General features: G+C 62.5%; 56 protein-coding genes, 1 other RNA gene and 1 pseudogene (1 of these 58 only partly in view). 33 read left to right on the top strand and 25 right to left on the bottom strand.

The window, feature by feature from the left end:
- Together lysA and lptM are read right to left on the bottom strand one after the other, a co-directional pair.
- Positions 1-352: the 5' portion of a diaminopimelate decarboxylase gene (lysA, locus tag AC3WJP_RS11835; protein WP_493721498.1), read on the bottom strand. The gene continues 899 nt to the left of window position 1, outside the view; 352 of the gene's 1,251 nt are visible here — the first part of the coding sequence; its start codon is at positions 350-352; the stop codon falls past the left edge of the window.
- 13 nt (positions 353-365) lie between these two features.
- Positions 366-518 (bottom strand): LPS translocon maturation chaperone LptM, encoded by a 153-nt coding sequence (lptM, locus tag AC3WJP_RS11830; RefSeq protein ID WP_493721499.1) that lies wholly within the window; start codon positions 516-518, stop codon positions 366-368.
- Positions 519-699: 181 nt separating this feature from the next.
- Here lptM and cyaY point away from each other — a divergent pair, with 181 nt between their 5' ends.
- Positions 700-1,050, top strand: coding sequence for an iron donor protein CyaY (gene cyaY / locus AC3WJP_RS11825; protein WP_493721500.1), 351 nt, complete (start codon positions 700-702; stop codon positions 1,048-1,050).
- Positions 1,040-1,282 carry a DUF1289 domain-containing protein gene (locus AC3WJP_RS11820; RefSeq protein ID WP_493721501.1) on the top strand — a complete coding sequence of 81 codons (243 nt, stop codon included), beginning with the start codon at positions 1,040-1,042 and terminating at the stop codon, positions 1,280-1,282. The genes cyaY and AC3WJP_RS11820 overlap by 11 nt, the downstream gene beginning before the upstream one ends.
- Here AC3WJP_RS11820 and AC3WJP_RS11815 read toward each other — a convergent pair.
- From AC3WJP_RS11815 to argH, 4 genes are all read right to left on the bottom strand, one after another.
- Positions 1,253-4,114 carry a class I adenylate cyclase gene (locus AC3WJP_RS11815; protein ID WP_493721502.1) on the bottom strand — a complete coding sequence of 954 codons (2,862 nt, stop codon included), beginning with the start codon at positions 4,112-4,114 and terminating at the stop codon, positions 1,253-1,255. The genes AC3WJP_RS11820 and AC3WJP_RS11815 overlap by 30 nt on opposite strands.
- A gap of 214 nt (positions 4,115-4,328) precedes the next feature.
- Positions 4,329-4,574: a TIGR02647 family protein gene (locus tag AC3WJP_RS11810; RefSeq protein ID WP_311968501.1), complete on the bottom strand. Its 246-nt coding sequence runs from the start codon at positions 4,572-4,574 to the stop codon at positions 4,329-4,331.
- A gap of 133 nt (positions 4,575-4,707) precedes the next feature.
- Entirely contained in the window at positions 4,708-4,995 is a 288-nt protein-coding gene (locus tag AC3WJP_RS11805) for a hypothetical protein (protein ID WP_493721503.1), read from the bottom strand.
- Between the two features lie 120 nt (positions 4,996-5,115).
- Positions 5,116-6,510, bottom strand: a complete 1,395-nt coding sequence (argH, locus tag AC3WJP_RS11800) for an argininosuccinate lyase (protein WP_493721504.1) — start codon at positions 6,508-6,510, stop codon at positions 5,116-5,118.
- Positions 6,511-6,622: 112 nt separating this feature from the next.
- Here argH and AC3WJP_RS11795 point away from each other — a divergent pair.
- From AC3WJP_RS11795 to rsd, 8 genes and pseudogenes are all read left to right on the top strand, one after another.
- A pseudogene (locus tag AC3WJP_RS11795) lies at positions 6,623-7,032 on the top strand (sensor histidine kinase); the annotation flags it as partial.
- On the top strand, positions 7,029-7,778 hold the full coding sequence (locus AC3WJP_RS11790) for a LytR/AlgR family response regulator transcription factor (protein ID WP_493721505.1): 750 nt from the start codon (positions 7,029-7,031) through the stop codon (positions 7,776-7,778). The pseudogene AC3WJP_RS11795 and the gene AC3WJP_RS11790, both read left to right, overlap by 4 nt.
- 172 nt (positions 7,779-7,950) lie before the next feature.
- Positions 7,951-8,892 (top strand): hydroxymethylbilane synthase, encoded by a 942-nt coding sequence (gene hemC, locus AC3WJP_RS11785; RefSeq protein WP_493721506.1) that lies wholly within the window; start codon positions 7,951-7,953, stop codon positions 8,890-8,892.
- The gene (locus tag AC3WJP_RS11780) at positions 8,889-9,674 is read left to right on the top strand and encodes a uroporphyrinogen-III synthase (protein WP_493721507.1); all 786 of its coding nucleotides are present in this window, start codon (positions 8,889-8,891) and stop codon (positions 9,672-9,674) included. The genes hemC and AC3WJP_RS11780 overlap by 4 nt, the downstream gene beginning before the upstream one ends.
- A gap of 16 nt (positions 9,675-9,690) precedes the next feature.
- Positions 9,691-10,800: a uroporphyrinogen-III C-methyltransferase gene (locus AC3WJP_RS11775; protein WP_493721508.1), complete on the top strand. Its 1,110-nt coding sequence runs from the start codon at positions 9,691-9,693 to the stop codon at positions 10,798-10,800.
- Positions 10,797-12,038: a heme biosynthesis HemY N-terminal domain-containing protein gene (locus AC3WJP_RS11770; protein WP_493721509.1), complete on the top strand. Its 1,242-nt coding sequence runs from the start codon at positions 10,797-10,799 to the stop codon at positions 12,036-12,038. The genes AC3WJP_RS11775 and AC3WJP_RS11770 overlap by 4 nt, the downstream gene beginning before the upstream one ends.
- 205 nt (positions 12,039-12,243) lie before the next feature.
- Complete coding sequence (locus tag AC3WJP_RS11765) at positions 12,244-12,732, top strand: disulfide bond formation protein B (protein WP_493721510.1); 489 nt, start codon at positions 12,244-12,246, stop codon at positions 12,730-12,732.
- A gap of 207 nt (positions 12,733-12,939) precedes the next feature.
- A complete protein-coding gene (rsd, locus tag AC3WJP_RS11760; protein ID WP_493721511.1) occupies positions 12,940-13,413 on the top strand; it encodes a sigma D regulator in 474 nt (157 codons plus the stop codon).
- A 51-nt stretch (positions 13,414-13,464) separates the two neighbouring features.
- On the opposite strand, the gene AC3WJP_RS11755 is transcribed toward rsd, so the two are convergent.
- Positions 13,465-14,130 (bottom strand): FKBP-type peptidyl-prolyl cis-trans isomerase, encoded by a 666-nt coding sequence (locus AC3WJP_RS11755; RefSeq protein ID WP_493721512.1) that lies wholly within the window; start codon positions 14,128-14,130, stop codon positions 13,465-13,467.
- 194 nt (positions 14,131-14,324) lie between these two features.
- On the opposite strand from AC3WJP_RS11755, the gene AC3WJP_RS11750 reads away from it, so the two are divergent.
- Positions 14,325-15,560 carry an AlgP family protein gene (locus tag AC3WJP_RS11750; RefSeq protein ID WP_493721513.1) on the top strand — a complete coding sequence of 412 codons (1,236 nt, stop codon included), beginning with the start codon at positions 14,325-14,327 and terminating at the stop codon, positions 15,558-15,560.
- On the opposite strand, the gene AC3WJP_RS11745 is transcribed toward AC3WJP_RS11750, so the two are convergent.
- Positions 15,557-16,033 (bottom strand): TIGR02444 family protein, encoded by a 477-nt coding sequence (locus AC3WJP_RS11745; RefSeq protein ID WP_493721514.1) that lies wholly within the window; start codon positions 16,031-16,033, stop codon positions 15,557-15,559. The genes AC3WJP_RS11750 and AC3WJP_RS11745 overlap by 4 nt on opposite strands.
- Positions 16,034-16,082: 49 nt before the next feature.
- Between AC3WJP_RS11745 and AC3WJP_RS11740 the strand changes: the two genes are divergently transcribed.
- Positions 16,083-17,993 carry an ATP-binding cassette domain-containing protein gene (locus AC3WJP_RS11740; protein ID WP_493721515.1) on the top strand — a complete coding sequence of 637 codons (1,911 nt, stop codon included), beginning with the start codon at positions 16,083-16,085 and terminating at the stop codon, positions 17,991-17,993.
- 93 nt (positions 17,994-18,086) lie between these two features.
- Positions 18,087-18,719: a LysE family transporter gene (locus AC3WJP_RS11735; protein ID WP_493721516.1), complete on the top strand. Its 633-nt coding sequence runs from the start codon at positions 18,087-18,089 to the stop codon at positions 18,717-18,719.
- Positions 18,720-18,858: 139 nt separating this feature from the next.
- Here AC3WJP_RS11735 and AC3WJP_RS11730 read toward each other — a convergent pair whose 3' ends face one another.
- A complete protein-coding gene (locus AC3WJP_RS11730; RefSeq protein ID WP_493721602.1) occupies positions 18,859-19,443 on the bottom strand; it encodes a DedA family protein in 585 nt (194 codons plus the stop codon).
- 465 nt (positions 19,444-19,908) lie between these two features.
- On the opposite strand from AC3WJP_RS11730, the gene ppk1 reads away from it, so the two are divergent.
- Entirely contained in the window at positions 19,909-22,149 is a 2,241-nt protein-coding gene (gene ppk1 / locus AC3WJP_RS11725) for a polyphosphate kinase 1 (protein WP_493721517.1), read from the top strand.
- Between the two features lie 93 nt (positions 22,150-22,242).
- Here the strand turns inward: ppk1 and ppx are convergent, their stop codons facing one another.
- From ppx to AC3WJP_RS11700, 5 genes are all read right to left on the bottom strand, one after another.
- Positions 22,243-23,745, bottom strand: coding sequence for an exopolyphosphatase (gene ppx, locus AC3WJP_RS11720; protein WP_493721518.1), 1,503 nt, complete (start codon positions 23,743-23,745; stop codon positions 22,243-22,245).
- 79 nt (positions 23,746-23,824) lie between these two features.
- A complete protein-coding gene (locus tag AC3WJP_RS11715) occupies positions 23,825-24,550 on the bottom strand; it encodes an amino acid ABC transporter ATP-binding protein (RefSeq protein WP_493721519.1) in 726 nt (241 codons plus the stop codon).
- Positions 24,537-25,187 carry an amino acid ABC transporter permease gene (locus tag AC3WJP_RS11710; protein ID WP_493721603.1) on the bottom strand — a complete coding sequence of 217 codons (651 nt, stop codon included), beginning with the start codon at positions 25,185-25,187 and terminating at the stop codon, positions 24,537-24,539. The genes AC3WJP_RS11715 and AC3WJP_RS11710 overlap by 14 nt, the downstream gene beginning before the upstream one ends.
- Positions 25,184-25,849, bottom strand: coding sequence for an amino acid ABC transporter permease (locus AC3WJP_RS11705; RefSeq protein WP_493721520.1), 666 nt, complete (start codon positions 25,847-25,849; stop codon positions 25,184-25,186). Before AC3WJP_RS11705 ends, AC3WJP_RS11710 begins: the two co-directional genes overlap by 4 nt.
- Before the next feature lie 31 nt (positions 25,850-25,880).
- Positions 25,881-26,687, bottom strand: coding sequence for a transporter substrate-binding domain-containing protein (locus AC3WJP_RS11700; RefSeq protein WP_493721521.1), 807 nt, complete (start codon positions 26,685-26,687; stop codon positions 25,881-25,883).
- 277 nt (positions 26,688-26,964) lie between these two features.
- Here AC3WJP_RS11700 and AC3WJP_RS11695 point away from each other — a divergent pair, with 277 nt between their 5' ends.
- The 8 genes from AC3WJP_RS11695 to AC3WJP_RS11660 all read left to right on the top strand — a co-directional run bounded on the left by AC3WJP_RS11695 (position 26,965) and on the right by AC3WJP_RS11660 (position 35,754).
- On the top strand, positions 26,965-27,663 hold the full coding sequence (locus tag AC3WJP_RS11695; protein ID WP_493721522.1) for a FadR/GntR family transcriptional regulator: 699 nt from the start codon (positions 26,965-26,967) through the stop codon (positions 27,661-27,663).
- A gap of 116 nt (positions 27,664-27,779) precedes the next feature.
- Positions 27,780-28,109: a thioredoxin TrxA gene (gene trxA, locus AC3WJP_RS11690; RefSeq protein WP_493721523.1), complete on the top strand. Its 330-nt coding sequence runs from the start codon at positions 27,780-27,782 to the stop codon at positions 28,107-28,109.
- Between the two features lie 239 nt (positions 28,110-28,348).
- Positions 28,349-29,608, top strand: a complete 1,260-nt coding sequence (gene rho, locus AC3WJP_RS11685; RefSeq protein ID WP_493721524.1) for a transcription termination factor Rho — start codon at positions 28,349-28,351, stop codon at positions 29,606-29,608.
- A gap of 153 nt (positions 29,609-29,761) precedes the next feature.
- The gene (locus tag AC3WJP_RS11680) at positions 29,762-31,720 is read left to right on the top strand and encodes an acyltransferase family protein (RefSeq protein WP_493721604.1); all 1,959 of its coding nucleotides are present in this window, start codon (positions 29,762-29,764) and stop codon (positions 31,718-31,720) included.
- An 81-nt stretch (positions 31,721-31,801) separates the two neighbouring features.
- Positions 31,802-33,268, top strand: coding sequence for a 4-hydroxy-3-polyprenylbenzoate decarboxylase (gene ubiD, locus AC3WJP_RS11675; RefSeq protein ID WP_493721525.1), 1,467 nt, complete (start codon positions 31,802-31,804; stop codon positions 33,266-33,268).
- A complete protein-coding gene (locus tag AC3WJP_RS11670; protein ID WP_493721526.1) occupies positions 33,268-34,236 on the top strand; it encodes a CDP-6-deoxy-delta-3,4-glucoseen reductase in 969 nt (322 codons plus the stop codon). Before ubiD ends, AC3WJP_RS11670 begins: the two co-directional genes overlap by 1 nt.
- A 263-nt stretch (positions 34,237-34,499) precedes the next feature.
- Entirely contained in the window at positions 34,500-35,189 is a 690-nt protein-coding gene (locus AC3WJP_RS11665; protein WP_493721527.1) for a gamma-glutamylcyclotransferase, read from the top strand.
- A 154-nt stretch (positions 35,190-35,343) separates the two neighbouring features.
- Positions 35,344-35,754 carry a flagellar basal body-associated protein FliL gene (locus AC3WJP_RS11660; protein ID WP_493721528.1) on the top strand — a complete coding sequence of 137 codons (411 nt, stop codon included), beginning with the start codon at positions 35,344-35,346 and terminating at the stop codon, positions 35,752-35,754.
- Between the two features lie 6 nt (positions 35,755-35,760).
- Here the strand turns inward: AC3WJP_RS11660 and AC3WJP_RS11655 are convergent, their stop codons facing one another.
- Positions 35,761-36,213, bottom strand: a complete 453-nt coding sequence (locus AC3WJP_RS11655) for an EVE domain-containing protein (protein WP_493721529.1) — start codon at positions 36,211-36,213, stop codon at positions 35,761-35,763.
- Positions 36,214-36,409: 196 nt separating this feature from the next.
- Between AC3WJP_RS11655 and AC3WJP_RS11650 the strand changes: the two genes are divergently transcribed.
- Positions 36,410-36,550: a hypothetical protein gene (locus AC3WJP_RS11650; RefSeq protein ID WP_226504055.1), complete on the top strand. Its 141-nt coding sequence runs from the start codon at positions 36,410-36,412 to the stop codon at positions 36,548-36,550.
- Positions 36,551-36,637: 87 nt separating this feature from the next.
- Here AC3WJP_RS11650 and AC3WJP_RS11645 read toward each other — a convergent pair whose 3' ends face one another.
- From AC3WJP_RS11645 to AC3WJP_RS11630, 4 genes are all read right to left on the bottom strand, one after another.
- The gene (locus AC3WJP_RS11645; protein ID WP_493721530.1) at positions 36,638-37,249 is read right to left on the bottom strand and encodes a 5-formyltetrahydrofolate cyclo-ligase; all 612 of its coding nucleotides are present in this window, start codon (positions 37,247-37,249) and stop codon (positions 36,638-36,640) included.
- Positions 37,250-37,336: 87 nt separating this feature from the next.
- Positions 37,337-37,514: non-coding RNA, 6S RNA (ssrS, locus tag AC3WJP_RS11640), on the bottom strand.
- 31 nt (positions 37,515-37,545) lie between these two features.
- Complete coding sequence (locus AC3WJP_RS11635; protein ID WP_493721531.1) at positions 37,546-37,860, bottom strand: cell division protein ZapA; 315 nt, start codon at positions 37,858-37,860, stop codon at positions 37,546-37,548.
- Positions 37,857-38,066 carry a TIGR02449 family protein gene (locus tag AC3WJP_RS11630; RefSeq protein ID WP_226504058.1) on the bottom strand — a complete coding sequence of 70 codons (210 nt, stop codon included), beginning with the start codon at positions 38,064-38,066 and terminating at the stop codon, positions 37,857-37,859. The genes AC3WJP_RS11635 and AC3WJP_RS11630 overlap by 4 nt, the downstream gene beginning before the upstream one ends.
- Positions 38,067-38,229: 163 nt before the next feature.
- On the opposite strand from AC3WJP_RS11630, the gene AC3WJP_RS11625 reads away from it, so the two are divergent.
- The 8 genes from AC3WJP_RS11625 (at position 38,230) to gcvH (ending at position 47,110) form a co-directional block, all read left to right on the top strand.
- On the top strand, positions 38,230-38,784 hold the full coding sequence (locus AC3WJP_RS11625) for a YecA/YgfB family protein (RefSeq protein WP_493721532.1): 555 nt from the start codon (positions 38,230-38,232) through the stop codon (positions 38,782-38,784).
- A 43-nt stretch (positions 38,785-38,827) separates the two neighbouring features.
- A complete protein-coding gene (gene pepP, locus AC3WJP_RS11620) occupies positions 38,828-40,162 on the top strand; it encodes a Xaa-Pro aminopeptidase (protein ID WP_493721533.1) in 1,335 nt (444 codons plus the stop codon).
- Positions 40,159-41,352, top strand: a complete 1,194-nt coding sequence (ubiH, locus tag AC3WJP_RS11615) for a 2-octaprenyl-6-methoxyphenyl hydroxylase (RefSeq protein ID WP_493721534.1) — start codon at positions 40,159-40,161, stop codon at positions 41,350-41,352. The genes pepP and ubiH overlap by 4 nt, the downstream gene beginning before the upstream one ends.
- A gap of 63 nt (positions 41,353-41,415) precedes the next feature.
- Positions 41,416-42,636, top strand: coding sequence for a 2-octaprenyl-3-methyl-6-methoxy-1,4-benzoquinol hydroxylase (locus AC3WJP_RS11610; RefSeq protein WP_493721535.1), 1,221 nt, complete (start codon positions 41,416-41,418; stop codon positions 42,634-42,636).
- Between the two features lie 92 nt (positions 42,637-42,728).
- On the top strand, positions 42,729-43,727 hold the full coding sequence (locus tag AC3WJP_RS11605; protein ID WP_493721536.1) for an extracellular solute-binding protein: 999 nt from the start codon (positions 42,729-42,731) through the stop codon (positions 43,725-43,727).
- 91 nt (positions 43,728-43,818) lie between these two features.
- The gene (locus AC3WJP_RS11600) at positions 43,819-45,429 is read left to right on the top strand and encodes an ABC transporter permease (RefSeq protein ID WP_493721537.1); all 1,611 of its coding nucleotides are present in this window, start codon (positions 43,819-43,821) and stop codon (positions 45,427-45,429) included.
- 171 nt (positions 45,430-45,600) lie between these two features.
- Complete coding sequence (gcvT, locus tag AC3WJP_RS11595) at positions 45,601-46,683, top strand: glycine cleavage system aminomethyltransferase GcvT (RefSeq protein ID WP_493721538.1); 1,083 nt, start codon at positions 45,601-45,603, stop codon at positions 46,681-46,683.
- A 43-nt stretch (positions 46,684-46,726) separates the two neighbouring features.
- Complete coding sequence (gcvH, locus tag AC3WJP_RS11590) at positions 46,727-47,110, top strand: glycine cleavage system protein GcvH (protein WP_493721539.1); 384 nt, start codon at positions 46,727-46,729, stop codon at positions 47,108-47,110.
- A gap of 123 nt (positions 47,111-47,233) precedes the next feature.
- Here the strand turns inward: gcvH and AC3WJP_RS11585 are convergent, their stop codons facing one another.
- The 5 genes from AC3WJP_RS11585 to AC3WJP_RS11565 form a co-directional block, all read right to left on the bottom strand.
- The gene (locus AC3WJP_RS11585) at positions 47,234-47,554 is read right to left on the bottom strand and encodes a DUF2388 domain-containing protein (RefSeq protein WP_493721540.1); all 321 of its coding nucleotides are present in this window, start codon (positions 47,552-47,554) and stop codon (positions 47,234-47,236) included.
- Positions 47,555-47,627: 73 nt separating this feature from the next.
- Positions 47,628-48,074: an NfeD family protein gene (locus AC3WJP_RS11580; protein WP_493721541.1), complete on the bottom strand. Its 447-nt coding sequence runs from the start codon at positions 48,072-48,074 to the stop codon at positions 47,628-47,630.
- 9 nt (positions 48,075-48,083) lie between these two features.
- Entirely contained in the window at positions 48,084-49,004 is a 921-nt protein-coding gene (locus AC3WJP_RS11575) for an SPFH domain-containing protein (RefSeq protein WP_493721542.1), read from the bottom strand.
- 112 nt (positions 49,005-49,116) lie between these two features.
- Positions 49,117-50,922: a type IV pilus assembly ATPase TfpB gene (gene tfpB, locus AC3WJP_RS11570; RefSeq protein WP_493735673.1), complete on the bottom strand. Its 1,806-nt coding sequence runs from the start codon at positions 50,920-50,922 to the stop codon at positions 49,117-49,119.
- A 76-nt stretch (positions 50,923-50,998) separates the two neighbouring features.
- Positions 50,999-51,349, bottom strand: coding sequence for an ACT-like domain-containing protein (locus AC3WJP_RS11565; protein ID WP_493721544.1), 351 nt, complete (start codon positions 51,347-51,349; stop codon positions 50,999-51,001).
- Between the two features lie 127 nt (positions 51,350-51,476).
- Here AC3WJP_RS11565 and AC3WJP_RS11560 point away from each other — a divergent pair, with 127 nt between their 5' ends.
- The gene (locus AC3WJP_RS11560) at positions 51,477-51,947 is read left to right on the top strand and encodes an Lrp/AsnC family transcriptional regulator (RefSeq protein ID WP_493721545.1); all 471 of its coding nucleotides are present in this window, start codon (positions 51,477-51,479) and stop codon (positions 51,945-51,947) included.
- A 17-nt stretch (positions 51,948-51,964) separates the two neighbouring features.
- Here AC3WJP_RS11560 and AC3WJP_RS11555 read toward each other — a convergent pair whose 3' ends face one another.
- On the bottom strand, positions 51,965-53,332 hold the full coding sequence (locus tag AC3WJP_RS11555) for a CYTH domain-containing protein (protein WP_493721546.1): 1,368 nt from the start codon (positions 53,330-53,332) through the stop codon (positions 51,965-51,967).
- 148 nt (positions 53,333-53,480) lie between these two features.
- Between AC3WJP_RS11555 and argE the strand changes: the two genes are divergently transcribed.
- Positions 53,481-54,635 carry an acetylornithine deacetylase gene (argE, locus tag AC3WJP_RS11550; protein WP_493721547.1) on the top strand — a complete coding sequence of 385 codons (1,155 nt, stop codon included), beginning with the start codon at positions 53,481-53,483 and terminating at the stop codon, positions 54,633-54,635.
- The last annotated feature ends 64 nt before the right edge of the window (positions 54,636-54,699 follow it).

Below are 54,699 nucleotides of genomic sequence, written 5' to 3'. Positions count from 1 at the left end.
CGACTTCCAGGGCGCGGCGCATGTCTTCGCGGGTCTTGCCGACACCGGAGAAGACGATTTTGTCGGCCTTGCCGCCAGCCGCCAGGACGCGTTCCAACTCGCCACCCGAAACGATATCGAAGCCTGCGCCCAGGCGGGCCAGGACGTTCAGCACGCCGAGGTTGGAGTTGGCCTTGACCGCGTAGCAGACCAGATGCGGCACACCGGCCAGGGCATCGGCATAGGCGCGATACTGGCCCTCGATGTGGGCGCGGGAGTACACGTAGGTGGGCGTGCCGAACCGCTGCGCAAGGGCAGACAATGCGACGTTTTCCGCGAACAGCTCACCGTCGCGGTAGTTGAAAGCGTCCATGGTGATCCCTTGATCAGTAGTGCTTGTGGGTTTTGCTCTGCGACGACTTCTGGTCAGCCGGCGACGCGCTGCCATCGGGCATGTACAGCGGGCCTTTTTGACCACAGGCACTCACGAGGCAGGCAATCGCGACAAGCGCAGCCAGGGAGGAGATCATGCGCTTCATGGCGACATCCTTTGTATAGGCATTAATTGCGCCCGAGTATACCCAGCCCCCGCCGCCTTGCCTATTCGAGCCGACTGGCTGGTGCCGAGCACGCCGCAGGTCTTTAATCTTTGCATTCGGTGCGCGCTGCTCGTATCGTGCCGCGCTACAGCGTCATCAGACACTTTTCGAGGTTCTTGCAATGAGTTTGACCGAAGCCCGTTTTCACGACCTGGTCGATGCCACCCAAAAAGCACTGGAAGATATTTTCGACGACAGCGAGCTTGATCCTGATCTGGAAATCTCGGCCGGCGTGTTGACCGTCAAGTTCGAAACGGGCGGTTCATTGATCTTCAGCCGCCAGGAACCTCTGCGTCAGTTGTGGCTGGCGGCCAAGAGCGGTGGCTTCCACTTCGACTACGACGAAGAGGAAAGCAACTGGAAATGCGACAAGAGCGAAGAGCTGCTGGGCGAGATGCTCACGCGTCTGGTCAAGGAACAAGCGGGTCACGAGCTCGACTTCACCGCCATCGATGACGAAAGTGAGCGCTGAAACTCCCGTCCGGCCGCCCAAGCCGCTGTACAGCAATGTCAGCCCTGCGGTGCCGTCGCCGTGCATCAGCCTCTGTCGGCTGGACGAGCACAAGGTGTGCCGCGGTTGCATGCGTCATGTCGAGGACATCCGTGAATGGCGCTCGGCCGATGACGCCCGGCGCCGGGTGATCTGCGCGCAGGCCAAGCAGCGCCGCCTTGCCTCAGAGGCTGGTCAGCGCGCTGTTGAGTGAACGCTCCAGCTCGGTCTTGTAGCGCAGGTAGGCCTGGGTCGACGGAGCGCTGTCGGTAAACACCCCTGACAGGTCCAGGTCGGTGATGTAGCACCGGTAGCGCTCGCCGCCGGTGCGCTGGGCAATGATCTGCTGCGCGACCTTGGTGTACAGCTGCGAACCGTGCTCCAGCTCGCTGAATTCCATCTGATTGCAATACAGCGTGATCTGATGCTGATCGGCAGAAGTGCGCTCGATGATCGCCTGGATGTCATAGAACGGCCGCTCCACCGCGCCTTGGGGGGCCAGCCGCGGTTCGGCGGCGCGCGCCGGCCCGGTACCGGTGGCGCTGCCGGCGGGCATCAGCCGGTAGTAGCGCAGCTCCAGCGCCGGCGCCGGGAAGCCGTCTTCCATCGGCCGCAGCGCCTCGCGGCGGAACAGCGTGGAATGAAAAAAGCGCTGCAGCGGCGCCAGCAGGGTGTTTTCGTCGAGGTAGGGCAGGCGCTGACACCAGAGCACATTGAACTCATCCAGCACATACAACTGCGCCTGGCGATCGTACTGGCGGTAGAACACCTGCACGCAGTTCTTCTTGCCTTGGGCCAGCACCAGCGCCAGATCCTGGCCCTCCAATGCATGTTCATCGACCCGTAGCGGGCTGTAGCCGCTTTGCGCCTCGCCCAACTGGGCGATCAGCGCCGGCAGACTCTCGAGCACTGTGTGGGTGACATTGCCACGCACCAGCTTGAGCAGGTGATAGTGCTTTTCGACCTTGAACAGATAGCGATAGTCGCGGTTCTGTTCCAGCAATTGCTGGGCGGTGTTGAACAGCGCCTCGACGCGCTGGGCGATGGCGGCCGCGCGGTTGTGGCAGAAGCAACGCACCCGCAGTCGTGGCGCCGGGCGCCCAGGTACCAGGCCGTTGAGGTAGTCGCGCAGGCAGTCGAGCAGCGCGTGGGGGCTGTCATAGCGGCTGACCTGCACCTCGTTCCAGCTGTTGATCATCACCTGGTCGAGGGTCAGCACCAGGTTTTCTCGCACTCCGGCGTAACTGAGGGAGTCGGTGCGTTCGGTGGTCATCAGGATGTTCAGGTCACGATGATGGCCGAGCGGGTCGACCCCGACATTGACCATCAGCAGCACTTCGGCCGGCACGCTGGGCAGCAGCAACTGCTCGTCGCTGACGTCGTTCTGCTCCAGATCGATGCTTTGCTGCAGGCTGCCGAGCAGGTTGAACAGCTCGAACTCGGTCAGGTCGCTGGTGCCGGGGTGCAAGGCCATGCGCGTGCTGCTGTCGATCACGCCGTTGCGGTGGCTCCAGGCGAGCAGCTCGATCAACTCGCGGCTGCGTTTGAGCGGGGAGAAGTGCTCCCACTCCTGAATGCCGAGGTTGCCGGTGAAGATCGCCCATTGGCTCTGGCCGGGCTCGCGCTTGTTGGGCGATTGCACCAGGGTGAGGGTGTCTTCGGCCAGGTCCGGAGCGATGCCGGGGTTGATGTGTTCGATCTTGCCGGCGCGGCGCTCGAACGCGGCGTACAGGCGACGGCCGAGGATATTCATGTCGCGCCGGTCGGTGGGGGTGCCCATCGGCTGGTTGCGGGCGAATTGGGTGAGGAAGCGGTAGCTGTAGTTGAGTTCGTTGATCAGCGCGCGGCGCTCGCTGCCCACCTGGCGCACCTTCCACTGAGAACGGCTGTCGAGCAGCATCAGTTGGCGCTCGTCCCATTGCCACTCGGTCGTGAGTTTTTCCAGCACCTGGCGTTGCCAGCCCTGACTGCGCAGGCGCGCCGGGCCGCTGAGCTTCTTGTTGACCTTGAGGTAGAACGCCCGGCGCACCAGCTCCAGGCGCTGGGGTTCGTTGCGGGCCAGCAGGTATTCCTCGATGCGTCGGTAGACCATCACGTAGGGATCGAACTCATCGAGGTCGAGCTGGCGGCTGAACACTGCCTGCTTGAAGCGCAGGCTCAGGCATTGCACTTGGGGATGTTCGCTGGCGTAGACCTCGGTCAGCAGCAGCTTGAGCACCGACTTGTATGGCGAATCGATGCCTTTGTAGAGTTGCCACAGGCCGGCGCCGATGAACTCGCCCGGCGGGATGTGCGCCATGTGGCCCAGGTCGAGCACTTCGTTCTCGCGGATGAAGCGCTTGGACAGCAAGGTGTGGGTGTACTCGGCATAGCGCGATTCTTCGTACACCGGCACCAGCCACCACAGCGGCGTGCGCCCGGCCATCCAGATGGCGGTGCGGTAGAACTCGTCGAGCAGCAGGTAATGCTGGGTGCTGCCGCAGTTTTCCGAACTCAGGGCGTCATCGCGCTCGCCTTGAGCGAAGCGTTCGCTGTCGATCAGAAAAAAATGCGCTTCGGCGCCCTGGCTCTCGGCCCAGGCCTCCAGCAATGTGCATTTGCGCGCCAGTTCTTCCTTGCCCTGATCGCTGAGGCTGGCGTCATGGCAGACCCACATGTCCATGTCGCTGTTTTCGGTTTGCGCCAGGGTGCCCAGGCTGCCCATCAGGAACAGCCCGAGAATCGGTCTTGGCAGGTTGCCCTGGCGGGTCTTGTAGGAAAACGAGCGGGTCAGGCGCTGGGCATCGGCCAGCACGTCGTCTTCCGGCTCGTAGGTGGAGATGCCAGCGGGGGTGGAACCGGACACGTAGCCGGGGAGCAGCGGGTGATTGACGTGGAAAAACAGCGGCAGCAGCTTGAGCACGCCCTGCTGGCGACCGGAGAAACCTTCGAGCGCACGGTCCATCCGTCCCTTGTTGATGTCAAGGAAACGCTTGCGCAGCTGGCTGAGGACCTTGCGGTCGATACCCTGATCGAGATCGGGGCGGATTTCATCGTTGCGCGTCATTCAAAACTCAACATCACCCCGGCCGGGTGTGATAACGGGAGGCTCTCGACGGGTTATCGGCGCGAAGGGCGGGATGTTGAGGGTGCAAATAGGGATCTGACGCAAATCAACTGTAGCGAGGGGGCTTGCCCCCGATTCGGTGCGTCAGGCCCATCAGGCTGTCTGCGCTGTTTTTCGGGGGCAAGCCCCCTCGCTACAGGACGGTTGCGGGGAGTCAGGCGGCCTGGGGCAGCTTGAGGATATCCAGCAACGACTGCGCGTGCTCGGCGGCGAGGATGCCGCGGCTGGTGAGATAGCCCCCGTCCTGGAGGGTGATGAGTTCTTTGTCGTGCAGGCGCTGCGCGGCGGCGATGGCCTGTGGTGCGGCGGTGTGGTGGATTTTCAGCCCTTCCTGGGTATTGCCGAGATTGAACAGGGCAAGGATTTCCAGTTCGGCGATCAATTCGGTGGAGTAGGACATAGACAGAGGCGCTCCAGGACTATTGTTATGGACGCGGCAATGCGGACCGCGGCAACCCCGGCTGGTGGCAGCGGGGTTTTTCTAGTGTAGTCAGGGTCTGGAAGTTCTGCCTGCTTTGCTACATCCCGATGTTTCAGTTGCGCTCGGGGGGCAGTTCCGGGAGCGCGCGCAGGGCGGTTTCGTACCACTGCGAGTCGAACGGGCGGTCGGCGTCGAGCATGGCGTCGATCTCGTAGGCCAGCACGTGGGCCATCAACTCGACGATGTCGTCATGTTCATAGCCGACCAGCTTGAGCTTGTTGTAGGTGGCTTTGGCGGCGGCCGGCTCGCCACTTTCCAGCTGGTTCTCGATGGCCTGGATGAGAGTGGATTCGACGAACTCTTCTTCGTCTTCCTGGTTAATGTCGTTCGCTTCGCTCATGGGCGTAGCCTCCAAACAAGTGAGAAAGGTAGCGAGGCGGCTTGCCCCCGATCTGCTGTGTCAGTCACCCACCGGCTGCTGACAGGATTTTTCGGGGGCAAGCCCCCTCGCTACAGTGGATCAGCGGCTGGCGAGCAGCGCCTGGCCGCGAGCTACGGCGGCCTTGACCTGTGCCGGGGCGGTGCCGCCGATATGGTCGCGGGCGTTGACCGAGCCTTCGAGGGTGAGCACTGCAAACACGTCCTGTTCGATCTGGTCGCTGAACTGGCGCAGTTCTTCGAGGCTCATCTCGGCCAGGTCCTTGCCACTCTCGACGCCGTATTTCACGGCGTGGCCAACGATTTCATGGCAATCGCGGAACGGCAGGCCGCGGCGTACCAGGTAGTCGGCCAGGTCGGTGGCGGTGGAGAACCCGCGCAACGCGGCTTCACGCATGATCGCGTGTTTGGGCTTGATGGCCGGGATCATGTCGGCGAAGGCGCGCAGCGAGTCGCGCAGGGTGTCGGCGGCGTCGAACAGCGGTTCCTTGTCTTCCTGGTTGTCCTTGTTGTAGGCCAGCGGCTGGCCTTTCATCAGGGTCAGCAGGCCCATCAGGGCGCCGAACACACGGCCGCTCTTGCCGCGCACCAGCTCCGGCACGTCGGGGTTTTTCTTTTGCGGCATGATCGAGCTGCCGGTGCAGAAGCGATCCGGGAGGTCGATGAACTGGAACTGCGCGCTGGTCCACAGCACCAGCTCTTCGGAGAAGCGCGACAGGTGCATCATCGCCAGGCTGGCGGCGGCGCAGAATTCGATGGCGAAGTCGCGGTCCGAGACGCCGTCCAACGAGTTGCCGCTGACGGCCTCGAAGCCCAGCAGCCTGGCGGTCAGCGCGCGGTCGATCGGGTAAGTGGTGCCGGCCAGCGCGGCGCTGCCCAGGGGCATGCGGTTGGCGCGCTTGCGGCAGTCGACCAGGCGCTCGTAGTCGCGGCTGAGCATCTCGAACCAGGCCAGCAGGTGGTGGCCGAAGGTCACGGGTTGCGCGGTCTGCAAGTGGGTGAAGCCGGGCATGATGGTGGCGGCTTCACGCTCGGCCTGTTCCAGCAGGCCCTGCTGCAGGCGGGTGATTTCGCTGAGGATCAGGTCGATTTCGTCCCGCAGCCACAGGCGGATGTCGGTAGCGACCTGGTCGTTGCGGCTGCGCCCGGTGTGCAGTTTTTTGCCGGTGATGCCGATGCGGTCGGTCAGGCGCGCTTCGATGTTCATGTGCACGTCTTCGAGGTCGACGCGCCATTCGAAGCTGCCGGCCTGGATTTCGGCTTCGATGGTGGTGAGGCCATCGATGATGGTGTCGCGCTCGGCGTCGGTCAGCACGCCGACGCTGGCGAGCATGGTGGCGTGGGCAATGGAGCCCATGATGTCGTGGCGATACAGACGCTGGTCGAAGTTGACGGAGGCGGTGAAGCGGGCGACGAAGGCGTCGACGGGTTCACTGAAGCGGCCGCCCCAGGACTGATTGGTCTTGTCTGTGCTCATGAAAACGCTCGTTGAAGGCGTGAACGGGAAATTGCTGCCAATAATAACAGGGTTGCCAGACAGTTCGACGCATTGGCGCGTATGGCAATTACCTATTACTTTCAATCGAACGGCGAAACGATATTTATCGATTGAGCAATATCGTCCCGCCGAGCGTCTACAGTAGGACTGAAGGGTCAACACAATTCCCGGTGGCCTGCCGATCCCGCAGCTAACCTTGCAATCGTTGCCGGAAAACGCGCTGCTCAAGGCGTAGCCCCGCGCATCGAAGGCGGGCAAGTCAGCGTCAAAACCGATTACCAAGGGGGAGGGTTCATATTGAGCATCAGCAATCCCTATGACGAAGCCTCCGTGCGGCACGTTTCAGGCGGCACGCATCAGGCGCTGGAGAACATTGGTGCGCGACTTGCGGCACTTTTTGCGTTCCGGGCGAGTCTGAGCGTGGATCACCGTGACGGTCGATATTTCACTTGTCTACGTTACCCATGTGCAAGACTCACGCAGGAATCCAGTGCTCTATGAATGTCCTGATCGTTGACGACGAACCCCTTGCCCGCGAGCGTTTGAGCCGATTGGTCGGCGACCTCGAGGGCTACAGTGTCATGGAGCCGGGCGCCGGCAACGGCGATGAAGCCTTGACCATGATCGACTCACTCAAGCCCGATGTGGTGTTGCTCGATATCCGCATGCCGGGCACCCTTGACGGCTTGCAGGTTGCGGCTCGCCTGTGCGAGCGCGATGCGCCGCCGGCAGTGGTGTTCTGCACTGCGGACGACGAATTTGCGCTGGATGCGTTCCAGATCAGCTCGGTGGGGTATCTGGTCAAGCCGGTGCGCTCCGAGCTGCTGCTGGAGGCGTTGAAAAAAGCCGAACGTCCCAACCGCGTTCAGTTGGCGGCCTTGACGCGTCCGGCGGCGGAAACCGGCAACGGCCCGCGCACCCACATCAGCGCCCGTACCCGCAAGGGCATCGAGCTGATCCCGCTGGATCAGGTGATCTATTTCATTGCCGACCACAAGTATGTGACCTTGCGTCACGAGGGCGGCGAGGTGTTGCTGGATGAACCGCTGAAGGCACTCGAAGACGAGTTCGGCGATCGCTTCGTGCGCATTCACCGCAACGCCCTGGTGGCGCGCGAGCGCATCGAACGGTTGCAGCGCACGCCCCTGGGGCACTTCCAGTTGTACCTCAAGGGCCTCAATGGTGACGCCTTGATCGTCAGCCGCCGCCATGTGGCGGGCGTACGCAAGATGATGCAGCACCTGTGACCTGAAGATCGTTCGCGGGCAAGCCTTGCTCCCACAGGCGTACGATTTGATATAGCAAAGCACTGTGGGAGCGAGGCTTGCCCGCGAAGAGGCCTTCCCAGTCGCCACAAGGTCCTGAGCCAGCCCACTGAAAATGCTATGATCGCGGTCTTTGCCCAGTACGGACCGACTCATGTCTCTACGCCCCATCCGCATCGCCACCCGCAAGAGCGCCCTCGCGTTGTGGCAGGCCGAGTACGTCAAGGCACGCCTGCAAGAGGCTCATCCCGGCATCGAAGTGACCCTGGTGCCGATGGTCAGCCGTGGCGACAAGCTGCTCGATTCGCCGCTGTCCAAAATCGGTGGCAAGGGCCTGTTCGTCAAGGAGCTCGAGACCGCCCTGCTGGACAATCAGGCCGATATCGCCGTGCACTCGATGAAAGACGTGCCGATGGACTTCCCCGAGGGCCTGGGGCTGTTTTGCATCTGCGAGCGCGAAGATCCGCGTGACGCCTTCGTCTCCAACACCTACCCCAGCCTCGATGCGTTGCCGCAGGGCGCAATCGTCGGCACCTCGAGCCTGCGTCGCCAGGCGCAGTTGCTGGCCCGGCGTCCTGACCTGGTCATCCACTTCCTGCGTGGCAACGTCAACACCCGTCTGGCCAAGCTCGACGCCGGTGAGTACGACGCCATCATCCTCGCCGCCGCCGGCCTGATCCGCCTGGGCTTCGCCTCGCGCATCGCCCATAGCCTCAGCGTCGAACACAGCTTACCGGCGGGCGGGCAGGGCGCGGTGGGCATCGAGTGCCGCAGTGCCGACACCGATCTGCATGCGTTGCTGACCCCTTTGCATCACGACGATACCGCCGCCCGGGTGATCGCCGAGCGCGCCATGAACAAACACCTCAATGGCGGCTGCCAGGTACCGATCGCCTGCTACGCCGTGCTCGAGGGTGACAGCTTGTGGCTGCGCGGCCTGGTCGGTCAGCCCAGCGGCACCCTGACCCTGAGCGCCGATGCCCGCGCGCCACGGGCCGATGCAGAGGCATTGGGCATCGAGGTGGCCGAGCTGTTGCTGAATCAGGGCGCGGCGCAGATTCTGCGCGACGTCTACGGCGAGGCAAGCCCCGAGTGACAACCTGGCGCCTGCTGCTGACCCGCCCCGCCGAGGAGTCTGCCGCCCTGGCGCAGGCGCTTGAAGGGGATGGCGTGTTCTGCAGCAGCCTGCCGCTCTTGCACATCGAGCCCCTGCCGGTGACCGCCGCGTTGCGCGAGCCGATCGCCCGGCTCGATCGCTACGCGCTGGTCATCGTGGTCAGCAAGCCAGCGGCGCGCTTGGGCGCTGCGTTGCTCGCTCAGCGCCCGCCCGGTGCGCGACCTCTATGGTTCGCAGTAGGTGCCGGCACCGCGCACGTGCTCAGCGAGCAAGGCCTGCAGGTGCAGTTCCCCACCGAGGGTGACGACAGCGAGGCGCTGCTGCGCCTGCCCGCGCTGCTGGCGCAACTTGACCAGCCAGCACCGCGCGTGCTGATCATGCGCGGCGAAGGTGGCCGTGAGTGGCTCGCCGAGCAACTGCGCGCGCGTGGCGCGACGGTCGACTATCTGCAACTCTACCGTCGTCACCTGCCGAGCTATCCGCCCCACACCCTGCGCCAGCGCATCGAGGTGGAACGCTTGAACGGCGTGGTGGTCAGCAGTGGGCAGGGTTTTGCTAACCTGCTGCAGTTGGCCGCAGATGATGCGCCGCTATTGCTAGGTCTGCCGTTGCTCGTGCCCAGCCAGCGGGTTGCAGCCATCGCTGCCGCAGCGGGCGCCACCAACGTGATCAACTGTGCGGGTGCCAGCGCCTCGGCCCTGCGCGAGGCGCTGCGAAAGTGCCCGGCGCCGGCGTCTGGCACCACCGACAAGAACGCCTAATACAAAGGATGGATACGTGAGCGAAACAGTCTTGCCCCAAGAAGCACCTGCGCCCGAGGCGCCACTGACCCCACGCGCTGACAAGCCCGCACGCAGCGGTACGGCGATCGCGGTATTGGCGCTGTTGATTGCCGCCGCAGGTGTGGCGGTCGGTGGCTGGGGCGTCTGGCAGGTGCGCCAGCTTGCGGCCGGCCATCAATCACAATCCGCCCAGCTCGAGACCCTCAGCGCGCAGTCGCAGGCGCTCAAACAAGGCGAGCAGGCACTGGACACGCGCCTCTCGCAGCTGCCGCCGGCGGCCGAGCTGGAAGAGCGGCGACGCCTGGTGGCGCAGTTGCAGGGTGATCAGCAACGCTTGAGCCAGCGCCTTGAAAGCGTGGTCGGCGCCAGCCGCAAAGACTGGCGCCTGGCTGAGGCCGAGCACCTCGTGCGGCTGGCGAGCTTGCGCTTGTCGGCCCTGCAGGACCTCAACAGTGCCCGGGCGCTGGTGCTGGGAGCCGATGAAATTCTCCGTGAGCAGGACGACCCTGCCGCCTTTGCAGCTCGTGAGCAGTTGGCCAAGAGCATGGCCGCGCTGACCAGCGTGCAGCAACCGGACCGCACCGGGTTGTTCCTGCAACTGGGGGCGCTGCGTGATCAGAGTGCGCAACTGTCGGTGCTGGCGCCGCAATTCCAGGCCGCTGCCCAGGCGCCTGCCTTGGATGATGAGAGCGCTGGTTTCGCCCATTGGCGTCAATGGTGGCGGACGATCTCCGGATTCTTCCGTATCGATTTCAGCCCGGATGACAACATCCGACCGCTGCTGGCCGGGCAGAGTCTGCAACAGGTACGCCTGGCGTTGAGCCTGGCGCTGGAGCAGGCGCAATGGGCCGCGCTCAATGGCCAGGGGGCGGTCTATACCCAAGCGCTGGAGCAGGCGCGCGGGGTTGTTGCCAGCGCCTTCAATCAGAACAACACCCAGGCCAGCTCCCTGCTGGCACGGATCGATGAGCTGAAGGCGCAGCCGGTCACTATCGATGTCCCGGACTTGAACCCGAGCCTTGCCGCCTTGCAGGCCTACATGGCCCAGCGACATACCCCGGTCGAAGGCGCCAAGGCCCCAGCCGAGCAGGGGACTGCGCCATGAAGCGCCTGTATGTGACCCTGGTGGTGGCCATTGCTCTGGCCATGGTGCTGGGCCTGGGCGTGTCCCAGAGCCCGGGCTACATTCTGATCGATTACCCCCATGTGTTCCGTTACGAGTCGGGTATCTGGTCGACCCTCGCCGCGCTGCTGGCGTTGTTCCTGGTGCTGTACGTGCTGGGCCTGCTGCTGAGGGCACTGGCGACGTCAACCGGGCTGGTCAATCCATGGTCGCGGCGCAACCGTTCGCGCCGCGTGCAAAGCGCCATCGAACAAGGCCAGTTGGACCTTGCCGAAGGCCGCTGGAGCAGTGCCGAAAAGCATCTGCAGCGGGCCGCCGAAGCCGAGCCGCAGCCGTTGCTGTATTACCTCGGCGCCGCCCGTGCCGCCAACGAACAGGGTCGGCATGCCGAGAGCGATGCCTTGCTCGAACGCGCTTTGCTGCGTCAGCCCCAGGCCGAGCTGGCCATCGCTCTGAGCCATGCCCAGTTGCAGATCGACCGTGGCGACAGCGATGGCGCCCTGCAGACGTTGCAGGCCATGCACGAGCGCCATCCGCGCAATGTGCAGGTGTTGCGACAGTTGCAGCGTCTGCATCAGCAGCGCGGCGAGTGGCCGGCCCTGATTCGCCTGCTGCCCGAATTGCGCAAGGACAAGGCCCTGCCAGTGGCCGAACTGGCCGAGCTGGAGCGCCGAGCCTGGGGCGAGAATCTATCGCTGGCGGCCGTGCAGCCGGGCGCCCGGGAAGAGGGGCTGGCGGCTTTGCATGGCGCCTGGCAGCAGTTGAGCTCGGGTCAGCGTCAGGAGCCGGCGCTGGTGCTGGCCTATGCCGAACAACTGCGCCAGCTGAACGCCCAGGCCGAGGCGGAGGAGGTGCTGCGCCAAGCCCTCAAGCGTCAATACGACAGCCATCTGGCGCGTCTGTACGGGCTGGTGCGCGGTGCCGATGCCGGCAAGCAATTGCAGAGCGCCGAAGGCTGGCTCAAGCAGCACCCGGACGATTCCAGCCTGCTGCTGACGCTCGGTCGCCTGTGCCTGCAGAACCGCCTGTGGGGCAAGGCCCGTGATTATCTGGAGGCCAGCCTGCGTCTGCAGCGCAACCCCGAAGCCTGCGCCGAGCTGGCGCGTCTGCTGGCGCAACTGGGCGACACCCAGGGCAGCAATCAGCTGTTCCAGGAAGGCCTTGGCTTGCTGGATGAGCGCCTGCTGGCCGCCCCACTGCCCGAGCTGGCGCGGGGCTGACCTTGCTGTGAAGCGAGGCGGCTTGCGCCGATTCGGCGTATCGGCCTCGGTGAGGGGGCTGGGATTGCTTTCGGGGGCAAGCCCCCTTGCCGCATTTTCAGGGGCAATCCGATGCTTTTCAGAATTGTCCTAAGAGCACCGTCTTGAAACGCTTGCGACCTTTCCTCTACCGTGGCGGCTTGTCTATTCCGATATCGGGTTTGCCATGATTCTGGCTCGTTCGCGTTCCATGTTCCTGCTGGCGTTTTTCGCCACGGTCTCGATCATGGGCGCCGCGCTGTATCTTGAGTACGAAGTTGGCCTGCAACCCTGTTCCCTGTGCATCGTGCAGCGGGGTTTCGTGGTGGTATTCGGTATGGTCTGCCTGGCCGCCGCATTGCATTTTCCGCGTGCTTTGGGCATGCGTATCTATGCCGCCATCGCCCTGCTCAGCGCATTGCTCGGTGGCCTGGCCGCGACGCGCCAGTTGTGGCTGCAGGAGCACGCCGATGCGCCGGCGGTGACCTGCCACCCGGGTCTGTGGCAGATGCTGCATCACGCGCCGTTGCTGCAAACCTTGAAGGTCCTGGTGCTGGGGACGCCCGATTGTGGCTCCGTCAACTGGTCACTCCTGGGCTTGAGCCTTCCCGAGTGGAGCCTGCTGGGTTTTACTGGCCTGGCGGCGTTCGCGGTCATTCAGATACTCCATCGCTGAAGCGCCGGATGACGGGCGTGGCGACGGGTCGATGGATAAAACGCTTGTATGAACTTAGTCGCATGCGTACCTTGAAGCCACCGCCGTGCGGGCATAATCTCCCCACACGCGCCCAAGAAATCAGGCTGTCGAGTGCTGCCTCTTGCGCCGGGCTTTCGGCCCCATGGTCGCATCGAACGGGCAGCACCTCCCAAGGGAAAAATCATCATGTTGGAAAGTTGCAAGAATGCTCAGGAACGCTGGGGCGGGGTTCATTTGCTCATCGACCGTTGGTTGACGGAGCGTGAGGAGCTGGTCAGCTCTTACCGTGATTTGCAAGCCAAACCCGATACCCTCGGGGCGGATCACCAGGTACTGCAGAGGTTCTGCGAAGCGCTGGTCGATTACTGTTCGGCCGGGCATTTCGAGGTCTACGAGCAACTCAACAGCGAGGCCAAGGCATTCGGTGACGAGCGCGGCCTTGAATTGGCAGATCAATACTATCCACGTATCAACGCAATCACCGAGAAGGCCATGGCCTTCAACGATCACTGCGATAACGGCGACTGGTCCCATGCCGATGAGGTCGCTGCCGAACTCAAGGCGCTGGGCGCCTTGCTGCACGAGCGTTTCGAGCTTGAAGACTGCCTGATCGAGGTGCTCCACACCTCGCACAAGGATGCTGTCTCGGTCCCGCAGTAAGCTGCTGGCGGTGGGGGGTGATGCCCCCTGCGCGCCAGGTCATTTCAGCATTCAGTCGCCAACGCCCAGCAGTTCGACCTCGAACGTCAGCGGGGTATAGGGCGCGATCACATCGCCCGCACCCTGCGCCCCATAGGCCAGCGCCGACGGTATCACCAGCCGCCACTTGGCCCCCACCGGCATTCCCTCCATCCCATCGCGCCATCCTTCGATCACGCTGTCGAGTCGGAACCACTGTGGTTGCGAATTCTCGTCGAACACGCTGCCGTCCGGCAGCATGCCTTTGTAGGTGACCTGCACCCGCCCGCTGGCTTTGGCGAGGTTGCCGGTGCCGGCCTTGAGCTCGGTGATCAGGATGCCGTTGGGCAGCGACCGGACACCGGGTCTGGCTTTTTCGGTCGTCAGAAAATCGCGCTCGGCACTTAGGGCTTTTTCGCTTTGCGGTTGCGCGCCGCTGGCGGCGACCTGGGCGTCGTGCTCGGTGAGGATCTGCTCGATGCGCTCGTCGCTCAGTGCCAGTGGCTCGCCTTTGTAGGCCTGGCGCAGGCCCTCGATCAGGGCGTCCAGTTGCAGCCCGGGCACCTCGTCATGCAAGCGTGTGCCGAGGCTGGCGCCGAGGCTGTAACCGAGGTCGTGGGGGCTGGTGGTCGGCGCTGGCTCGGCAGCGTGAGCCAGGGTGGTGAACAGGCATAGCGGTAACCACATCCGGTGTTGCATGGGCACTCTCCACGTACGAATAGCGTGATTATGCCAGTGCTCGACAGCCCTGCGCAGATGCTCTGCGAAACATCGCCGCGAGCACTGCCTCGCGCTTATGCAACGTAGCGCCGGATGTGCTGTCAAGATGCCCTAGCGGCTGTGGCTTGAGAGGGCTAGTATGGGCCGCATTCACGTCAGCCAGGAGGTAAACCATGTCGGCCAGTAAGAAGCCTGTAAATACTCCATTGCATTTGCTCCAACAGCTGTCGGGCAGCCTGCTCGAGCATTTGGAAAGTGCCTGCTCCCAGGCACTGGCTGATGCCGAAAAGCTGCTTGCCAAGTTGGAAAAGCAACGCGGAAAGGCTCAAGAAAAACTCCACAAATCCCGCACCAAATTGCAGGACGCTGCCACTGCCGGTAAAGCCAAGGCGCAGACCAAGGCCAAAGGCGCTGCCGCCGAGCTCGAGAAACTGCTGGACGCATTGCAGGCTCGCCAAGCGGAAACCCGTCACTACATCGTGCAGCTCAAGCGCGATGCTCAGGAAAGCCTGAAACTCGCTCAAGGCGTGGGCAAGGTCAAGGAAGCCGCCAGCAAAGCATTGGCCAGTCGCCCAGCCACCAAGCCAGGCAAGGTGACCAAGCCCGCTACTGACAAGACTGCCGCCAAGCCTGCAGCCGGCAAAGCTGTGACCAAGGCACCTGCCAAGGCCGTTGCGGCCAAGCCAGCGGCAAAAGCTGCCGCTGCCAAACCGGTTGCCAAGGCTGCCGCGAGCAAGGCTGCTGCCAAGCCAGCTGCCGCAAAACCTGCCGTCAAAGCCGCCGCTTCGTCCGCCAAGCCAGCTGCCAAGCCGACCGTCGCCAAGGCCGCCAGTGCAGCCAAGCCGGCCGCAAAAGCCAAGCCGACTGCTGCCAAACCAGCTGCCGCTGCGAAACCAACTGCCGCTGCTAAATCGACTGCTGCTGCGAAACCCGCTACCGCTGCTAAATCGACTGCCGCTGCGAAACCCGCTGCCGCCGCCAAATCGACTGCCGCTGCGAAACCCGCTGCCGCTGCCAAATCGACTGCCGCTGCGAAACCCGCTGCCGCCGTCAAATCGACTGCCGCTGCGAAACCCGCTGCCGCCGCTAAATCGACTGCTGCTGCGAAACCCGCTGCCGCCGCCAAATCGACTACCGCTGCGAAACCCGCTGCCGCCGCCAAATCGACTGCCGCCGCAAAACCCGCCGCTGCCGCCAAGCCAACCGTCGCCGCCAAGCCAGCACGCAAGCCGCCAGTGAAAAAGCCTGCTGCCGCCAAACCGGTCGCCAAGGCCGCTACGCCAACTCCAGCACCTGCGGCAGCCAGCAAGCCGGAATCGGCACCTGCCAACCCCGCACCGACCGCTGCATCGACGCCAGTCACCGCACCGGCAACCAACGGCACCGCTACACCGTCGAGCGCTTCCTAAGCGTCGGGCACTGCGGCGCGCAGCCGATCCAGCGCGCCGTGGTCGCTCATCTTCCTCGCCGGGATGTTCGGTTCCGGTAGCAAGGCTTCCAGCCACAGTGATGGCCGCTCGGTCGCCGACCAGTCTGCGCAGACCCGCGCCAGCCGCTGCAGCAGTGACTTCTCCGCTTGCAACTCCAGTCCTTTCACGGCCTCGCGCAACTGCGCCAGCTCGCTATCCTGCTGCGCCGCCTCGCGCCATTGCCGACGCAGGCTGCGCAAGGGCTCGACCACGCTGGCGGACCACGGCGCTGCCGCTGATGCCAGCACCGTCAGGCGCTCAGGCGTGCAGGCCACCGAGCGACGCTCCAGCCAGGCCCCACAGAGCAACAGGCAGACGTTGGCGCCAAGCTCATCCTGCAACATCAGGCAATCCTCGGCCACGCCGGGGTTTCGATAAAGCGAGACCGCGAAGGTCCATAGATCAGCTTGCATAGAGTGCCCGCGCCAGTTGCCGACGAAGCTGGTAGACTTCGCCGCCATTATGATCCGAATTCAGAACCTCACTTTACAGCGTGGCCCGCAACGTCTGCTAGAAGACGCCGAGCTGACCCTGCACGCCGGCCACAAAGCCGGTCTGATCGGTGCCAATGGCGCCGGCAAATCCACCTTGTTCGCCCTGTTGCGCGGCGAGTTGACGCCCGATGGCGGCAGCTGCGACCTGCCGGCCGACTGGCGGATCGCGCACATGCGCCAGGAAATCGAAACCCTGGACCGCATCGCCGTCGACTATGTGCTCGACGGCGACCTGTACCTGCGTCAGGTACAGCGTGATCTGCTGGCGGCCGAAAGCGCTCAGGACGGCAGCGCTTTGGCGCGTCTGCATGCCGAGCTCGACAGCGCCGACGGCTACACGGCCGATGCCCGCGCGCGCAAGCTGCTGGCTGGCCTGGGCTTCAGCAACGAGCAGATGGACCGTCGCGTCGGCGACTTCTCCGGTGGCTGGCGCATGCGCCTGAACCTGGCCCAGGCACTGATGTGCCCGTCCGACCTGCTGCTGCTCGACGAACCCACCAACCACCTGGATCTCGATGCGATCCTGTGGCTCGAGGACTGGCTCAAGAGTTATCCCGGCACCTTGCTGCTGATTTCCCACGACCGGGATTTCCTCGATGCCGTGGTCGATCACATCGCCCATATCGAACAGTGCAAGATCACCGTCTACCGTGGCGGTTACTCGGCCTTCGAGCGTGCCCGTGCCGAGCGTCTGGCCCAGCAGCAACAGGCCTACGACAAGCAGCAGGCGCAGCGCGCGCACATGGAAAAATACATCGCCCGCTTCAAGGCTCAGGCCACCAAGGCGCGGCAGGCCCAGAGCCGGATCAAGGCGCTGGAGCGGATGGAAGAACTGTCGGCGGCGCATGTGGATTCGCCGTTCGATTTCGTCTTCCGCGAGTCGCAGAAAATCTCCAGCCCGCTGCTGGACCTGTCCGAAGGCCGCCTCGGCTATGGCGACAAGACCATCCTCGAGAAGGTCAAGTTGCAGCTCACGCCGGGTGCGCGCATCGGCCTGCTAGGCCCCAACGGCGCGGGCAAGTCGACGCTGATCAAGAACCTCGCCGGTGAGCTGGAGCCGCTTGGCGGCCGCCTGGTGCGCGGCGAGAACCTCACCGTGGGTTACTTTGCCCAGCACCAGTTGGACTCGCTGGACAGCAAGGCCAGCCCCTTGCTGCACCTGCAACGCCTGGCGCCCAGCGAGCGCGAACAGACGCTGCGCGATTTCCTCGGCGGTTTTGACTTCCGTGGCCCGCGCACCGACGAGCCGGTGCTGAACTTCTCCGGTGGCGAAAAAGCCCGTCTGGCTCTGGCGTTGATTGCCTGGGAGCGACCGAACCTGCTGCTGCTCGACGAACCGACCAACCACCTGGATCTGGAAATGCGCCTGGCCTTGACCATGGCGCTGCAGGAATTCAGCGGCGCGGTGCTGGTGGTCTCGCACGATCGGCACCTGCTCAAGAGCACCACCGATGACTTCCTGCTGGTAGCCGATGGCAAGGTCGAAACCTTCGACGGCGATCTGGACGACTACGCGCGCTGGCTGGTGGATTACCGCCAGCGCAATGCGCCGACCAGCAACACGCCGGCCAACGCCGACAAGACCGACAAGAAGGCCCAGCGTCAGGCCGCCGCCGCGTTGCGTCAGCAATTGGCCCCGCACAAGCGTCAGGCCGACAAGCTGGAGCAGGAGCTCGGCACAGTGCACGAGCAGCTGGCCAGGATCGACGCGCGCCTGGGCGATTCCGAGGTCTACGAGGCCGGGCAGAAAGACGAGCTGCGCGATCTGCTGGCGCGTCAGGCCAAACTCAAGGTCCGCGAAGGCGAGCTGGAAGAAGCCTGGATGGAAGCCCTGGAGTTGCTGGAGAGCATGCAGGCGCAGCTCGAAGCGCTGTCCTGACGGGCAGTCGACAACAGCCCCAACCTCGATTAACGTCCTCTTGTAGCAAGGGGGCTTGCCCCCGAAAAGCCCAATCCATAGCTGAGGCATATCATGACACTACAAGTCTGGCTGGCATTCTTCGCTGCGTGCTGGGTCATCAGCCTGTCGCCGGGCGCTGGGGCAATCGCCTCGATGTCGAGTGGGCTGCAGCACGGTTTCTGGCGCGGCTACTGGAACACCCTGGGGCTGCAGCTTGGATTGATCGCCCAGATCGCGATCATCGCCGCCGGCGTCGGCGCCGTGCTGGCCGCCTCGGCCACCGCCTTTACCCTGATCAAGTGGTTCGGCGTGCTCTATCTGTTGTATCTGGCCGTCAAGCAGTGGCGGGCGTTGCCCCATGATCTGAGCGCCGATGCCTCGGTCAAGGCGACGGGCAAGCCGCTGGCACTGATCGGCCGCGGTTTCCTGGTCAACATCAGCAACCCCAAGGCGCTGGTGTTCATGTTGGCGATCCTGCCGCAATTCATCGATCCCCATGCGCCGCTGCTGGCGCAGTACCTGACCATCGGCGTGACCATGGTGGCGGTGGATTCGGTGGTGATGGCGGGCTATACCGGCTTGGCATCCAAAGTGTTGCGTTTGCTGCGCACGCCTCGCCAGCAGCAACGCATGAACCGCACCTTCGCGGGGCTGTTCGTGGCGGCGGCGACCTTTCTGGCGACGCTGCGGCGGGTGGCGGTGTAGTCCGGCTGGATGGCGAGGAAGGCTGTATCGGCCCCTTCGCGGGCAAGCCTCGCTCCCACTGCCGATCTGAGCCGTACGCCAGTGGGAGCACAGCGTGCTGGCGAAGGGGCCTGTAGCGGCGCCGCAGTACTCGGGCTGGCTACTCGGCCTTCTCTGCCGCCTTGCGTGCCACCCGAGCGGCCTTGAAGCGACGGCTTATCCACAGCAGCACGCCCAGCAGAATCAGCCCGCCGAGCACCCACAGTTCGTATTTCTTGACGTTGCCCAGGATGCCTTCGAGCAGCGCGCCGAAATGGTAGGCGGCCAACCCCAGGGCGGCGGACCAGATCAGCGCCCCCAGGCCATTGAGCAGCAGATAACGCCGCGGCGGATAACCGGACAGGCCGATGGCTACCGGCATCACGGTGCGCAGTCCATAGACGAAACGGAACCCCAGCACCCACAGATCGGGGTGGCGGCGGATATGATCCAGCGCACGGTCGCCCATGGTCTGCCAGCGTGGTTTGCGCGCCAGCAGCTTGCGGCCATGGCGCCTGCCGAGGAAATACCACAGTTGATCACCGGCATAGCTGCCGAGGAAGGCAACCAGCATGACCATCTTGATGTCCATGTATCCACGGAAAGCCAGAAACCCGGCGAGCACCAATACGGTTTCGCCTTCGAAGAAGGTCCCGAGGAACAGTGCGAGGTAGCCGAACTCTTGCAGGAAATGTTGGAGCATTATCTGGATGCTGGCGAAATGAACGCGCAGCCTAACCCTTCAGAACGATTCGGGAAAGTGTCCAAATGTGTCTTGACGTTAACAAGTCCTACAACCGCTATGGCAAACGTCCTACAAACAGGGGTGACTTGCGGCTGTAACCAGACCGTCACATTGACGGCCTATAACATTTACGCCGGCCCGCCCGAGCAGGGGTTTCGCTGTCCGAGGCTCTAGCTGGCGGTGCGCTCGGGTCTCGATCTCCAGCCGCCTCGGCCGCCGCGATAGTCGCTCGCGCCGTTGCACGAACAACCGGCGCCACTATCAGGCAGCCGACGGCTGGCATCGCCGCCAGCTGTTACACGGAGGGTGTTATCCTTTGACCCTCACTGCATTCATATCGCGCAAGCGTAGACAGCCTCTTCATCTTTTCTTCTGTCCGCGCCGCTCAACTGACACGAGGGCAATGATGCCCTCCGGGAATGCCCAATGAACAACGAAACACTCACCGAGACCGCCATGAAAGACGCCCAGCCGATCACCACGGCCGAGGTCCATGAGGTTCCTGTCGAGCACCCAGAGGCTGCAACGCCCCCTATGGACGTCCCCGTTCCGATTCCCGCGCCGCCACCGCCCCCCGTCATCACGACTCCCGGCCTCGACGACAGCAGCCTGTACATTCATCGCGAATTGTCCCAGCTGCAATTCAATATCCGCGTGCTCGAGCAGGCGCTGGATGAGTCCTATCCGCTGCTGGAACGCCTCAAGTTTCTGCTGATCTTCTCCAGCAACCTCGACGAGTTCTTCGAGATCCGCGTGGCCGGTTTGAAGAAGCAGATCACCTTCGCCCGCGAACAGGCCGGTGCCGATGGCCTGCAGCCGCATCAGGCGTTGGCGCGCATCAGTGAGCTGGTGCACGGGCATGTCGATCGCCAGTACGCGATCCTCAACGATATCCTGCTGCCGGAGCTGGAAAAGCATCAGGTGCGCTTTATCCGTCGTCGCCACTGGAATGCCAAGATCAAGGCCTGGGTGCGCCGTTATTTCCGTGACGAGATCGCGCCGATCATCACCCCGATCGGCCTCGACCCGACGCACCCGTTCCCGCTGCTGGTGAACAAGAGCCTGAACTTCATCGTCGAACTCGAAGGCATCGACGCCTTCGGCCGCGATTCCGGGCTGGCGATCATTCCGGCGCCGCGGTTGCTGCCACGGGTGATCAAGGTGCCGGAAGATGTCGGTGGGCCGGGGGACAACTTCGTTTTTCTGTCCTCGATGATCCACGCCCACGCCGACGATCTGTTCCAGGGCATGAAGGTCAAGGGCTGCTATCAGTTCCGCCTGACCCGCAACGCCGACCTGGCGGTGGATACCGAGGACGTCGAAGACCTGGCTCGCGCCCTGCGCGGCGAGCTGTTCTCCCGGCGGTATGGCGATGCCGTGCGCCTGGAAGTGGCGGACACCTGCCCCAAACAGCTTTCGGACTACCTGCTCAAGCAGTTCAGTCTGGCCGAAAGCGAGCTGTATCAGGTCAATGGTCCGGTCAACCTCACGCGGCTGTTCAGCATCACCGGCCTCGACAGCCACCCGGAGCTGCAATACAAGCCGTTCACGCCGGCGATCCCCAAGCTGCTGCAAAACAGCGAGAACATCTTCAGCGTGATCAGCAAGCAGGACATCCTCTTGCTGCACCCGTTCGAGTCCTTCACGCCGGTGGTCGACCTGCTGCGCCAGGCCGCCAAGGACCCTCACGTGCTGGCCGTGCGTCAGACGCTGTACCGCAGCGGCGCCAACTCCGAGATTGTCGACGCCCTGGTCGATGCCGCGCGCAACGGCAAGGAAGTGACCGCGGTGATCGAGCTGCGGGCACGCTTCGATGAAGAATCCAACCTGCAGATGGCCAGCCGCCTGCAGGCCGCCGGTGCGGTGGTGATCTACGGCGTGGTCGGTTACAAGACCCACGCCAAGATGATGCTCATCCTGCGCCGCGAGGGCAGCGAGATCGTCCGTTATGCGCACATGGGTACCGGCAACTACCACGCCGGCAACGCTCGCCTGTACACCGACTACAGCCTGCTGACATCGGACGACGCGCTGTGCGAAGACGTCGGCAAGCTGTTCAGTCAGTTGATCGGTATGGGCAAGACCCTGCGCATGAAAAAACTCCTGCACGCGCCTTTCACCTTGAAGAAAGGCATGCTCGACATGATTGCCCGGGAGACCCAGTTCGCGCTGGAAGGCAAACCCGCGCACATCATCGCCAAGTTCAACTCGCTGACCGATCCGAAGATCATCCGCGCGCTGTACAAGGCCAGCCAGTCGGGGGTGAAGATCGATCTGGTGGTGCGCGGCATGTGCTGCCTGCGTCCGGGGATCGTCGGGGTGTCGCACAACATTCATGTGCGCTCGATCATCGGCCGCTTCCTGGAGCACACGCGGGTGTTCTACTTCCTTAACGGCGGCGAAGAGCAAATGTTCCTGTCGAGTGCCGACTGGATGGAGCGCAACCTCGACAAACGCGTCGAGACTTGCTTCCCGGTAGAGGGCCGCAAGCTGATCGTGCGGGTCAAGAAGGAGCTCGAAGCCTACCTGACCGACAATACCCATTCGTGGATCCTACAGGCCGACGGCAGCTACCTGCGCAGCACGCCGACCGGCAACCAGAATGCCCGCAGTGCCCAGGACACCCTGCTTGAACGCCTGAGCAATCCGATCCTGCCGGTGCGCTGACGCGCTCCATGTAGCGGGGGGGCTTGCCCCCGATTCGCGGTGGCTCGGATGCACCGGATCGGGGGCAAGCCCCCCCGCTACAGCGTTAGGGTTTCAGCGGACGTTGAGGACGATCCCGACCCTCGCCAGCCACTGAGCTTCCTGCTCGAAATCGGCCTGGGTCAGCTGGTTGTTTTCCAGCCAGCCATCCGGGAACACCACATCCAGATGATTGCCCGCGGCCTGCAGCACGACCTGAGGCATTTCCTGAGTGCCACGGATGTGGTGGAACAGGATCGCGAAGCGCAGCAGCACGCACAGACGGATCAGTTTTTCGCCGTTGTCGCCGAATTCGGCGAACTTGTCCTTGGGGATATTGCGGCGATGGCCACGCACCAGCAGCGCGAGCATTTGCTGGTCTTCACGGGAGAAGCCTGACAGGTCCGAGTGCTCGATCAGATAGGCGCCGTGCTTGTGGTAGTGATAATGGGCGATGTCGAGGCCGATTTCATGGACCTTGGCGGCCCAGGTCAGCAGGTCTCGCCACATCTCGTCATCCAGGTCCCAGGCCGTAGCGACTTGCTCCAGCGCGTGCAGGGCCTTGCGTTCGACGCGGGCGGCTTGCTCCAGGTCGACATGGTAGCGGTCCATCAGCGAGCTGAGGGTGCGCTCACGCACGTCTTCGTGATGATGGCGGCCCAGTAGATCGTAGAGCACGCCTTCGCGCAGGGCACCTTCACAGTGATCCATGCGCTGCAGGCTCAAGGCGTCGAAGATCGCTTCGAGGATGGCCAGGCCGGCCGGGAAGATCGAGCGGCGATCGGGCTTGATGCCGTCGAAGTCGATCTTGTCGACGTCACCCAGCTTGAACAACTTGCGCTTGAGCCACGCCAGGCCCTCGGCATTGACCTCGCCCGAACCCTGACCGTTGGCCTTGAGCGCCAGGCCGATGGCACGCACAGTGCCCGAAGAGCCGATGGCCTCGTCCCAGCCGATGCGGTGCAGGGCGTTTTCGATGCCCATGATCTCCAGCCGCGCCGCGGTGTACGCCTGAGCGTAACGGGCCGGGGTGATCTTGCCGTCCTTGAAGTAGCGCTGGGTAAAGCTGACGCAGCCCATCTGCAGGCTCTCGCGCAGCTGCGGCTCGAAACGCTGGCCAATGATGAATTCGGTACTGCCGCCGCCGATGTCGGCCACCAGGCGCTTGCCCGGGGTGTCGGCAAGGGTGTGGGAGACGCCCAGATAGATCAGGCGGGCTTCTTCGCGGCCGGAGATGACTTCCACCGGATGACCGAGAATGCCTTCGGCGCGGCGGATGAACTCGCCGCGGTTGCGCGCTTCACGCAGGGCATTGGTGCCGACGATACGCACGGCGCCCAGGGGCAGGCCGTTGATCAGTTGGGCGAAACGCTTCAGGCAGTCAAGGCCGCGCTGCATCGATTCTTCGCTGAGCTGACGCTCGTCGTCGATGCCGGCAGCCAGTTGGACCTTTTCGCCAAGGCGCTCGAGGATGCGGATTTCGCCGGAGTCCGCCTTGGCCACCACCATGTGAAAGCTGTTGGAGCCCAGGTCGATGGCGGCGATCAAGGACAGGTTCGTGGCTTTGCTGTGCGGCATGGTCGGAAAGTCTCGGTCATTAACCTGGTCATCGTGCCACGATCCTACCGTGGCGCCAACGACTGTCCGCGCCGAGCCCTTACTGCTGGCCGATAAAGGCCGCCAGTTCGGGGGTTTGCGGGTTGGCGAAAAGAATCTTCGGATCGCCGACCTCGTGGACCTTGCCCTGATGCATGAACACCAGCTTGTCGCCCACTTCCCGCGCGAAGCGCATTTCATGGGTGACCATGATCAGGGTCATGCCTTCGGTAGCGAGCTTGCGCACCACCGCGAGCACTTCGTTGACCAGTTCCGGGTCCAGCGCCGAGGTGATTTCGTCGCACAGCAGCACTTTTGGCGACATCGCCAGGGCGCGGGCGATGGCTACACGCTGCTGCTGGCCGCCGGACAGCCGATCAGGGAAGGCGTCGAACTTTTCCGCCAGGCCGACGCGCTGGAGCATCTCCTTGGCCAGTTCGCGGGCCTTGGCCTTGGGTACCTTCTGCACCACCTGCGGGGCGAGCATGACGTTCTCGCCCACGCTCAGGTGCGGGAACAGGTTGAACTGCTGGAAGATCATTCCGACTTTCTGGCGCAAGGTACGCAGATCGGCGCGGGCGGCATCGAGGTATTCGCCATCGACCTCGATGACTCCGTCGTTGATCGACTCCAGGCCGTTGAGGGTGCGCAGCAAGGTGCTCTTGCCCGAGCCGCTGCGGCCGATGATCGCCACCACCTGGCCTTCTTCGACGCTCAGGTCGATACCCTTGAGTACGTGGTGGTCGCCGTAATATTTGTGCAGGGCGGAAATTCTAAGCAGAGGCATGCAGTCTCCTTTCCAGATAGCGCGCGCTGAGGGACAGGGGGTAGCAGAGGATGAAATAGCCGAGCGCAACCAGGCCGTAGACCAGGAAGGGTTCGAACGTGGCATTGGCGAGCATGCCGCCGGCCTTGGTCAGTTCGGTGAAGCCGATGATCGAGGTGACCGCAGTACCTTTGACCACTTGCACCGAAAAGCCCACCGTCGGCGCCACGGCGATGCGCAGGGCCTGAGGCAGCACCACGTAGCGCAGTTGTTCGTAACGGGTCATGGCCAGGCTGGCCGAGGCCTCCCACTGGCCGTTGTTGACCGATTCGACGCAGCCGCGCCAGATCTCCGCCAGGTAAGCGCTGGTGAACAGCGTCAGCGCCAGTGCGGCGCAGGCCCAGGGGGTGATATCGAAACCCATCAGGCCGACGCCGAAAAACACCAGGAACAACTGCATCAGCAGCGGCGTGCCCTGGAACAAGTCGATGTAGGTCCGCGCCAGGTTGCGCCCCAGGCTGCCCTTGGAGATCCGCAGCACCATCACCAGCAAGCCGATCACGCCGCCGCCGATAAAGGCCACCAGCGACAGCACGAAGGTCCATTGCAGGCCGGTGAGCAGGTTGCGCACGATGTCCCACAGGGTGAAATCCATCAGCTGTTCCTCGCGATGAAGCGCCGACCCACCCAATTCAGCAGGATGCGGATCAGCAAGGCCATGACCAGATAGATGACCGTGGTCAGCAGGTAGGTCTCGAAGGCGCGGAAGTTGCGCGACTGGATGAAGTTGGCGGCGAAGCTGAGCTCCTGGGTAGCGATCTGCGAGCACACCGCCGAACCGAGCATGACGATGATGATCTGGCTGGTGAGCGCCGGCCACACCTTGCCCAGCGCCGGCAGCAGGACCACATGGCGAAAGGCTTCGGCGCGGCTCATGGCCAGCGCTGCGGCGGCTTCCAGCTGGCCGCGCGGGACGGCCTGGATGCCGGCACGGATGATCTCGGTACTGTAGGCGCCCAGGTTGATCACCATGGCCAGCACTGCGGCCTGCCACTCGGTGATGCGGATGCCCAGCGACGGCAGGCCGAAGAAGATGAAGAACAACTGCACCAGGAAGGGCGTATTACGGATCAGCTCGACGTAGACGCCGAAGATGGCCGAGAACGGTTTGATCTTCCAGGCCCGCACCACGCCGCCGAGAATCCCCAGGCCAACCCCGAACAACGTGCCGATGGCGGTCAGCTCGAGGGTGAACAGCGCCCCTTGCAAGAGTTGATCGCTGTGCTGCAGCACCGGGGTGAAGTCGAATTTGTACGCCATGAATGGCCCTCGTCAGGTCGCGGTCGGTCGATCAGAGGTCCGCAGGAAATGGCTGCTTGAGCCAGGTCTGGGAAATCTTGTCGAGGCTGCCGTCGGCCTTGGCGGCGTTGAGGATCTCATTGACGCGGGCCAGCAGTTCCGGCTCGTTCTTGTTCAGGCCGATGTAGGTCGGCGAGTCCTTGAGCTTGATTTTCAGCGCTGGGATGCGCTTCGGATTGCGCTCGGTAATGGCCACCATGACCACGTTGCCGCTGGCGATCAGATCGGTCTGGCCGGCGAGGTAGGCGGCGATGGTCGAGTTGTTGTCTTCGAAGCGTTTGATGATCGGACCGTCAGGGCCTTCAGGTGCGGCCTTGGTCAGCTCGATATCCTCGACGGCGCCGCGGGTGACGCTGATGGTCTTGCCCTTGAGGTCGGCGAGGGTCTTGATCGGCTCGTCGGGCGGGCCGAATACCGCGAGGTAGAAGGGCGCGTAAGGGCGGGAGAAGTCGATGACCTGCTCGCGCTCGGCGTTCTTGCCGAGGCTGGAAATCACCAGGTCGACCTTGCCGGTGGTCAGGAACGGAATGCGGTTGGTGCTGTTGACCGGAGTCAGTTCGAGCTTGACGCCCAGTTTGTCGGCGAGCAGTTGCGCCGTGTCGATATCGAGGCCGCGAGGCTTCATGTCCGGGCCGACCGAGCCGAATGGCGGGAAGTCCTGGGGCACTGCGACCTTGAGGGTGCCGCGCTGGGTGATGTCCTGCAGGCCGTCGGCATGGGCCGGCGCCTGGGCCAGCATCAGGCTGGCGAACAAGGCGCCGAGGAGGGTGGTGCAACGCTTGTACAGGCGGCTTTCCATGGGTGGCGCTCCGAGCAGCGAATCAAGTGGTAGCGAAATAACGATCTGGTCTGGCGGATTGCACAGCTCATGCCAAATCGCTCGACAGCCGCTTGCGATCAGGTTTTACACCGCGGATGGTCTTACTGGTCTGAACAGTTGGTCGGTCGCAAGGACGTGTATCGCACCGTTTTCGAGCAACAAAACCAGGCGTTGAACCCTATCGGGGCGTCGCTTGCAGTGTGGCGATAATAGTTTTAAAAGGGTTTTTCATGCTGGTTCACCTTGCAGAAAACAGATGAATTCGATCAGTCGTGCCGTCCCGGAAGTCGCCCTGCTGGGCATTCGCAGCCTTATCGCCGAGCACGGTTACGGGCCGGGGGACGTCTTGCCTTCGCAGCGCGATCTTGCACTGCAATTGGGCGTCAGCCGCGCTTCATTGCGTGAGGCGCTGTCATCGTTGAGCGCCCTGGGGGTGGTCAGCGTACAGCCGGGCAAGGGCGTTTTTGTCCGCGCGCCTCTGGAACAGGCGCCCGTCGGCGAGGGGCTGAGCTGGCCGTTCGCGGCGCAGGCGGCGCCCGCCGAGATCTTCCAACTGCGTTATGCGCTGGAAGGATTCGCCGCGGGGTTGGCTGCGGTGCTGCTCACGGCTGATGAGCTCGATGCTCTGGAAGATAACGTGCGCTCGATGCGCGAGCAGTTGCGCAACGGCGATTTCGACGCTGCGGCGCAGCTGGATTTCGATTTTCATCGGCGCATTCTGGTTGCCAGCGGCAATCACGCCATGGCCGCCATTCTCACAGCCAGCGCGGATATTTTTCTCGAAAGTCAGAAATTACCTTTCATTCGCACCGAGCGGGCCATGGAAACCTGGCACGAGCATCGCAAGATTCTTCGCGCCCTGGCCCGCCATTCCTCGGCCTCGGCGCAGAAAACCATGCATGAACATGTGCGCAGCGCGGCCTTGCGCACGGGCATCGCCTTCGTTACGCCTTGAGTCGATTGCCTCGCTAATGCAACCCCATAGCAATAAGCAATCGGTTGTGACTTCCTGTAATACAATGGTCCAGCTATGATGGAGGACGTTTTTAGCTTACGAACTGGAGATTTTCCATGAGCAGCGACCTGATCAAGCACGTATCCGATGCCAGCTTCGAGGCTGATGTACTCAAGGCCACTGGCCCGGTATTGGTCGATTACTGGGCTGAGTGGTGCGGCCCTTGCAAAATGATTGCACCGGTACTGGACGAAATCGCCGGCACTTACGACGGCAAACTGACCGTCGCCAAGCTGAACATCGACGAAAACCAGGAAACCCCAGCCAAGCACGGCGTGCGTGGTATCCCGACGCTGATGCTGTTCAAGAACGGTGAAGTGGCCGCCACCAAGGTCGGCGCACTGTCCAAGTCGCAACTGGCTGCATTCCTCGACGCCAACATCTGATCCGATGCCGTCGCTTCGAAGGCCCCGCTTAGTGCGGGGTTTTTTATGGGCGCCGACTAGACGCCCCTGAACTCAGGTGGTACATTCGGCCTCGCATTGGTTTCTCCTCTGCCCCCTGCAAGCCGTCGCCGACGCATTCCTACTCGAACAGTACGCGATCCTGTCGCCTTCTCTGCGGCGCGGCCTCATTAAGCCCAAAGCTTAATTTCTCCCTCCAAACATGATTACGTCATTCCCTTATGAACCTGACTGAACTCAAGCAAAAGCCGATTACCGATCTGCTCGAAATGGCCGAACAGATGGGCATAGAAAATATGGCCCGTTCGCGCAAGCAGGATGTGATTTTCTCCCTGTTGAAAAAACATGCCAAAAGCGGCGAGGAAATCTCCGGTGATGGCGTGCTGGAGATTCTCCAGGACGGCTTCGGCTTCCTGCGTTCGGCTGATGCTTCCTACCTCGCTGGCCCCGATGATATCTATGTCTCGCCCAGCCAGATTCGTCGCTTCAACCTGCGTACCGGTGACACCATCGTCGGCAAGATTCGCCCTCCGAAGGAAGGCGAGCGTTACTTCGCCCTGTTGAAGGTCGACACGATCAACTTCGACCGTCCGGAAAACGCGAAGAACAAGATCCTGTTCGAGAACCTCACGCCGCTGTTCCCGACCATTCGGATGAAGATGGAAGCCGGCAACGGTTCCACCGAAGATCTCACCGGTCGTGTCATCGACCTGTGCGCTCCGATCGGCAAGGGCCAGCGTGGCCTGATCGTCGCTCCGCCAAAAGCGGGCAAGACCATCATGCTGCAGAACATCGCCTCCAACATCACGCGCAACAACCCGGAAGTGCATCTGATCGTGCTGCTGATCGATGAGCGTCCAGAGGAAGTGACCGAGATGCAGCGCACCGTGCGCGGCGAAGTGGTCGCTTCGACCTTCGACGAGCCACCGACCCGTCACGTGCAGGTCGCCGAGATGGTCATCGAGAAGGCCAAGCGCCTGGTCGAGCACAAGAAGGACGTGGTCATTCTGCTCGACTCCATCACCCGTCTGGCCCGTGCCTACAACACCGTCATCCCGAGCTCCGGCAAGGTGCTGACCGGTGGTGTCGATGCCCACGCTCTCGAGAAGCCAAAGCGTTTCTTCGGTGCCGCGCGTAACATCGAGGAAGGCGGTTCGCTGACCATCATCGCTACCGCGCTGGTCGAAACCGGCTCGAAGATGGATGAAGTGATCTACGAAGAGTTCAAGGGTACCGGCAACATGGAACTGCCCCTGGACCGCAAGATCGCCGAGAAGCGCGTCTTCCCGGCCATCAACATCAACCGTTCCGGCACTCGCCGCGAAGAGTTGCTGACCGCCGACGACGAACTGCAGCGCATGTGGATCCTGCGCAAGCTGCTGCACCCGATGGACGAAATCGCTGCCATCGAGTTCCTGATCGACAAGCTCAAGCAGACCAAGACCAACGACGAGTTCTTCTTGTCGATGAAGCGCAAGTAAGTCAATTGCAGCTACACGAAAAACGCCCCGAAACGGGCGTTTTTCATGGCGGCGAGAAAAAATTGTATCTGTCCCGTAAACTCTTTTCTCTTGTGCGGGGCCCCATCGCCGGGGCCGCCGCCTGATTTGTATCAAATAAGAGAAAAGAATTTCATGCACACGTTTGGCAATCGGCGCGATATCGACGGGATGCGGGCCTTGGCCGTTATCCCGGTGGTACTGTTCCATTTCGGCTTCAGCGCTTTCAGTGGGGGATTTGTCGGTGTTGACGTTTTTTTCGTCATTTCAGGCTTTCTGATCACCGGCATTCTATTTCGGGAAATAAACGCACAGCGTTTCAGCTTTCTGGATTTCTGGGGGCGTCGTGCTCGGCGGATCCTGCCAGCGCTGAGCGTGGTGTTACTGGTGACGCTAGCCTTGGGCTGGGTGCTGCTGACGCCCAAGGATTACTCCGAACTGGGCAGGGCGACGCGCTACCAGGCGCTGTTCATTTCAAATCTGCTCTACATGCGCCAGGACGGCTACTTCGAGCCGGCATCGGACCTCAAGCCTTTGCTGCACACATGGTCGTTGGCTGTCGAAGAGCAGTACTACATCTTCTTCCCGTTACTGATGATGCTGTTGATGCGCTATTTGCGGCATTGGCGCTGGGTCTTGTTCGCGGTGCTGCTCGTGTCGTTCGGACTGAATGTCGGCCATATCGATCGCAAGCCAGAGATAGCGTTCTTCTCCCTGCAGGCGCGCGCATGGGAGCTATTGTGCGGCGCGATGCTGGCCGTCTTGCCGGCACCGAAAAACGCCATAAAACCCTGGATTTCTCAGGCTGTGGGGCTGGCTGGATTGGCGGCTGTGCTGGCCGCAATATTCACCTTTGACGGGACGACGAATTTTCCTGGGTGGGCAGCGTTGCTGCCAGTGCTGGGGGCGACTGCGCTGATCTGGTCCGGTGCGCAGGGTACGACCTGGGTCGGCCAGTTCCTGGGTACGCGTGTGCTGGTCTGGATCGGCTTGCTCTCCTATTCCCTGTACCTGTGGCACTGGCCAGTCTATGTCTACGCCAACGCCGTCTCGGCCAATGGCATCGGGCCGCTCGAAGCGGTTGGGTGGATAGCTCTGGCGCTGGCCTTGGCATGGGCGAGCCTGCGTTTCATCGAGCTGCCGTTTCGGGAAAAACGTCTGTTGGCCAATCGTAACGCTCTGCTGATCGGCGCTCTGATGGCGATCACGGTGTTGGCGGTAATGGGCTCGGTGGTTCGATCTCATGAAGGCTTCGTGCAACGGCTTTCCGCCAAGGAAATGGAGTACGCCCAATCCAGAGAGTGGCATGCCGGGCAGGATGAGTGCATGTTGAAGAGCCTCGACAATACCCTTCTGGACAGGGCCTGCCTGGCGGGCAAGGATCAAAAGGGCCCGGCGACCTTGCTGTTCTGGGGCGATAGCCATGCAGCGGCGCTGTGGCCGGCCATTGAAGCCACAGCCCGAGATCAGGGGCGACAGATATGGCTCTACAGCCTGAGTGCCTGTCCGCCGATCTTGAGCCCGGATCCACGCAAGCAGTGCAGTGCGTTCAACCAGCGCACCATGAAACGCGTGGTCGATCTGGGGATAAAGCAAGTGGTGCTGGCGGCCAACTGGGGCTACTACATGTACAGCTTCGAGAGCGCCGAAAAAATAATGATGCTCAATCCCCACGATACGCGGGAGCAGGCCGAGCAGCGTCTGGCGACCGGGGTCAAGGCGACGGTAGCGGCGTTGCGCCAGGCAGGCGTACAAGTCTGGTTGTTCAAGCAGGTGCCGCTGCAGCGCAAAGGCGCCGTCGAACGGCTGACCAGTCTGGCCCGAGTGGGACGTTCGCCCGATGGACTGGGGCGCCCACTCGACGAGCATCTGGCGCGCGACCGCTTCATCAATACGTTGTTCGACTCGCTGAGCGCTGCTGACCCGCAGGTGCGAACCATCGACCCGACATCGCTGATGTGCCCTGAAAAGATATGTAATATCGAGGCCGACGGGCACTTGCTTTACAAGGATGTGGATCACCTCTCGGATTTCGGTGGCATCCGAGTGAGCCCGCTGTTCACGCCGCTGCTGAATGAGGCGCAGCGCAATTGAAGGTATCCATACGCTCGCGGGACTGCAGTTTGGCCCTCGGAACAGGTAGGATGTAGACCTATTTTTGGGGTGGCATCTTTAATGAAATTCAAGGATCTGCGGGATTTCGTGCAGCAACTCGAGCAGCGCGGGGAATTGAAGCGTATTCAGGTGCCGATCTCGCCAGTGCTGGAAATGACCGAGATCTGTGACCGTACCTTGCGCGCCAAGGGCCCGGCGCTGCTGTTCGAAAACCCGGTGGGGCATAGCATTCCGGTGCTCGGCAACCTGTTCGGCACGCCTGGGCGGGTTGCCTTGGGCATGGGCGCCGAGGACGTCTCGGAGCTGCGCGAAATCGGCAAGCTGCTGGCCTTTCTCAAAGAGCCAGAGCCGCCCAAAGGGCTCAAGGATGCCTGGTCGAAGCTGCCGATCTTCAAAAAGATCATCGCCATGGCGCCCAAGGTGGTCAAGGATGCCCCCTGCCAGGAAGTGGTTCTCGAAGGCGATGACGTCGACCTCGGCATGCTGCCCGTGCAGCATTGCTGGCCCGGCGACGTGGCACCGCTGATCACCTGGGGCCTGACGGTGACCCGCGGCCCGAACAAGGAGCGCCAGAACCTGGGCATCTATCGCCAGCAGGTCATTGGCCGCAACAAAGTGATCATGCGCTGGTTGAGCCATCGCGGCGGTGCGCTGGATTATCGCGAGTGGTGTGAAAAGCACCCCGGCCAGCCGTTCCCGGTTTCGGTAGCGCTTGGCGCCGACCCGGCGACCATCCTCGGCGCCGTGACCCCGGTGCCCGACAGCCTCTCAGAATATGCCTTCGCCGGGCTGTTGCGGGGCAATCGGACCGAGCTGATCAAGTGCCGTGGCAACGATCTGCAAGTGCCCGCCAGTGCCGAAATCGTCCTGGAAGGTGTGATCCATCCGGGTGAAATGGCCCCGGAAGGCCCGTACGGCGACCATACCGGTTACTACAACGAAGTCGACAGCTTCCCGGTGTTCACCGTCGAGCGCATCACCCACCGAATCAAACCGATCTATCACAGCACCTACACCGGCCGCCCGCCTGACGAACCGGCGATTCTTGGTGTGGCCTTGAACGAGGTGTTCGTGCCGATCCTGCAAAAGCAGTTCCCGGAGATCACCGACTTCTACTTGCCGCCCGAAGGCTGCTCGTACCGTATGGCCATCGTCACCATGAAGAAGCAATACCCCGGCCACGCCAAGCGGGTGATGTTGGGTGTGTGGTCGTTTCTGCGCCAGTTCATGTACACCAAGTTCGTTATCGTCACCGACGACGACATCAATGCGCGGGACTGGAACGATGTGATCTGGGCCATCACCACGCGCATGGACCCCAAGCGCGATACCGTGATGATCGATAACACCCCCATCGACTATCTGGATTTCGCCTCGCCGGTATCGGGCCTGGGTTCGAAGATGGGTCTGGATGCCACCAACAAGTGGCCGGGCGAGACCACTCGCGAGTGGGGCCGCGTGATCGTCAAGGATGAAGCGGTGACTCGCCGCGTCGACGAGCTCTGGAATCAATTGGGAATAGACTGATGCGCGTGACCTTGCAGCCCTCCGGCGCGGTGCTCGACACCTTGCCCGCCGAACGAATCCTGGCCGCTGCACAGCGCCTCGGTTACGAGTGCCCGAACAGCTGCCGCAACGGCAATTGCCACCTGTGTTCGGCGTTGCTGGTTGCAGGTCGGGTGCAGCAAGAGGGTGATGTGCGGGAGCAGGGCGAAATCTACACCTGCATCGCCGAACCGCTGGAAGATTGCATCGTGCTCTGGGATGGCGTGCTGGCACTGGGTGAATTGCCGGTGCGCAGCTTCGCCTGCCAGTTGAGCGAATGCGTGGCGGTGGGCGGGGATGTGTGGCGCGTGCGTTTGCTGGCGCCTGCTGGCAAGCCGCCGCGCTACCACGCGGGTCAGTACGCGATGATCGAGCGCGACAATGGCGAGCGCTCGGCGTTTTCACTGGCATCGGCGCCCCATTCCGGGCGTGAGCTGGAACTGCACATCCTGGTGCGCGAAGACAGTGCGCGCAACCTGATCGCCCAGTTGCAGCGCAACAACGGTGCGCGCCTGCAATTGCCCTTCGGCGACGCGCATCTGGCCGAATTGCCTGACGGGCCGCTGGTATTGATTGCCGCAGGCACTGGCATGGCGCAAATGCACAGCCTCATCGAACACTGTCGGGCCCGTGGCTTTGCTCATCCGGTTCATCTGTACTGGGGCGTGCGGCGACCTGAGGATTTCTATGAAATCGCCCATTGGCAGGCGTGGCAGCAATTGCCCAACCTGTTCCTGCACAAGGTGGTCAGCGATCTTTGCGGTTGGGAAGGGCGTTGCGGCTTATTGCATGAAGCTGTATGCGAAGACATTGCCGACCTGTCCGGCGTCCATGTCTATGCCAGCGGTTCGCCGACGATGATCTACGCCACGCTCGACGCACTGGTGGACGCGGGGATGAATGCCCGGCAGATGCGCGCCGATGTATTTGCCTACGCACCGCGCCCCTGAATCGCTGGAATGCGCTGTGTAATCGTCGTGCACTGATTTGTATATTTTTATTCACCGTGCCGCGCGAAAACTCCCTGCGATAGTGCAACTTCTAATACTTCGCCCTTATTCAGGGCTTTATAACAAACTGCAAAACCGAAAGTTATAACCAAGCCTAAGGACTTGTTTTTCTGTGGGTATCTGCCGTACGGTAGTCATCAGGATCATGTCATCGGTTAGAGTGAGTTGTCCTTTCAACTCACGGGGATATCAGGCGTCCGCTTATGTCCGCTATTGAAACTGCGCATTTGAACGCGATCTATCCGCCCAGCCTAGATCTGGGCCCCCAACTGACCGATGAGCAGTTGGCGCACTCGCTCGACTCCACCATGGAGTTGCACAAAGGTGGGCCGGTCTGGCTGTTCGCTTACGGCTCGCTGATCTGGCGGCCCGAGTGCGCGGCGGTCGAGCGCCGCCGGGCGCGTATCCACGGTTATCACCGTGGTCTGTATCTGTGGTCTCACGAGCACCGCGGCACCCCCGAGCAGCCCGGTCTGGTCTTCGGCCTGGACCGAGGCGGCTCCTGCAGTGGCTTCGCCTTTCGATTGCCCGACGAGCACCTGCGTGATTCGTTGGTCGCGTTGTGGAAGCGCGAGATGCCTTACCCTTCCTATCGCCCACACTGGCTCAATTGCCGCTTGGACGATGGCAGCAAGGTGCAGGCGTTGGGTTTCGTGCTGGAGCGTCATCTGCCCAGTTATGCGGGCAATCTGCCGGATAATCTGCTGACGCAGATACTCGCCAACGCCAGTGGGCGCTTCGGCACGACCCGTGAATATGTCGAGCAGACCATCAGCGCCTTGCGCACCCACGCCATGCCGGACCGCAATCTGGAGGCGCGGATCAAGCGTTGCCACTGCTCGTCCGTGACCGAGCAGATTCAGGTCACCGGCCTGGATGTACCGCGGCTTTAAGACGCAAACCCGCCCTATATCTTTCCCGCTTGCTGCCGATAACCCTGGCATCAAGGGGTATGACGCTCCTTCTCATCGACACCGCCAGCCGATTTGATTTGGGCGCTGGCCATTGCGGTGTTTATGCTGTGTTCATTTTGTGAGGAGCGAAACATTGAAAGCGTGGATCCTGATGTTGCTGGCGTTGTCCGCACCCATGGCTGCCATGGCCAACGAAGAGGCCAAGGAGGGCGCCGGCCCTGTCATCACTTATTACTCGCTGAATCCGCCGCTGGTGGGCAACTATTCGCTCGACGGCGGGGCGAAGCTGCACGTCTACAAGGCTGATATCGCCTTGAAGGTCACCGGTGCCGAAGCGCTGGCGGCGGTCAAGCATCATGAGCCGCTGATCCGCAACAAGCTGGTGCAGTTGTTCACTCAGCAGACCGTGGATTCGCTGAGCAAGTCGGACTCCAAGGAAGCCCTGCGTCAGGAAGCGCTGAAAGAGACTCAGCAGGTGCTCAACGACGAAGAAGGCAAGCCGATCGTCGAAGACCTGCTGTTCAACAACCTGATAGTTCAGTAACAGCCGCTAGCGCAGCAAGCCGAGAACGGCGGCCCACTGTTGGGGTGTCACTGGCATGACCGACAGGCGGCTGCCTTTTTGCACCAGGGCCAGTTCGGCCAACGCGCTCTGTTGTTTGAGAGTGCCGAGGGCGAGAACCTTGGGGAAGGTCTGGACGTGGCCGACATCGATCGCGCTCCAGGGGTTCTTCTCGGGGCTGGCCTTGGGGTCGTGATAGTGGCTGGTCGGGTCCAGTGCGGTGGGGTCGGGGTAGGCCTCGCCTTCGATGCTGGCCACGCCGGCGATGCCGGGCTCCGGGCAGCTGGAGTGATAGAAGAAGAACTGATCGCCGGGGGCCATGCTGCGGATGAAGTTGCGCGCCTGGTAATTGCGCACGCCATCCCAGCGGGTGTGGCCCAGGCGGCCGAGATCGGTGATGGAGAGCTCGTCGGGCTCGGATTTCATCAGCCAGTAGGCCATGACAGTTCCTCGGAATGTTCGTCTCAGATCATTATTACAGGATTGCGATTTACCGACAGCCGGTATTGCGCCACCATTTGCGCGATGAGTCGGGTTGTCGCAGAATGCGCCAACTTTTGCTTCGACACTGCCGTCCGGCCATTGACTACTACATCCGGCGACAGGATTTTTCATATTCATTTTTTGGGGGTTGTAGATGCGTCGCAAGCCGGATTTGCTGTGGGTGTTGGTTGCGTTGTTGGGTCTGGGTATCGTCACTACCGGTTACGCGCAGAGTTTCTGGGATCGCAAGGCCGATGAGCCGGCGCCTGTGGTTGCACCCTTGCAGCATCGCTGAGTCAACCGGCCTCTTCGCGGGCAAGCCTCGCTCCCACATTCGTACACCTGTAGGAGCAAGGCTTGCCCGCGAAGGGGCCCTTGAAATCTACCCCTTCCGCGCCAGATACCATCCCTTGTCCGTTAGCGTCCCCTGCAGCGGCACATCCCAGCTGGCCTGAGCCAGCTTCTTGACTTTCTGACATTCATGGGCCAGCCCCAGCAGCACCGGCTTGTGCCAGGCGCTGCGCCGGCCCCTGTAGGCCAGGCTGCGGTCATAGAAGCCGCCGCCCATGCCCAGGCGTCCGCCCACCTCATCGAAGCCCACCAGAGGCAGCAGGACCAGATCCAGCGCCCATACCTTGCGCTGCTTCGCGCGATCGATATAGGGCTCGGAAATACCGAATCGGTTGGGCCGCAGCTTTTCCCCAGGCAATACCCGCTGGAACACCATTTTGGTCCGGGGCCAGTCATTGAGCACCGGCAGATAGGTGTGCTTGCCGCGACGCTGTGCCGCACGCAATAACAGCCGCGGATCGATCTCGGCATCGTTGGGCAGGTACAAAGACACATGACGGCTGCGGCGAAACAGCGGGTGCTGGGCCAGCTGGCGGTACAGATCGAGCGCCGCTCTACGCTGTTGGACAGGCGTCAGGGCGCGGCGTGCATCACGCAATTGGCGACGCAGTTGCACACGGGAAAGTGGCGTGGGAGAGGTCATCGAGATGAGTGTCCTGAGGCGCATGGGCTGCGGCGGTCGGACTGGCAACCCCCGCCGAAGCCAGCAATGGCAGGGGTTTGAAGAAAGGTGCTCCCCGACGAACCGCTGTCGGTGTAGCCCTTGAACCCGAAAGTTCAAGGTGGAGATTACAGGAGGCCTTAAGGCTTTCCGTCGAGCGGACATGCACACCGGCCCCACGTGCAACCCCCGTGGTTGTGCGTATCGGCTCAGGGACATGACCGACTGGCAAGCACTCCAGGGAACGGTTGCCAGTATACCCCAAAGCGAGCGCGGAATCAGCCCTTGGGGACGTCGGCATCGCTGGCCAGCACCAGATCGACGCGGTCGAGCAGGTCGCGAACCTGCTCGCGGGTCGAGCCACCGGCGGCCGCAGGGGCATCCTGGCGGTGCAGCAGATCATGGGTGATATTCAGCGCAGCCATCACCGCGATACGGTCAGCGCCTATGACCTTGCCGCTGCTGCGAATCTCGCGCATCTTGCCGTCCAGGTAACGCGCCGCACCCACCAGGTTGCTGCGCTCTTCCTGCGGGCAAATGATCGAGTATTCCTTGTCGAGGATCTGAACGGTGACGCTATTGCTTGAACTCATGAGTCTTGCTCCAGGGCCTTGAGGCGCGAAATCATCGATTCAACCTTGCGCCGGGCGATTTCATTTTTTTCGATCAGATGAGCGCGCTCCTCGCGCCAGGATTTTTCCTGAGCTAATAGGAGTCCGTTTTGCTGTTTTAGTTGCTCGACTCGATCGATCAATCGTTCAAGTCTGTCCATAAGGAGGTTCAGGTCTGTCTGTTCCATTGGGCTGTTCGATTCGGTCCTGAAGGGTGGCGGGTGGTCCGAATGCCGGTGGACCTGGAGGCTTGTCATAGTCGGCGGCGGCGTCGATGGTCTTGGCGTGCCTGCCGGTGCTAGGATACAAGGCCTTCATTCTAGACATTGCGCCGCTTGGCGCCTAGTTATCATGCCTATACAGAATTCCCCGTATCACGCTTTTGCCGCATTGCTCAACACGGGCGACCATCCGGTATCGCCCGCCGAACTGCATGGCCTGCTGCTCGGTCGCAGCTGCGGTGGCGCCGGCTTCGACAACGACACCTGGATCGCCGATGCCGCCGAGCTGCTGGGCGGCGAGCCGCAAGACAACATCCGCCAGGCGCTGATCGGCCTGCAAGAGATGGTCAAGGGCGAGCTCACCAGCGACGACATGACCGTCGTGCTGCTGTTGCCGACCGACGACACCGCCCTCAAGGAACGTGCCGAGGCCCTGGGCCAGTGGTGCCAGGGCTTTTTGACCGGTTTCGGGATCGCCGCCGGTGATACCGCGCTGAGCACCGAGGCAATGGAAGTGCTGCAGGATCTGACCGCCATCTCCCAGGTCCAGGATGCCCTTGAGGAGTCCGACGATGGCGAGAATGACTACATGGAAGTCATGGAGTACCTGCGCGTCGCCCCCTTGCTGCTGTTCACCGAACTTAACAAACCGGCGGCGCCCTTGGCCAAGCCGACGCAGCACTGATCCAGACTTTCCAGCCATAGCCGACAGGGGAATCGCGTCGCCCATGATCCATATCCCGAAGTCCGAATACGCCCGACGCCGCAAGGCGCTGATGGCGCAGATGGAACCCAACAGCATCGCCATCCTGCCCGCTGCGGCCGTGGCGATCCGTAACCGTGATGTCGAGCATGTGTACCGTCAGGACAGCGATTTCCAGTACCTGAGCGGCTTCCCGGAGCCCGAGGCCGTGGTGGCGCTGATCCCCGGTCGCGAGCATGGCGAGTACGTGCTGTTCTGCCGCGAGCGCAATCCCGAGCGCGAGCTGTGGGATGGCCTGCGCGCCGGCCAGGAAGGCGCGATTCGCGATTTCGGCGCCGATGATGCCTTTCCTGTCGCCGATATCGACGAAATCCTCCCGGGCCTGATCGAGGGTCGCAACCGCGTCTACAGCGCCATGGGCAGCAATGCCGAGTTCGATCGCCATCTCATGGAGTGGATCAACACCATCCGCGCCAAGGCCAAGATGGGTTCGCTGCCGCCCAAGGAGTTCGTCGCCCTCGACCACCTGCTGCACGACATGCGCCTGTACAAGTCTGCGGCGGAGCTCAAGGTCATGCGCGAGGCTGCGGCGATTTCCTGCCGCGCCCACATCCGTGCGATGCAGGCCTGCCGTGCCGGGCTGCATGAGTTCAGTCTCGAGGCCGAGCTGGAATACGAATTCCGCAAGGGCGGCGCGCGCATGCCTGCCTATGGCTCCATCGTCGCTGCCGGCCGTAACGCCTGCATCCTCCATTACCAGGAGAACGCCGCGGTGCTGAAAGACGGTGATCTGGTGCTGATCGACGCGGGCTGCGAGATCGACTGCTACGCCAGTGACATCACCCGCACCTTCCCGGTCAGTGGCCGTTTTTCCCCCGAGCAGCGGGCAATCTACGAACTGGTGCTCAAGTCCCAGGAGGCCGCCTTTGCCGCTATCGGCCCGGACAAGCACTGGAACCAGGCCCACGAGGCCACCGTGCAGGTGATCACCGCCGGCCTGGTGGAGCTGGGGTTATTGCACGGTAGCGTCGAAGAGCTGATCGCCAGCGAAGCTTACCGCGCCTTCTACATGCACCGTGCCGGCCACTGGCTGGGGCTGGATGTGCATGATGTCGGCGAATACAAGGTCGGCGGCGCCTGGCGGGTGCTGGAGGTCGGCATGACCCTGACGGTCGAGCCGGGTATCTATATTTCGCCAGACAACCTCGACGTGCCGAAAAAGTGGCGTGGCATTGGCGTGCGCATCGAAGACGACGTGGTGGTCACTCGCCATGGCTGCGAGATTCTTACCAGTGGCGTGCCCAAGACCGTCGACGAAATCGAGGCCCTGATGGCCGCTGCCAGAACCCAAGCCGCATGAGCCGGGTGAACATTGCCATCATCGGTGGCGGCCTGGTCGGCGCCAGCCTCGCCATGGCCCTGCAAGCCGGTGCCAAGGCTCGGGGCTGGAGCATCACCCTGATCGAGCGTTTCGCCCCGGGGGACAGCTACCAGCCCAGCTACGACGCGCGCTCTTCGGCGTTGTCGTTCGGCACCCGGCAGATCTACGACCGCCAGGGCCTGTGGCAGGCGATCAGCCGCCACGCCCAGCCGATCAAGCAGATCCACGTCTCCGATCGCGGTCGTTTTGGCGTGACCCGCTTGAGTGCGATCGAAGAGGGCGTGCCGGCGCTCGGCTACGTGGTGGAGAACGCCTGGTTGGGCACTTGCCTGTGGCAGGGCCTCGATCCGGAAGTGGTGTCCTGGCATTGCCCGCGCGAAGTGCGCACCCTGCAGACCCTGCCCGATGGTTACCGGTTGGTGCTGGATGATGGCACCCGCCTGGAATGCGATCTGGCGGTGGTGGCTGACGGCGGTCGTTCCGACCTGCGCGAGCAACTGGGCATCGGCGTGCGCACGCGGCCTTACGACCAGAGCGCGCTGATCGCCAACATCACCCCGGGCGAGTCCCATAACGGCGAGGCGTTCGAGCGCTTTACCGATGAGGGCCCGATGGCCCTGCTGCCACTGCCGGAAAACCGCTGCGCGCTGGTCTGGACGCGTCAGGGTAGCGATGCGCAGCGCTTGGCCGACCTGGACGATCGACACTTTCTGCAAGAGTTGCAGGGCGTCTTCGGCTATCGCCTCGGCGCCTTGCTCAAGGTCGGCGCGCGGCACCTTTATCCGCTGTCGCTGGTGGAGTCCGAAGAGCAGGTCCGCCCCCACCTGGCCGTGCTCGGCAATGCCGCGCACAGCCTGCATCCGATTGCCGGTCAAGGTTTCAACCTGTCGCTGCGTGATGTCCAGGCCTTGGCCGAGGCGCTGCTGGCCAGCCCCGAGCTGCCGGGCCACTTCGCTACCTTGCAGGGCTATCGGGAGCGTCAGCGTCAGGATCAGCAACTGACGGTCGGTTTTTCCGACCAGGTCACGCGCTTGTTCGCCACGCCGCAGCCGTTGGTCGCAGCCGGGCGCAACCTCGGCTTGCTGGGCCTCGATTTGCTGCCACCGGCCAAGCGCTGGTTCGCGCGCCAGGCAATGGGGCTGGGTACCCGTCCGGACCCGCGCACCTGATGCCGGATAATTTCTCTTCACTTCGGCGGCCCTTGCGGTCGCCCGTCAAACAGGCATGACCCCATGGAAACGCGCGCGGATGTGCTGATAGTCGGAGCCGGCATGGTGGGCAGCGCCCTGGCCTTGGCCCTGCAAAACAGCGGCCTGGAAATTCTTCTGCTCGATGGCGGGCCGCTGACGGTCAAGCCCTTCGCCGCCGATGGGCCATTCGAGCCGCGAGTCAGCGCGCTGTCGATCGCCAGTCAACGCATCCTCGAGCGCGTCGGCGCCTGGGAAGGTGTTCAGCAGCGGCGCGCCAGCCCTTACTCCGACATGCATGTCTGGGACGGCAGCGGCACGGGGCTGGTGCACTTTTCGGCGTCCAGTGTGCATGCCGAGCACCTGGGGCATATCGTCGAAAACCGTGTGGTTCAGGACGCCTTGCTCGAGTGCCTGCACGACAGCGACATCGGTTTGCTGGCCAATGCGCGTCTGGAACAGCTACGCCATTCCGGGGATGACTGGCTGCTGACCCTGGCCGATGGCCGTCAACTGCGCACGCCTTTGGTGATTGCCGCCGATGGCGCGCATTCGGCGGTGCGGCGCCTGGCCGGTTGTGAAACCCGCGAATGGGATTATCTGCATCACGCCATCGTCACCAGTGTGCGCTGCGACAAACCCCATGCCGATACCGCCTGGCAACGCTTTACCGATGATGGACCGCTGGCGTTTCTACCGTTACAGCGCGGGGAGGAGCACTGGTGCTCGATCGTCTGGTCGATTACCCCACTCGAGGCTGAGCGGATGATGGCGCTGGACGACGGGTCCTTCTGCCGCGCGCTGGAGCGGGCCTTCGAGGGCCGCCTGGGCACGGTGCTGGCAGCGGATCCGCGGCTCTGCGTGCCGTTGCGCCAGCGCCATGCCAAGCGCTACGTCGCCAACGGTCTGGCCTTGATCGGCGATGCCGCGCACACCATTCACCCGCTGGCCGGCCAGGGGGTGAACCTTGGGTTTCTCGATGCCGCGGTGCTTGCCGAAGAGTTGCTGGCGGCCCAGCAGCGCGGCGAGCGGCTGGCGGACGTGCGCGTGCTGAGTCGTTATGAGCGTCGACGCATGCCGCACAATCTGGCCCTGATGGCGGCTATGGAGGGCTTCGAACGGTTGTTCCAGGCCGACCCGCTGCCGCTGCGCTGGTTGCGCAACAGCGGCCTCAAGCTGGTGGAGCAGAGCGCTGAAGCCAAGGCGCTGTTCATGCGCCAGGCATTGGGCTTGAGCGGTGATCTGCCGGCCCTGGCACGCCTCTGAAACATCTGGTAACTGCGCGGCCGAGAGTTTGATTGTGATGCTAAATGGGATTCACTACCATTTCGCCTCATTTTCAAGCTGAGGCACTTTCCATGGCGTGCAAGCGATTCCTGGCCGCGCTGGCGTTGTCCCTGTTCGGCAGTCACGCTGTGGCAGCCGACGAAGTGGTGGTGTATTCGTCGCGCATCGATGAACTGATCAAACCGGTGTTCGACGCCTATACCGCGCAGACCGGGGTCAAGATCAAGTTCATCACCGACAAGGAAGCGCCGCTGATGCAGCGCATCAAGGCCGAGGGCAGCAACGCCACCGCCGACCTGCTGCTCACCGTGGACGCCGGCAATCTCTGGCAAGCCGAGCAGATGGGCATTCTGCAACCCATCGAGTCGCCGATCATCGATGCCAATATCCCCGCGCAATATCGCTCATCCAGCCACGCCTGGACCGGCCTGAGCCTGCGCGCCCGGACCATCGCCTATGCCTCCGATCGGGTCAAGCCGGCCGAACTTTCCACCTATGAAGCGCTGGCCGACAAACAGTGGGAAGGGCGCCTGTGCCTGCGGACCGCGAAGAAGGTCTACAACCAGTCGTTGACCGCTACCCTGATCGAAACCCACGGCAGCGAGCAGACCGAGCGGATCCTCAAGGGCTGGGTCAACAACCTGTCCACCGATGTGTTTTCCGACGATATCGCGGTGCTCCAGGCCATCGCTGCCGGGCAATGCGATGTGGGTATCGTCAACACTTACTACTACGGGCGCCTGCACAAGCAGGATCCTTCCCTGCCAGTCAAACTGTTCTGGCCCAATCAGAGCGACCGTGGCGTGCACGTCAACCTGTCGGGCATCGGCCTGACCAGACATGCCCCCCATCCGGACGCGGCCAAGGCCTTGGTGGAGTGGATGACGGGCGCGCAGGCGCAGCGCATCTTCGCCGATACCAATCAGGAGTTCCCGGCCAATCCGAGCGTCACGCCGTCCGCTGAGGTGGCCAGTTGGGGGGCGTTCAAGGCGGATACCTTGCCGGTCGAGGTTGCGGGCAAGCGCCAGGCCGAGGCGATTCGCCTGATGGATCGGGTAGGCTGGAATTGACCTGGCTTTCCCCCGATTGCGATCTGCCTGAATTGACCAAGTGGCAGGCCCATTTTCGGGGGCAAGCCCCCTCGCTACAGGGGCGCGCGTGGTGAATCGTTGGCATTTGCCGGTGTTCGCCGTTGCGGCCTTGGTGTTGTTGCCTTTGAGCGTGCTGCTGTTGTCTTGGCAGTCGATCGACGTGCAGATCTGGGAGCATCTGTGGGATACCCAGCTGCCGCGGCTGTTGGGCAATACCCTGGTTCTGGTACTAGGCGTCGGGGTGGGCGTGACGCTGCTTGGAGTCAGCCTCGCCTGGCTCACCAGCCTCTGCGAGTTTCCAGGGCGGCGCTGGCTGGATTGGGCGCTGATGTTGCCGTTCGCTATTCCCGCCTACGTGCTGGCATTCGTCTTCGTCGGCCTGCTGGACTTCGCCGGACCGGTGCAAAGTCTGCTGCGCGAGTGGTTCGGGCCAGGGTTGCGGCTGCCACGGGTGCGCTCCACGGGCGGGGTGATCAGTGTCCTGGTGCTGGTGTTCTATCCCTATGTCTACCTGCTTGCACGTACGGCGTTTCTCGCTCAGGGCAAGGGCCTGATGGAAGCTGCGCGAGTGCTGGGGCAGTCGCCCTGGCAGGCTTTCTGGCGCGTCGCGCTGCCCATGGCGCGCCCGGCGATCGGTGCCGGTGTGGCGTTGGCGCTGATGGAAACCCTGGCCGATTTCGGCGCCGTGTCGGTGTTCAATTTCGATACCTTCACCACGGCCATCTACAAGACCTGGTATGGATTCTTCAGCCTTTCGAGTGCGGCGCAACTGGCGAGTCTGCTGTTGCTGGCGGTGATGCTGGTGCTCTATGGCGAACGTCGCGCTCGAGGCGCCAGCCATGCCGCCAGTGAGCGACCGCGGTTGGCTGCGCTTTATCCCTTGCGCGGCCTCAAGGCGCTGGCGGCGAGTGCCTGGTGCCTGCTGGTGTTTGCCTGTGCCTTCGTCATTCCCGTGGCGCAATTGCTGGTGTGGTGCTGGCAGCGCGGGCGTTTCGATCTGGACGAGCGCTACGCCGCGTTGATCCTGCATACCTTGTATCTGGGCGCGCTGGCGGCGCTGATTACAGTGGCGATCGCGTTGATGCTGGCGTTTGCCAGACGCTTTTCCTCAGCCACGGGAATTGGCGTGGGGGTGAGCGTTGCCAATCTCGGTTATGCCTTGCCGGGTTCGGTGCTGGCGGTGTCGATCATGCTCGCGTTCAGTTACCTGGACAACGTATTGGTGGTGCCCGTGTCCAGCGCTTTGGGCGGCGCTGGGCGACCGCTGTTGCTCGGCAGCCTGGCCGCGCTGCTGTTGGCGTATCTGGTGCGTTTCATGGCGGTGGCCTACGGGCCGCTGGAAAACAGCCTGATCCGCATTCGTCCGTCGTTACCGGAGGCAGCACAGAGCCTGGGCGCGAACAAGCGCACGGTGCTGCTGAAGATCTATCTGCCCCTGCTGGTGCCGGGCATGCTCAGCGCGGCATTGCTGGTGTTCGTCGATGTGCTCAAGGAAATGCCCGCCACCTTGCTGATGCGTCCCTTTGGCTGGGACACGCTGGCGGTGCGGATTTTCGAGATGACCAGCGAGGGCGAATGGGCGCGGGCCTCGTTGCCGGCCTTGACCCTAGTGGCGGTCGGCCTGCTGCCGGTCATCGGCCTGATACGACGTTCGGCACAGGGCACCGGTCGAAGCTGCTAGTGCCAGTGTCGTTCCTTGCGGCTACAATGCGCGGCATTCGGTGCGGACCGCCTACTCGCGACAGGGGTTTCGGATAGCGGTTATCTCTTTGTTTCATATGGTTTTTGGCTCGGTCATTTCATTGAGCCTGAAACGAGAGCGCACTTTCGCCAAGCCCGGAAGGAGACACCCATGGGACAGCGTACACCACTGTTTGATCTGCACCTCGCGCTGGGTGCCAAGCTGGTGGATTTTGGCGGCTGGGATATGCCGCTGCATTATGGCTCCCAGGTCGAGGAGCATCATCAGGTTCGTCGCGACTGCGGCGTGTTCGACGTCTCGCACATGACCGTCATCGACATTACCGGGCCTCAAGCCAAGCCTTGGCTGCGACGCTTGCTGGCCAACGATGTCGAACGCCTGCGCAGCGTCGGCAGCGCGCTCTACAGTGCCATGCTTGAACCTGAGGGTGGCATTATCGACGACATGATCGTCTACCTGACCGATCAGGGCTATCGCCTGGTGGCCAACGCCGCCACTCGCGACAAGGACCTGGCCTGGATGCACGCGCAGGCCGTGGGGTACGACGTTCATGTGCGCGAATGCGCCGAGATGGCTATGCTCGCCATCCAAGGCCCAAAGGCCCGCCAGCGCCTGTCCGAGGTACTGGACCGGGGTCGGGCGCAGCTGGTGCAGTCACTCAAGCCGTTCGAAGGCCGGGCTGAAGGCGACTGGTACCTTGCTCGTACCGGTTATACCGGCGAAGACGGTGTCGAGATCATCCTGCCCGCCACCCAGGCGCCCGGTCTGTTCAACGACCTGGTCGGTGCCGGTATCCCTCCCATCGGTCTGGGCGCCCGTGATACCTTGCGCCTCGAAGCCGGCATGAATCTGTACGGGCAGGACATGGACGAGGTCAATTCGCCCTTGGCTTCCAATATGGCCTGGTCGGTATGCTGGGATTCAGCCGAGCGTGACTTTATCGGGCGGGCGGCCCTCGAAGCTGAACGTGGTACCGGTATCCAGCGCAAGCTGGTCGGTCTGGTGCTTGAGGAGCGCGGTGTCTTGCGCGCCCATCAGGTGGTACGCATCAGCAAGATTGGCGAAGGGGAGATCACCAGTGGTAGTTTCTCTCCTACGCTTAGCAAGTCGATTGCGCTGGCGCGCGTACCGATGGCCACCGCTGACCGCGCTGAAGTCGAAATTCGCGGCAAATGGTACCCCGTGCGTGTCGTAAAGCCGACGTTCGTACGTCACGGCAAAACCCTGATCTGATATTTTCTGGCGGCCTACCGCTGACCTTGTTGAGGACAACACTATGAGCGATATCCCAGCCGAACTGCGATTTGCCGAAAGCCACGAGTGGGCACGTCTGGAGGCCGATGGTACGGTCACCGTCGGTATTTCCGACCATGCCCAGGAAGCCTTGGGGGATGTGGTATTCGTCGAACTGACCGAAATCGGCAAGACTTTCGCCGCTGCCGATCAGGCAGGTGTGGTGGAGTCGGTAAAAGCCGCATCGGACATCTATGCGCCGGTCGCAGGCGAAGTCATCGAGATCAACGAAGAACTGGCGGGTTCGCCAGAGCTGCTGAACAGCGATCCTTACGGGGCGTGGATTTTCAAGCTCAAGCCGACCAATGCTGCGGATCTGGACAAGCTGTTCGATGCGGCGGGTTACAAGGCTGCTATCGGCGAGTAACGCCGTGATACCCATGTAGCGAGGGGGCTTGCCCCCGATCAGCGTTGACTCACACCCTTCAGGGGGTGCGTCAAGGCCAATCGGAGGCAAGCCCCCTCGCTGCGTATGATGTGTTGTTATGGATCAGTTGTTATCTACGATTGCATTCTTGGCCAGGATGGCGTTGGCCAGGTCCATGTCCGAAGCCTTCAGACCTGGGTTATCCGAGCGAACCTTGGCCATGGCAGCTTCCAGATACGGGCCACGGATGTTGCCGTCGCTGGCGACGAAGCTGCCAGCGTCATCCTGAGCGGCAATGATCATTTTATGATCCTTGAACGTCAGGTAGGTCGAGCCGGTCGTGGCGCCGGACGACAGCACCTGACGCAGGAATCCATCAGCCATGGCTGAACCGACGGGCAGGGAAAGCAGGGCGAGCGTGACAGCGGCGATCTTGAGACGCATGACGGAATACTCCAGTTTTATTATTCCTGAGGGTTGGATAGGGGCATCAGGGATCTAGTTCCCCGAAGCCCGTTCATTCAGGGACTACCAGCAACACGGTGCCATCCAGGCCGGTCACCTTTACGCGTGATCCGGCCAGGGTGTCCGGCCCCCGAGCCAGCCATACGCCGTCACCGACCTTGACCTTGCCGCGGCCATCGACAATGGCGTCCGTGACCAGCAAGGTCCGACCGATGAGCTCCTGGCCGCGCATGTTCAGCCCCGGTTGGTCACTGGGCCGTGCCACGCTGCGTTGCCGACGCCACCAATAGAACGAGGTCAACAACGAGAGCGCTGCGAACAGCAGCACTTGCACGGCCCAGCCCAGTACAGGCATCACGAAGGTAATGACGCCAACTGCCGCCGCGGCGATACCCAGCCATAACAGGTAGCCTCCGGCGCCGAATACTTCGAGGATCAGCAGCACCGTACCCAGTGCCAGCCAGTCCCAGAACGACAGATGTTGCACGAAGTCCAGCATCGTCAGGCCTCAGACTTTCTTGTTGTCGAAGGTAGCCTTGATGATTTCACCGATGCCGCCCACGGAGCCGATGATCGAGCTGGCCTCGAGCGGCATGAGAATGACCTTGCTGTTGTTGGCCGAAGCCAGCTTGCCCAGTGCATCGACGTATTTTTGGGCAACGAAATAATTGATGGCCTGCACGTTACCGCTGGCGATCGCTTCGGACACTACCTGTGTCGCCCGAGCTTCCGCCTCGGCCTGGCGCTCCCGGGCTTCGGACTCGAGGAAGGCTGCCTGACGCTCACCCTCGGCTTCGAGAATCTGCGCCTGTTTCTTGCCCTCGGCGGTCAGGATGGCAGCGGCGCGCATACCTTCGGCCTCCAGAATTTGGGCGCGCTTGACCCGTTCGGCCTTCATCTGGCCACTCATGGCGGCCATGAGGTCGGCAGGCGGGCTGATGTCCTTGATCTCGATACGGGTGATCTTGATGCCCCAGGGCGCCGTCGCTTCATCCACGGTGCGCAGCAGTTTCTCGTTGATGCCGTCACGCTGGCTGAGCATGGCATCCAGCTCCATCGAACCGAGCACGGTCCGGATATTGGTTTGCAGCAAGTTGCGGATGGCATGCTCGAGATTGTTGACCTCATAGGCGGCCTGGGCGGTGTTGACCACCTGAAAGAAGCACACGGCGTCGATCTGTACCGTGGCGTTGTCGGCGGTGATCACCTCTTGCGGTGGAATGTCCAGCACGCTTTCCATGACGTTGATCTTGCGACCGATGCGGTCCATCACCGGTACGATGATGTTGAGGCCGGGCTTGAGGGTGGTGGTGTAGCGGCCGAAGCGTTCGACCGTCCATTGAAAGCCCTGCGGCACGACCTTGAAGCCCATGAAGATGATGGCTACTACCAGGCCGACGAAGAGCAGCAGAACGCTACCGATTTGCATGACGAATCCCTGTTCAAAAGTGCTGAGACAACGATTGTGATCCCTGTCGGGGCGGTGATCTAGCGGTAGTTTGTGTCAGCACGTGATTGCGCCCGGTGTCAGACGCGCCTGGCTACTTTACGCCGCTGTGGGGCGTCACCCGCAGGACTTCTTCGATTGTGGTCTGGCCGGCTGCGACCTTCTGCGCGCCTGACAGCCGCAGGCTGCGCATGCCCTCGAGATAGGCCTGACGCTTGAGGGCGGCGAGGTCGGTATCGGCCTGGATATGGGCCTTGAGGCTGTCGGTCAGGAGCATGATTTCATACACCCCCGCGCGGCCGCGATAGCCGGTCTCGCGGCATTCCGCACATCCCGTCGCCTGGTGTACGCCGCCAGGCAGCGGCGCTTGCCACGGGCGGGTCAGTTCCTGCCAATCGCTGGCCGCGAGCGTATGAGGCACCTTGCAGTGGCTGCACAAGGTACGCACCAGCCGCTGGGCCATCACCCCCAGCACCGTGGCCTTGATCAGATAATGGGCGATGCCCAGTTCCAGCAGCCGGCTGATGGCGCTGGGCGCATCGTTGGTGTGCAAGGTCGAGAGCACCAGGTGCCCGGTCAGCGCCGCCTGAATGGCCATTTCGGCGGTCTCCAGATCACGGATCTCGCCGACCATGATGATGTCCGGGTCCTGGCGCATGAGCGCTCGCACACCGCTGGCGAAGGTGAGGTCGATGTTGGCCTGGACCTGCATCTGATTGAAGGCCGGCTCGACCATTTCGATCGGGTCTTCGATGGTGCACAGGTTGACCTCGGGGGTGGCCAGCTTCTTTAGCGTGGTGTACAGCGTGCTGGTCTTGCCCGAGCCGGTCGGACCGGTCACCAGAATGATGCCGTTGGCCTGCCCGGTCATGCCTTGCCAGCGGCGTAGATCTTCGCTGCCAAGCCCCAGCGCGTCATAGTCCTTGAGCAGCACCTCGGGATCGAAGATGCGCAGGACCATTTTTTCACCGAAGGCGGTTGGCAGGGTCGCCAGGCGCAGTTCCACGTCGCCGCCGCCTGGGGATTGGGTCTTGACCCTGCCGTCCTGCGGTTTGCGTTTTTCCGCGACGTTCATGCGGCCGAGGCTTTTCAAGCGGCTGACGATGGCCATGATCACCTGGGGCGGGAACTGGTAGACATTGTGCAGCATGCCGTCGATACGAAAGCGCACGCTGCCGTGCTCGCGGCGGGGTTCGATATGGATATCGCTGGCGCGTTGTTCGAAGGCGTAGTGGAACAGCCAGTCGACGATATCGATGATGTGCGAATCGTTGGCATCGGGTTCGCGATCATGGGCGCCGAGCTTGAGCAGTTGTTCGAAACTGCCCGGCGCTCTGCTGATTTGATCGAGGTGGCTGGCACCATTGACCGATTTAGCCAGGCGGTAGAACTCATGGGTGTAGCGATGGATGTCGAGCGGATTGGCCAACACCCGGCGGATGCGCTTTTGCAGAATATGGCCAAGGTCGTTGAGCCAGGAGGTGACATAGGGCTGCGCGGTCGCCACGGTAATGTCCCCGGCACCAGCCTCCACAGCAAGTATGCCGTGGCGCTGGGCGAAAGCGTGGGACATCACCGGCGTGATTGCGGCGACGTCGATCTTCAGCGGATCGATACGCAGATAAGGCAGCCCGGCCTGCTGTGCCAGCCAGATGGTCAGTGGCTCCAACCCCAGGCACTCGCCCGGCTGGCTGCGATCGGCAACCTGTTGAGCGGCGAGAAACTCCAGTGGATGGCGGTCACGGTTATGGCCGGACTGATACACCTTGAGCAACGGTTCGCGAGTGTCGGCAAGGATGAAGCCCTGGGCGATCAGTCCGTCGAGCAGGTCTTCAAGGCCCAGCGGGCGATCGGTGGTGGTCTGGCTCACTGCGCCCTCCCAGGCTGCGCCGTGGAGCATCCTGCGCCACGTGTGGGGAGGCAGAAGAACAAAAACCGGGTGCCACCATCAATCGCGGCAATCGTTGCCGCTGATGTCAGGCCTGTGCCGCGTTATGACTGGCGCCGCCGACGGCCTTCAACGCCTCGGCCGGTTCGAGGTCAACAGAACACACTTCGACAAGATTGCGCATTTTTTGCGCTATCACTTCAGCCCGATGCCAGGTCACGTCGTGCAGCTCCAGCTCGATGTGCAGCAGGTCGTCATCGCGGACCATTTCGATGCGTTGGGCGATGAGGTACTGCATGGCAAACAGGTTGAGCAAGCGGCACGGGACGTCTGCCTGGGCTTCGGCCACCAGGCGAAAACGCACTGCGGTGGTCGGATTGCCCGCAGCCCAGACGTCGGGGCGAGGGCAGGGATCGTTCATGGCGTGCAAAGTGGTCATCTGGCCGGCTCCTGATTCAATGGAGGCCATTGTTCCATGAGTAACAGGATATTTCTTGGCGATTATTCCGCGCATTTACGCTATTTTGAATTGATCATGCGCAGTTAAAGTATATTGAGATAATTTTATGCAAAGCGAGCTGGATAGTTACGATCGCAAGATTCTGGCCCTGCTGCAGGAGGACGCCTCGCTGTCGAGTGCGCAGATTGCCGAACAGGTCGGTCTGTCCCAGTCGCCCTGCTGGCGGCGCATTCAGCGGATGAAGGAGGAAGGGGTAATTCGTGCCCAGGTGACTTTGCTCGATCGCAAGAAAATCGGCCTCAACACGCAGATCTTTGCCGAGGTGAAGCTCAATGCCCACGGGCGCTCCAATTTCACCGAGTTCACGGAGGCGATTCGCGGTTTTCCCGAGGTGCTGGAGTGTTATGTACTGATGGGGGCGGTGGACTTCTTGCTGCGGATCGTGACCCCCGACATTGAAGCCTACGAGCGCTTCTTCTTCGAGAAGCTGTCGATGGTGCCGGGGATCCAGGAGGTCAACTCGACGGTGGCCTTGTCGGAGATCAAGTCCACCACGAGTTTGCCGGTGCTGCGCTGACAGCCAGTACCTTCATCCTACTTGCGAACTAGCTGCTTCCAGGCGCGGGTCTGGGACACGGCCAGCGCCTGGTGGACGCGGGCGTCGAGGACTTCGTCGTTGATCTGCTGAGTGGCCAGCGCCTGCAACTTGTTCAGGTCGCCGTACAGGCGATCCAGCTCCGGCACTTCCAGCACGCCACGGGCATGGTGCATCCAGGCTTGAATACGCTCGATACGCGGCAGCTGTTCGGCCAGGTCTTCGGGCTGCTGCTGATAGCGCTGCAATTGCAAGGCTGCACCTTCTTCGGCAATGAAATGCGCCAGCCAGCTGGCCAGTGGTGCGGCACCCTGGCGATTGCCACGGTTGTTGCGCTCTACGGTCCAGGTGCGTGCCAGCAGCCAGCGCGAGGTGTTCAGCGAGAACAGGCCCCAGCGTGGGTCTTGCAGTTCTTCAGCGAACTGCTCGGGCGCGGCGCGGCGCACGTCTTCGTCTTCCTGGCCGGCTTCGACCAGCGGGCGCCAGTCTTCGAGCAGCAGGTCGAGGGCGCTGCGCAGTTCGCTGGAGGTGGCACGGGGTGCGGCCTGGCCGAGGCTGCCGAGCAAGGCGCGCAATTCGATCAGTTGCGTGACCCAATCCTGCAGCAGCCGCCAATGGCCGTTGAAACGGTATTGCTCGGCCAGTCGCTGGCTGCTCGCCAACAGGTGCCAGGCCAACGCTGTGAAGGCATCGTCCAGCGACGTCTCGGCGGTCAGCTGCGGTGCCGGCAGGCTCAAGGCATAGCTGTTGGCGTCGAACAGGCGGTAGCCGCGCTCGGCCTTGCTGATGTCGCAAGGCATCAACGGCAGGGTCGCGGCCAGCTCGGCGGCCAATTCCAGAAGAGCTGCGGGCTCGCCCTCGCGTAGCTCGAGTTCCAGCTCGCAGATTTCTTCCGACTGCTTGCCGACGATGACCTTGCCCAGATCCAGCGCAGCCTCGATCACGACTTTGCTCTTGCCGCGGCCCCAGGCGATTTCGGCGCGTTCGCGGACGAAATCGGTGGTGAACACCGGCTTGATGGTTTTTTTGTCCAGCTCGGCAAGCTGGGCGGGCCAGCATTCGTCATCGAGCTTTTTCAGATCGAGTTTGGCCTTGGCCAGCTTCCAGTCGTATTCGTTGCGCTCCGACAGCCCGGCGACGCTCTGGCCGCGGGTCTTGAGGGTCTGGATGAACTCGTCGCCATCACGGCGCAGGCGCAGGGCAACCTTGGCGCCGGCCAGATCGCGCTCGGGCGTATCGAAGTACTGATTGAACAGTTCGCGGCGTTCCCAGCCACTTTTGTTGCGCTTTTTCAGCAGCGGGTGGTCACGCAGAGCGATGAGCGTTTCGCGGCTGACGCGCAGTTTGATTTCGGTTTCTTTTTGCATGGCGGGAAAATCCAGGCGCTGGCGTAATGCCGCGCAGACGCTAAATAAGGGGGCTGCTATGGCCGAGCAGTGTACAGGACTGTTGCGCTGACGGTTTATTCTCGACGCCACATGGCTCTATGATGGGCTTCGCCCCGGGAGAATGCGCATGCCTTTGCCGTCCATGAAAGACCAGTTCGCCGCCTTGATCGCAGTGCCATCGGTAAGTTGCACGCAGCCGAGCCTCGATCTGTCCAACCGCCCGGTGATCGATCTGCTGGCCGGTTGGCTGGCAGATCTGGGCTTTGCCTGCGATATCCAGCAGGTCGCGCCTGGCAAGTTCAACCTGCTGGCCAGCTACGGCAGTGGCCCCGGCGGCCTGGTGCTGGCCGGCCATAGCGATACCGTGCCCTTCGACGAAAACCTGTGGCAGACCGATCCTCTCAAGCTCACCGAGGTGGACGGGCGCTGGGTCGGCCTGGGCAGCTGCGACATGAAGGGTTTTTTCGCGCTGGCCATCGAGGCGGTCAGGCCACTGCTCGACAAACCGTTCAAGCAGCCGCTGCTGATTCTCGCCACCTGCGATGAAGAGAGTTCGATGTCCGGTGCGCGCGCGCTGGCCGAAGCCGGGCGGCCGCTGGGGCGTGCGGCGGTGATCGGCGAGCCGACCGGGCTCAAGCCGATTCGCCTGCACAAGGGCGTGATGATGGAGCGCATCGACATTCTCGGTCAGAGTGGACACTCGTCTGATCCGAGCCTGGGGCACAGCGCATTGGAGGCGATGCACGAGGCCATCTCCGAGCTCAAGGGCCTGCGCCAGCAATGGCAGCGAGAGTATCGCAATCCACAATTCAGCGTGCCGCAGCCGACGCTCAACTTCGGTTGCATCCATGGCGGCGATAACCCCAATCGCATCTGTGGCCAATGTTCGCTGGAGTTCGATCTGCGCCCGTTGCCGGGCATGGACCCGCAGGTGCTGCGCGCGGCGATTCGCCAGAAGCTGTTGCCGGTGGCCGAGCAGCATCAGGTCAAGATCGACTACAACCCCTTGTTTCCGGAAGTCCCTCCGTTCGAACAGGTGGCCGACGCCGAGCTGGTGCGGGTGGCCGAACGCCTGACCGGGCATACCGCGGCGGCGGTGGCTTTTGGCACCGAGGCGCCGTATTTTCAGCGCCTGGGCTGCGAAACGCTGGTATTGGGCCCTGGTGATATTGCCTGCGCGCATCAGCCGGGCGAATATCTGGAAATGTCACGTTTGCAGCCGACCGTGCGTCTATTGCAACAATTGGTAGAACATTATTGTCTGACCCCGGTCTCTGAGTAGAGATCGAGCGATCCGCCATTCAAGAGACTGCCCTTAAAGTGATAGCCCCGTTGACCGTATCTGA

The sequence above is a fragment of the Pseudomonas sp. GW821-FHT01A09 genome (assembly GCF_058986725.1).
This window is presented reverse-complemented; position numbering and strand designations above follow the sequence as displayed.

What these genes read in the sequence shown, in the direction of transcription:
- AC3WJP_RS11745 (WP_493721514.1), bottom strand. Translation starts at nt 16,033, where the DNA reads ATGCAAGCTGATCTATGGACCTTCGCGGTCTCGCTTTATCGAAACCCC.
- hemC (WP_493721506.1), top strand. Translation starts at nt 7,951, where the DNA reads ATGTCTCTACGCCCCATCCGCATCGCCACCCGCAAGAGCGCCCTCGCG.
- AC3WJP_RS11700 (WP_493721521.1), bottom strand. Translation starts at nt 26,687, where the DNA reads ATGGAAAGCCGCCTGTACAAGCGTTGCACCACCCTCCTCGGCGCCTTG.
- AC3WJP_RS11695 (WP_493721522.1), top strand. Translation starts at nt 26,965, where the DNA reads ATGAATTCGATCAGTCGTGCCGTCCCGGAAGTCGCCCTGCTGGGCATT.
- AC3WJP_RS11635 (WP_493721531.1), bottom strand. Translation starts at nt 37,860, where the DNA reads ATGAGTTCAAGCAATAGCGTCACCGTTCAGATCCTCGACAAGGAATAC.
- AC3WJP_RS11790 (WP_493721505.1), top strand. Translation starts at nt 7,029, where the DNA reads ATGAATGTCCTGATCGTTGACGACGAACCCCTTGCCCGCGAGCGTTTG.
- AC3WJP_RS11740 (WP_493721515.1), top strand. Translation starts at nt 16,083, where the DNA reads ATGATCCGAATTCAGAACCTCACTTTACAGCGTGGCCCGCAACGTCTG.
- AC3WJP_RS11555 (WP_493721546.1), bottom strand. Translation starts at nt 53,332, where the DNA reads ATGCAAAAAGAAACCGAAATCAAACTGCGCGTCAGCCGCGAAACGCTC.
- AC3WJP_RS11575 (WP_493721542.1), bottom strand. Translation starts at nt 49,004, where the DNA reads ATGCAAATCGGTAGCGTTCTGCTGCTCTTCGTCGGCCTGGTAGTAGCC.
- AC3WJP_RS11630 (WP_226504058.1), bottom strand. Translation starts at nt 38,066, where the DNA reads ATGGAACAGACAGACCTGAACCTCCTTATGGACAGACTTGAACGATTG.
- pepP (WP_493721533.1), top strand. Translation starts at nt 38,828, where the DNA reads ATGATCCATATCCCGAAGTCCGAATACGCCCGACGCCGCAAGGCGCTG.
- ubiH (WP_493721534.1), top strand. Translation starts at nt 40,159, where the DNA reads ATGAGCCGGGTGAACATTGCCATCATCGGTGGCGGCCTGGTCGGCGCC.
- AC3WJP_RS11565 (WP_493721544.1), bottom strand. Translation starts at nt 51,349, where the DNA reads ATGACCACTTTGCACGCCATGAACGATCCCTGCCCTCGCCCCGACGTC.
- lptM (WP_493721499.1), bottom strand. Translation starts at nt 518, where the DNA reads ATGAAGCGCATGATCTCCTCCCTGGCTGCGCTTGTCGCGATTGCCTGC.
- AC3WJP_RS11680 (WP_493721604.1), top strand. Translation starts at nt 29,762, where the DNA reads ATGCACACGTTTGGCAATCGGCGCGATATCGACGGGATGCGGGCCTTG.
- AC3WJP_RS11665 (WP_493721527.1), top strand. Translation starts at nt 34,500, where the DNA reads ATGTCCGCTATTGAAACTGCGCATTTGAACGCGATCTATCCGCCCAGC.
- gcvT (WP_493721538.1), top strand. Translation starts at nt 45,601, where the DNA reads ATGGGACAGCGTACACCACTGTTTGATCTGCACCTCGCGCTGGGTGCC.
- AC3WJP_RS11580 (WP_493721541.1), bottom strand. Translation starts at nt 48,074, where the DNA reads ATGCTGGACTTCGTGCAACATCTGTCGTTCTGGGACTGGCTGGCACTG.
- AC3WJP_RS11755 (WP_493721512.1), bottom strand. Translation starts at nt 14,130, where the DNA reads ATGCAACACCGGATGTGGTTACCGCTATGCCTGTTCACCACCCTGGCT.
- AC3WJP_RS11815 (WP_493721502.1), bottom strand. Translation starts at nt 4,114, where the DNA reads ATGACGCGCAACGATGAAATCCGCCCCGATCTCGATCAGGGTATCGAC.
- rsd (WP_493721511.1), top strand. Translation starts at nt 12,940, where the DNA reads ATGTTGGAAAGTTGCAAGAATGCTCAGGAACGCTGGGGCGGGGTTCAT.
- AC3WJP_RS11765 (WP_493721510.1), top strand. Translation starts at nt 12,244, where the DNA reads ATGATTCTGGCTCGTTCGCGTTCCATGTTCCTGCTGGCGTTTTTCGCC.
- ppk1 (WP_493721517.1), top strand. Translation starts at nt 19,909, where the DNA reads ATGAACAACGAAACACTCACCGAGACCGCCATGAAAGACGCCCAGCCG.
- ubiD (WP_493721525.1), top strand. Translation starts at nt 31,802, where the DNA reads ATGAAATTCAAGGATCTGCGGGATTTCGTGCAGCAACTCGAGCAGCGC.
- AC3WJP_RS11670 (WP_493721526.1), top strand. Translation starts at nt 33,268, where the DNA reads ATGCGCGTGACCTTGCAGCCCTCCGGCGCGGTGCTCGACACCTTGCCC.
- AC3WJP_RS11645 (WP_493721530.1), bottom strand. Translation starts at nt 37,249, where the DNA reads ATGACCTCTCCCACGCCACTTTCCCGTGTGCAACTGCGTCGCCAATTG.
- AC3WJP_RS11810 (WP_311968501.1), bottom strand. Translation starts at nt 4,574, where the DNA reads ATGTCCTACTCCACCGAATTGATCGCCGAACTGGAAATCCTTGCCCTG.
- argE (WP_493721547.1), top strand. Translation starts at nt 53,481, where the DNA reads ATGCCTTTGCCGTCCATGAAAGACCAGTTCGCCGCCTTGATCGCAGTG.
- AC3WJP_RS11625 (WP_493721532.1), top strand. Translation starts at nt 38,230, where the DNA reads ATGCCTATACAGAATTCCCCGTATCACGCTTTTGCCGCATTGCTCAAC.
- tfpB (WP_493735673.1), bottom strand. Translation starts at nt 50,922, where the DNA reads ATGCTCCACGGCGCAGCCTGGGAGGGCGCAGTGAGCCAGACCACCACC.
- AC3WJP_RS11655 (WP_493721529.1), bottom strand. Translation starts at nt 36,213, where the DNA reads ATGGCCTACTGGCTGATGAAATCCGAGCCCGACGAGCTCTCCATCACC.
- AC3WJP_RS11750 (WP_493721513.1), top strand. Translation starts at nt 14,325, where the DNA reads ATGTCGGCCAGTAAGAAGCCTGTAAATACTCCATTGCATTTGCTCCAA.
- trxA (WP_493721523.1), top strand. Translation starts at nt 27,780, where the DNA reads ATGAGCAGCGACCTGATCAAGCACGTATCCGATGCCAGCTTCGAGGCT.
- AC3WJP_RS11650 (WP_226504055.1), top strand. Translation starts at nt 36,410, where the DNA reads ATGCGTCGCAAGCCGGATTTGCTGTGGGTGTTGGTTGCGTTGTTGGGT.
- AC3WJP_RS11770 (WP_493721509.1), top strand. Translation starts at nt 10,797, where the DNA reads ATGAAGCGCCTGTATGTGACCCTGGTGGTGGCCATTGCTCTGGCCATG.
- AC3WJP_RS11705 (WP_493721520.1), bottom strand. Translation starts at nt 25,849, where the DNA reads ATGGCGTACAAATTCGACTTCACCCCGGTGCTGCAGCACAGCGATCAA.
- cyaY (WP_493721500.1), top strand. Translation starts at nt 700, where the DNA reads ATGAGTTTGACCGAAGCCCGTTTTCACGACCTGGTCGATGCCACCCAA.
- ppx (WP_493721518.1), bottom strand. Translation starts at nt 23,745, where the DNA reads ATGCCGCACAGCAAAGCCACGAACCTGTCCTTGATCGCCGCCATCGAC.
- AC3WJP_RS11610 (WP_493721535.1), top strand. Translation starts at nt 41,416, where the DNA reads ATGGAAACGCGCGCGGATGTGCTGATAGTCGGAGCCGGCATGGTGGGC.
- rho (WP_493721524.1), top strand. Translation starts at nt 28,349, where the DNA reads ATGAACCTGACTGAACTCAAGCAAAAGCCGATTACCGATCTGCTCGAA.
- AC3WJP_RS11560 (WP_493721545.1), top strand. Translation starts at nt 51,477, where the DNA reads ATGCAAAGCGAGCTGGATAGTTACGATCGCAAGATTCTGGCCCTGCTG.
- argH (WP_493721504.1), bottom strand. Translation starts at nt 6,510, where the DNA reads ATGAGCACAGACAAGACCAATCAGTCCTGGGGCGGCCGCTTCAGTGAA.
- AC3WJP_RS11715 (WP_493721519.1), bottom strand. Translation starts at nt 24,550, where the DNA reads ATGCCTCTGCTTAGAATTTCCGCCCTGCACAAATATTACGGCGACCAC.
- AC3WJP_RS11805 (WP_493721503.1), bottom strand. Translation starts at nt 4,995, where the DNA reads ATGAGCGAAGCGAACGACATTAACCAGGAAGACGAAGAAGAGTTCGTC.
- gcvH (WP_493721539.1), top strand. Translation starts at nt 46,727, where the DNA reads ATGAGCGATATCCCAGCCGAACTGCGATTTGCCGAAAGCCACGAGTGG.
- AC3WJP_RS11605 (WP_493721536.1), top strand. Translation starts at nt 42,729, where the DNA reads ATGGCGTGCAAGCGATTCCTGGCCGCGCTGGCGTTGTCCCTGTTCGGC.
- AC3WJP_RS11735 (WP_493721516.1), top strand. Translation starts at nt 18,087, where the DNA reads ATGACACTACAAGTCTGGCTGGCATTCTTCGCTGCGTGCTGGGTCATC.
- AC3WJP_RS11585 (WP_493721540.1), bottom strand. Translation starts at nt 47,554, where the DNA reads ATGCGTCTCAAGATCGCCGCTGTCACGCTCGCCCTGCTTTCCCTGCCC.